We start from the raw sequence: 56,673 nt of genomic DNA, 5'->3' as shown, positions 1-56,673 counted from the left end.
TCGGCGATCTCGTACGCCCTGCGGACGTCGCCGCTGAACTCCTTGACGGCGACGATGCTGCCGTCGCCGTGCAGGCGCGCCAGCAGGTCGGGGGTGAGGTCGACCTTGGTGTCGAGCGGGTTGTTGTAGGCGACGACGGGCAGGCCGACGGCGGCGACCTCGGCGTAGTGGGCGCGTACGGCCCGCTCGTCGGCGCGGTAGGCGTTCGGCGGCAGGAGCAGGACGGACCCGGCCCCGGCCTCGGCGGCCTGCTCGGCCCAGCGGCGGGACTCGGCGCTGCCGTACGCGGAGACGCCGGGCATGACGCGTGCCCCGTCACCCGCGGCCTCGACGGCGGTACGGACGACCTGGCCGCGCTCCTCGTCGGTCAGGGTCTGGTACTCACCGAGGGAGCCGTTCGGGACGACCCCGTCACACCCGTTGGCGATCAGCCAGGCCACGTGCTCCGCGTACGCGTCGAGGTCGACGGACCGGTCGTCGCGCAGGGGCAGGGTGGTGGCGACCATGATGCCGTGCCAGGGGTGGGCACGGTGCGCCGGGGCATGCTCGTGGGCCATGAAGGAACTCCCTTATATGGTGTGTGACATTTTACCGATCTGCGGTAACGCCACAAGGGGTGACTTCCGTGGCCGGGCGGGCTCTCCGCCCTAGGGGGTGCGGCCGGACGGGCGCGCCCCCCAGAGGGAGGCGCACTCGTTCACGGGACGAGGACCGGGCGCGGCACGTTCCTGGGGTGGCCGGGGCGCTTCCACTCCCTCGGATAGCCGACCGACACCTCCTCGAAGCGCACGCCGTCGTGCCACGTGGTCCGGGGGATGTGGAGGTGGCCGTAGACGGCCACGGCGGTGTTGAACCGGCGGTGCCAGTCCGCCGTGAGCTCCGTCCCGCACCACTGGGCGAACTCCGGGTAGCGCAGGACCCTGGTCGGTTCGCGGAGCAGGGGCCAGTGGTTGACCAGCACGAGCGGGACATCGGGGTCGCACTCCGCGAGTCGCCGCTCGGTGAGGGCCACCCGGGCCGCGCACCAGTCCTCGCGACCGGCGTACGGGTCGGGGTGCAGGAAGAACTCGTCGGTGCACACCACCCCCGCCTCGTAGGCCTGCTCCAGCGACTGCGCCTTGTTCGCGGCGGTCGGCGTGCGGAAGGTGTAGTCGTACAGGAGGAAGAGGGGCGCGATACGGACCGGGCCGCCGTCGCCCTCCCACAGGGGGTACGGGTCCTCGGGGGTGAGCACGCCCAGACCGCGGCAGACGTCGACCAGGTATTCGTACCGCTCGACGCCCCGCAGCTGGACGGGGTCCTCCTTCGGCGTCCACAGCTCGTGGTTGCCCGGGCTCCAGATCACCTGGGCGAACCGCTCGCTGAGCGTCCGCAGCGCCCAGGTGATCTGCTCGGACAGCTCCCCCACGTCACCGGCCACGATCAGCCAGTCGCCGTCCGACGTAGGGCGGAGCTCTTCGACGATCCGCCTGTTCTCCTCATGGGAGACGTGCAGGTCGCTGATGGCGAGGAGCTGCGGCCGGCGATCGGAGGAGTTGCCGCTCTCCACGGGTAACTTCACGGATGACCTCGTTCTCTCGGACGGGTTCCTTGCGGACGACGTCCTGTCGGACGGCGCCCTCTCAGACGGCGTCGGGGCGGCTCGCGATGATCACGGTGGCGTCCAGCTCGTCGTCGGTGGCCACCCGTGCGACGAGCCCGGCGGCGGAGACCGCGGCCACGGCCTCGTCGGCCTGGCGCTCGCTCGTCTCGAACAGCAGGACGCCGCCCGGGGCCAGCCACTCGCCGGCCTCGGCGACGACGCGCCGCAGGATCTCCAGACCGTCCACTCCCCCGTCGAGCGCCACGCGCGCCTCGTGGTCGCGGGCCTCGGCCGGCAGCAGCTCGATCTCCACTGTGGGCACGTACGGGACGTTGGACAGCAGGACGTCGACGCGGCCCTTCAGGCCGACGGGCAGCGGCGCGAAGAGGTCGCCCTCGTAGACCTCGCCGCCGGCCGGAGTCACATTGCGCCGGGCGCAGCGGACGGCGGCCGGGTCGACGTCCGCGGCGTGCAGCTCGGCCTCGTCCAGGGCCGCGACGAGCGCGACACCCAGCGCACCGGAGCCGCAGCACAGGTCGACGACGACCGCACGCGCCGGAGCGAGCTCAGCCGCCTGCTGGACGAGCGCCTCCGTACGCCGCCGGGGCACAAAGACCTCGGCGTCGACCTGGATCCGCAGGCCACGGAATTCCGCGTAACCGACGACGTGCTCCAGCGGCAGCCCGACGACACGACGCTCGACCATCCTCTCGAGCTCCGCGGCGTCAACAGCCGCGGCCATGATCATCTCTGCCTCGTCCTCGGCGAAGACACACCCCGCGGTCCGGAGCCGGGTGACGATGGCGGATGCGGAGTGGTCGAGCGAGGGGATCGACATGTAGACCTTTCGGGCACAGCAACAGCAACAGAGATCACGACGGACGTCCACATTATCCGACGACCCATCTCGCCCTTCGCTCGCGCCAGTTGCGGTCAGGGCTCGATGAGGCCGACGCGGATGGCGTAGCGGGTGAGTTCGAGCCGGTCGCGCAGGCCGAGCTTCTGCAGCAGGTTGGCCCGGTGACGCTCCACCGTCTTGGGGCTGATGACGAGCAGGTCGCCGATCTCCTTGGAGCTGTGCCCTTCGGCGACGAGTTTGAGGATCTCCTCCTCGCGCTCGGTGATGGGCCGGTCAGGGAGCGGGCCGCCGGAGCGGGCTCTGTCGAGGTAGGTGCGGACGAGGGTGGTCTCCGCACCGGGGTAGATGAAGGGTTCGTCGCGCAGCGCGGCGCGGCAGGCCTCGACGAGGTCGCGGTCGGCGACGGACTTGAGCACGTAGCCGGAGGCTCCGGCGCGCAGGGCCTCGAAGAAGTACTGCTCGTTGTCGTACATGGTCAGCATCAGGATCCGCAGGCCCGGCCGGATGCGGGCGAGTTCGCGGGCGGCCTGGAGGCCGGTCCGACGGGGCATGGAGATGTCGAGGACGGCGAGGTCGATGTCGAGGCTGCGGGCCTGGGCGACGGCCTCCGCTCCGTCGGCGGCCTCGGCGACCACGGTCAGGTCCGGTTCGGAGTCGAGGATGAGCCGTACACCGCGGCGTACGAGGGTGTGGTCGTCGGCGAGCAGGATGCGGGCCGGCCTCGCGGCGGGCCGGGTCATCGCGTGGCCTTCGTCGTGTCGGTGATGTCGAGTCGGACCTGGGTGCCGCCGTGCGGGCCGGCGCCGACGAGGAGTTCGGCGCCGATCAGCAGCGCGCGCTCGCGCATCCCGCGGATACCGGCGCCCTCGGGCGCTTCCCCGAGGCCGTGTCCGTCGTCACGGACGAGCAGTCCCGTACCGCCGCCGGGCAGGGACCGCAGGTGCACCTCGACGCGCGTGGCGCCGGAGTGGCGGGCGGCGTTCGTCAGGCTTTCCTGGGCGACGCGGTAGAGGACCAGCTCGGTGGCCGGGTCGAGGTGGGGCAGGCCGGGGGTGATGTGGGCGGTGACGCCCAGTCGCGGGGTGGTGAACTCGGCGGCCAGGGAGCGCAGGGCGCTGTGCAGTCCGAGTTCCTCCAGTACGCCCGGGCGCAGTCGGCGGGCGATACGGCGGATCTCGTCGAGGCTGGCGCGGGTGGTCTCCTGGGCCTGGTGCAGGTCGGTGCGGAGCGGTTCGGGGGCGCGGTCGGCGGCGTGCTTGAGCTGGAGGAGGACGGCGGTGAGGGTCTGGCCGATCTCGTCGTGGAGCTCCTGGGCGATGCGTCGGCGTTCGGCCTCCAGGGCGGTGAGCACCCGGCCGCTGCTGGTGGCGCGCTCGGCTTCGAGGCGGTCGAGCATGGCGTTGAAGGTCTGGGTGAGAGCGGCGACCTCGCCGTCTCCGGTGACGGCCGGGCGGGCTCCGGGTTTGAGGAGGTCGGCGGTGGCCATGGCCCGGTTCAGCCGGGCGAGCGGGGCCAGGCCGACCCTGAGGAGCACCGCGTTGACGACCAGCATCGCGACCAGTCCGCCGAGCAGGACGAGCGCCTCGCCGAACAGGACCGGGGTGGAGACCGTGACCGGGCCGAGGAGCAGGGCGACGGCGAGTGCCAGGACGCCGGTGTTCAGGAGGAAGATCCGCCAGTACAACGACACGACCACATGCACCTGACCTTCGGATCGACCAGCGGACCGACCAGCGGTCTGACCTGCGCTCTGACTTGCGCTCTGACCTGCGACGGAGCCCACTTCTCCACCCCCATCCTCACGCCGGCGGAAGGCCGCTGTCCATCCGTGCCGACACCCATATTTCGGACACGTGGAAAGTGGCACGATGAGCCCGCCGGGCGGCGCCTCCTGCCTGTGTTCGAACGTTCGCCGCGCCGGCATCTCGTACGGAACAAACCCAAGGGGGGACGGCTGTGCCGGCTTCACGGATGAGCACCACACCACTGCCGGGCATCGGGGTGCAGTACGACCTCACCACCCGCGAGCGCCGCCATCTGTCCGTGGTCGCGCACCGCGACGGAACACGGACGGTGAACGTCTACCGGGCCGACGACCCGGACGCCTGCGCCCAGTCGCTGCACCTGACCGGAGCGGAGACGACCTCGCTGATCGACGCGCTGATGCCCGCGCACCACAGCCCGAGCCTGCTGCACACCACCGACCTCGGTCTTGTGGCCGAGCGGATCGAGCTGTCCGCGCACTCGTACTGGAACGGCCGGGTGCTGGGTGAGACCCGGATGCGTACGGAGACCGGCGTCTCGATCGTGGCGGTACTGCGCCGGGCCGAGGCCCGGCCCTCCCCCACGCCCGGTTTCCGCCTGGCGGGCGGGGACACCCTCATCGTCATCGGCACCCGCGAGGGTGTCGACGCCGCCGCGGCGATACTCGGACGGGAGTGATCGCCTGTGCATTCCGCTGTCTTCCTGATCGAGTTCGGTGCGATCATTCTCGGCCTGGGCCTGCTGGGCAGGCTCGCCGGCCGCTTCAAGTTCTCCCCGATACCCCTCTACCTGCTGGCCGGTCTCGCGTTCGGTACGGGCGGGCTGCTGCCGATGGGCGCGAGCGAGGAGTTCGTGGCGATCGGCGCCGAGATCGGCGTCATCCTTCTGCTGCTGATGCTGGGCCTGGAGTACACGGCCACCGATCTGGTCTCCAACCTCAAGACGCAGTACCCGGCCGGTCTCGTCGACTTCGGCCTGAACGCCGTACCCGGGGCGGTCGCCGCCCTGCTCATGGGCTGGGGCCCGGTCGCCGCCGTCGTCCTGGCCGGAGTCACCTGGATCTCCTCCTCCGGGGTGATCGCCAAGGTGATGGGCGACCTGGGGCGGGTCGGTAACCGCGAGACCCCGGTCATCCTCAGCATCCTGGTCCTCGAAGACCTCGCGATGGCCGTCTACCTGCCGATCGTCACCGCCCTTCTCGCCGGCGTCGGCTTCGCCGCCGGCAGCGCGACCCTGGCCATCGCCCTCGGCGTCGCCGGAGCGGTCCTCTTCGTCGCCGTACGCTACGGGCGCCTCATCTCCCGCTTCGTCTCCAGCGACGACCCCGAGAAACTCCTCCTCGTGGTCCTCGGGCTGACGCTGCTCGTCGCGGGCATCGCCCAGCAGCTCCAGGTCTCCGCGGCCGTCGGCGCGTTCCTCGTGGGCATCGCCCTGTCCGGCGAGGTGGCGGAGGGCACGCACACACTGCTCAGCCCGCTGCGCGACCTGTTCGCCGCCGTGTTCTTCGTCTTCTTCGGCCTGCACACCGACCCCGCCAGCATCCCGCCGGTCCTGCTGCCGGCTCTCGCTCTCGCGCTGGTCACGGCGGGTACGAAGATCGCGACGGGGTACTGGGCGGCGAAGCGCGCCGGGGTCGGGGTCAAGGGGCGCTGGCGGGCCGGCGGCACGCTCGTGGCCCGCGGCGAGTTCTCCATCGTCATCGCCGGCCTCGCCGTCACCGCCGGCATCGAACCCGACCTGGGCCCGCTCGCCACCGCGTACGTGCTGATCCTCGTGGTGATCGGACCGCTCACCGCCCGCTACACCGAACCCCTGGCCGGCTGGATCACCGGCCGCCGCACCCCCTCGGGCCCGCTCCCGGCAGCGGTGCCTCCGCCTCCGGCGCCCCCGGAGGACCTCAAGGACCAGGCCCAGGACCAGGATCCGGTGGGCCGCGCGTAAGCGAGGGAACCCGGGCGCCCTGTCCCTCTGATGGACCACACGAGCCTGGGCGGGCGAGGGTCCGGCGTGCGCGAGGTCCCCGTCGGATCGAGTCGCGCCCTCCCGCATATCGGGTCAAGCTCGTCTATGTGTGCCCTTTGGGGCGGAATCGCCCAGTAGCGGACCGTCGGGAGGGCGCCGGACCGAGGAGGCTGAAGTTGGGCGAGCTCATCGTCATCGGCTACGACGACACCGACGTGGCGGACAGGGCGTTCGAGACGGTACGGGAACTCCAACGGGACTACGTCGTGCACCTCAACGGTCTCGCGGTCGTCGAGGTCGACGAGGACGGACGGACCCACGTCGACTCGGACAGCCGAGTCGTGGGCACCTCCACGACCACCGGAGCCGTGTGGGGCGCGATCTTCGGCCTGCTGTTCCTCGTCCCCGGGGTCGGTCTCCTGACCGGCGCCGCGATCGGCGGCCTCGTGGGCAGGCTGAGCAGGTTCGGCATCGACGACCGGTTCCGTCAGCAGGTGGGGAATCTGCTGAAGCCCGGATCCGCCGCGGTGGTGATCATGGCTTCCAAGGTCACCGACGACAAGTTCACGACGGCGATGCAGCAGCACGGCGGCACCGTCCTCAAGACCTCGCTCAGCGACGAGGACGAGAAGGAACTCGCCGAACAGCTCGCCGGCCCGCGCTAGCGCGGCACGGCCGCACCGGCCCCGCGCCCCCGCATCGAGCCCGCACCCCCGGCCCGCATCGGCCCCGTACGAGCTCCCACGGGCGTACCCCGACCCCGTCCCGCACTCGGCCGACCGGCCACTCGGCCCACTCGCCCCTCCCTCCACTCCCCACCCGCCACTCGCCCCCCTCGCCCCTCGCCCCACCCGCCCTCACCCCCCAGGAAGGCATCCGATGGAACCCCTGCTCACCTCGGACCAGCTCGCCGAACTGCGCCGTCCCCGGCCCTATCCCGCCCTCTCCGTGCTGATGCCGACCCACCGACGCGAGCCGGAGAAGGCACAGGACGCCGTGCGTCTGCGCAACCTCGTGGCCCAGGCGGAGAAGGCGCTGGAGAACGACCCGGACGTGCCGCGCGAGCGGCGCGGGGAGATCGTCGACCGGCTGAGGCGAGCCGTCGCCGAGCTCGATCCGACCCACGCGCAGGACGGCCTGGTGATCTTCGTGGCCCAGGGCGAGCACCACGTGTGGTCGGTGGCTCGTGCCGTACCCGAACGCGTGGTCCTCTCCGATACCTTCCTCACCCGCAACCTCGTGGCGGCGCAGGCCGCCGAGCAGCCGTACTGGGCACTCGCGGTGGCCGCCGACCGGATCTCTCTGTGGGACGGCAGCCCCGAGCAGGCCGCCGAGTACTCCGGGGACGGATTCCCGCTCGAGCGGAGCCTTGAGGACCCGGACGCGGAGCGCAAGCAACGCATCGGGGACCTGCCCAGCACGTTCCAGGACGAGGCCACCCGCCGGTTCCTGCGCGAGGGTCACGACAAGCTGCGTGCCGTCCTCGCCCGCACGCCCCGCCCGCTGTACGTGCTCGGCTCTGCCGCCGCGCTCTCGCTCCTGGAGGAGCTCGGCCCACTGGGCCCGGGCGCCGTCTCGATCCAGCACGGAGGGCTCGCCGACGGCCCGGCCGGTGCTGTCGCCGAGGCCGTGGAGCCGGTGCGCACGGCGCGCGAGGCGGCCTCGACGGCCACGATCGCCGCCGAGCTGGAAGCGGCACGCGGCCGGCGGGAGTTCGCGGGCGGACTCGACGAGGTGTGGCAGGCCGTGCAGGAGGGGCGGGTGCGGCTGCTGGCCGTCGAGGAGCACTACCGGACCGTCGTAAGGGAGGAGGGGGGCCACCTGGAACCCGCGGACGCCGGCCAGCCCGGGGCGCGGGACGACATGGTCGACGAGATCGTCGAGCAGGCCTTGGAGAGGGGGGCCGAGATCCGCTTCGTACCCGACGACGCGCTGGCCGGACAAGGGCACATCGCCGGTGTACTGCGGTACTGACCGGCTCTTGAAAGGTCCGGTCACGAGACGGCCGGCCTGGGCACGACTGCCCGTCCCCTGACACCTCCTACCGAGAAGACGCGACTGTGAATCCCTCACCCGATCGGCTCGGCCGTCCGGTCCGTTCCCGCGCCGTGACCGCGGCCGCGGCCGTCGTCCTCGTCGCCTTCGGCGCGACGGCCGTCGTCGCCTGCGACGGCGGCGGCGACGATACGAGCGGACCGACCTTCAGCGAACGCCCGAGCCCGCCCATCACCGAATCCTTCAGCGGAGCGCCACCCTCCGCACTCGCCTCCTCGGCTTCCGAGGCGATCGAATCCGCCCGTGCGTCCGCCTCGACGGCCGCCGCGTCCGCCTCCGCCAGAGAGGCGTCACGCAAGGCGTCGATCGGAGCCGAGATCGAGCGCTCGCGCCGCGTGGCCGAGGAGGAGTTGCAGGACGTACAGGGCCGCGGGAATGCCCTGTCCGAGGTGGCTGTGACCGGCAAACCCCGAACGGGTACCGGCGGCGTCACGACCGCCATCGTCAACATCACCAACAAGACGCAGGACACCGCCTCGTACGCCGTCCAGGTCGACTTCGTCGACGCGGCGGGCACGGTCGTCGAAACCCAGTTCGTCGGCGAGGAGGATCTCGCCCCCGGCGAGCGCAGACAACCCCTGGTCATCAGCCGGCAGCCGCCCGAGCCCGTCCTCACGGCGAGGTTGACCAAGGCCCAGCGGTACTGACAGCCCCTCACAAGGAGATCCGCATGTCCGAACTCATCGTCCTCGGCTACGAGGACCGCGCCGTCGCCGACAAGGCGTTCGCCGAGGTACAGCGGCTGACCAAGGATCACGTGGTCGAACTGTCCGGCCTCGCCGTCGTGTCGGTCGACGAGGACGGCAAGACCCATGTGGACACACCGGCCAGAACCGAGGAGATCGCCATGTCGGCGACCGCCGGCGCCCTGTGGGGCATGGTCTTCGGCATCCTCATCCTCACCCCGGGGATCGGCGTCGTGGGTGCGGCCGCCGGAGGCCTGATCGGCAAGCTCCAGCAGATGGGGGTCGACAACAAGTTCCGCAAGAACGTCCAGGAACTGCTCCGGCCCGGCACGTCCGCCGTCGTGATCATGGCCAAGAAGGTCACGGAGGACCGGTTCGCCGCCGCGATGGGGCCCTTCGGCGGCGAGGTGCTCAAGACCTCGCTCTCCGAAGAGAGCGAGCGGGAGCTCGCGGAGCAGCTGGCGGGCCCCGAAGCCGCTGCCTGAACCGACGAAGCGGCCGGGTCCCGTCCACCGGGACCCGGCCGCTTCGTGCGTGTCGGAGCACGACCTCCGAACACAAGCGAACGTCAGAACACCACCGGGTCGCGGACCAGGGGGCAGGTCATGCAGTGGCCGCCGCCGCGGCCGCGCCCCAGCTCGGCGCCGACGATGGTGATGACCTCGACGCCCGCCTTGCGCAACAGCGTGTTCGTCTGGGTGTTGCGGTCGTACGTGAAGACGACGCCGGGCTCCAGGGCGACGGCGTTGTTGCCGCTGTCCCACTGCTGCCGCTCCGAGGCGTAGACGTCACCGCCCGTCCCGATCACCCGTAGCTGGGGCAGGCCGAGGGACTTGGCCACCACGTCCACGAACGCGGCGCTGCCCTCGTCGGTGATCTCGACGCCCGGCGCCTTGTCGGAAGGGCGCAGGGAGAAGGTGTGCACCGCGTCCATGATCTTCGGGTAGAGGGTGACGATGTCGCGGTCCGCGAAGGTGAAGACGGTGTCGAGGTGCATGGCGGAGCGGAGCTTCGGCATGCCGGCGACGACGACGTGCTCGGCCGCGCCGCTGTCGAAGAGGGCCCGGGCGACCTGGGTGATGGCCTGGCGGGAGGTGCGCTCGCTCATGCCCATGAGGACGACGCCGTTGCCGACGGGCATGATGTCGCCGCCCTCGAACGTGGCCTGGCCCCAGCCCTGTTCGGGGTCGCCCCACCACACGGTCGCGCTCCTGTAGTCCGGGTGGAAGGCGTAGACCGCCTTCATCAGGAGGGTCTCGCCGTGCCGGGCGGGCCAGTACAGCGGGTTGAGCGTGACTCCCCCGTACAGCCAGCAGGTGGTGTCGCGGGTGTAGAGGGTGTTGGGCAGCGGGGGCATCAGGTACTCCCGTGCGCCGACGCCCTCCCTGGCGAGCGACACGTATCCGGAGCGGAAGTCCTCCGGCAGGTCGGCGGTGGACAGACCGCCGATGAGGAACTCGGCGAGCTCGCGCGGGGCGAGGGATTCGAGGTAGGCGCGGGTGTCGTCGACCAGTCCGAGCCCGACCTCGTTGGGAACGATCTTCCGGTCGAGGAGCCAGTCCCTCGCCTCGGGGACGGCCATGGTCTCCGCCAGGAGCTGGTGCAGTTCGACGACCTCGACGCCGCGCTGGGTGAGCTTGTTGACGAAGTCGGCATGGTCGCGCTGGGCGTTCTCCACCCACATGACGTCGTCGAAGAGCAGATCGTCGGAGTTGGTCGGGGTGAGCCGGCGGTGGGCGAGTCCCGGGGAGCAGACGAGCACCTTGCGCAGCCGTCCGACCTCGGAGTGAACGCCGAGGGGCACGGCACCATCACCGGTACTGGTACCGGTACCGGTCTCGGGGAGAGTCATGAGCAGCCTTTCCGGTGAAGCGGCGGGTACGAGAGGCTCGACGTGCGGGACGGGCGAGGGCCCACCGGGTCACAGTTCGATCCAGCCGACGGCCAGGGCGACGATGCCGACGACGGCCCCCACGACGGAGACGGCGCAGATGAGGGCCTCCTTCGGGGAGAACAGGCGCCGGTTCTGTTCCCGGCGGGCCTTGACGAACAGGAAGGTGGCCGGGGCGTAGATGATGAAGGAGACGAGGACGAACTTGAGCCCGGCCGCGAAGAGGAGGAACGCCGTGTAGAGGGTCGCGAGGATGCCGACGACGAGTTCCCGCCGGGTGCTCCGCCCCTGGACTCTCTCCTGTCGGGGCCGCAGGGCGATCTTCGCGGCGAAGGCCGCGGCCAGCAGGAACGGGATCAGGCTCAGGGAGCTGGTCAGGTCGAGGGCGAAGCTGAACGCGTCGTCGGAGAAGGCCGTGACGACCAGGACGACCTGACTGAGAGCCGTCGTCATGAGCAGAGCCGGGACGGGTACGTCGTCCCCGCTCGACCGGCCGAGGAAGCGGGGCATGTCCTCGTCCTTGGCGGCGACGAACAGGACCTCCGCCGCCATGAGGGACCAGGCCAGGTAGGCGCCGAGGACGGAGACGATGAGGCCGACGCTCACGAAGACACTGCCCCAGGTGCCGACCGCCGCCTCCAGGACGCCGGCCATGGAGGGCTGGCGAAGCTCGGCGATCTCGCTCATGGGCAGGATTCCGTACGACACGATGGTGACCGAGGCGAAGATCGCGAAGACGCTGAGGAATCCGAGCAGGGTCGCCCGCCCCACGTCCTCCCGACGCTTGGCGTGCCGGGAGTAGACGCTGGCTCCCTCCACTCCGAGGAAGACGAACACGGTGGCCAGCATCGTGCCGCGGACCTGGTTGAAGAGAGAGCCGGCGTAGTCCGCGCCGCCGAAGTTGTCGGCGAACACGGACGGCTTGAAGCAGAAGAGCGCCAGGATGACGAAGACGATGATGGGGACGAGTTTGGCGACGGTCACGATCCTGTTGATCGCCGTCGCCTCCTTCACGCCCCGGCGGATGAGGAGGAAGAAGCCCCACAGTCCGGCGGACGACAGGATGATGGCGAGTGCCGTGTCCCCGTCACCGAGGGCGGGTGCGATCGCGCCGATCGTCGACATGATGAGCACCCAGTACGTCACGTTGCCGACGCACGCGCTCGCCCAGTACCCGAAGGCGGAGAAGAAGCCCAGGTACTCCCCGAAGCCCGCCTTGGCGTACGCGTAGACGCCCGCGTCCAGGTCGGGCCGGCGCACGGCGAGGGTCTGGAAGACGAAGGCGAGCATCAGCATGCCCAGACCCGCCACCGACCAGGCGATCAGCGCCCCCGCGACACCGGTCTCCTGCGCGAAACGCCGCGGGAGCGAGAACACGCCAGCACCCACCATGGAGCCGACGACCATCGCGGTGAGCGTCAGCAGAGTGAGTTTCGCGGTCGGCGCCGTCGGCCCCGCTCCGGTGTCGCCATGGGTGTCGGCTTGGGCCATGTCGTTCCTCGTCGAAGCGCTCGGACGCCGCGGCACCGACATCGGCCCGCCTCATGATGCCCGAACTTATTCGCTAAGGAACGATTTGTCCTGCGGTAGCCCGATTTGCCGACCGGCCGCGCCTCCGGGCCACACCGGAAGACACGGCCGAGGACCCCGGGTCAGGCGTCCTTCTTCACCGGCTCCAGGATCGCCACGCACTCCACGTGGTGCGTCATCACGAAACACATCAAAGCGAAAACACGTCAAAGAAAGCCGCAGGCCAGGAGCTCATCCGAGGCAAATCGGACTCGAGATCAATGTGCATTACAGGCGCTACGGGCACTAGGTGCGCCCCCGTGACGCACACCCGCGCCCCTCACGGAGGAACCAGGACCCGCCGCCGATAGGGATCTCGCCGTCTCACCGGCGGCCCTACCTCCAAACCCGCGGCCGCCGGTGAGCGGCGCCCTCGCCCTAGAGGGCCTGGCCAGGGCCGTCCGGCGCGATCGCGAAGTCCACGAGTGGCTCACCACCGCCTGCGACGCCGACCTTCCGGTGATCACCTCTGCCGCGGCGCTCGTCGAGGTGATTCGCCCCAGGATCAATGGCGCCGCCCTGAAATGAGCGCTGTCCCGGCTACGGGTCGAGCCGGTCATCCAGACCCTCGCCCAATCAGCTGCCATTCTGCTGCGCACGTCGAGGCGCAGGTCGAGCACGTCAAGGCGGCCGTTCTCATCGGCTCCCTCACGGCCGCCTTCCTTGCCGCCCTCCAGCGGCTACGCGTACGCGGCTGATGGTGGTACGTGCCCCTCGGCATCGCGATCTGGGAGTCCTTCTTCAGCCTGCTGCAGAAGAACGTCCTCGACCGCCGAAGCTGGGACACCCGAGAGGAACTGCGGATCGCGATCGTGACCTGGATCGAGCGGACCTACCACCGGCGCCGCCGACAAGCCGCACTCGGCCGAATGACCCCCGTCGAATTCGAGACCGTCATGACCACGCCAGCCCTCCAGGCCGCGTGACTCAACCTGTCACCCGAACCTGCATCAGACCCTTCTCTGAACTATGGGGCGAGGCTGGCTTCGGTGGCCGACAGGTGGGTGGTGGAGGGCTGGTGGTGCGCTACCGGGTCTTGGCCCGGGGAGGGTTGGCCTTTGCGGGGTGTGTGATTGAAGAGGAGGTTTAGGGCGAAGGCACAGGCAGCGGTGCTGGTGATCGCGCTACCGAGGATGATCTGAAGGCTGTCGGGCAGCCGGTGGTAGATGGTGGGGGCGGTGACGGGGACCATGCCGGCGGCGAGGGAGACGGCGAGAATCAGCAGGTTGTGGGTGCCGTTGAAGTCGACCTTCTTCAGGATGCGGATGCCGACGGCGGTGATCATCGCGAACATCACCAGTGCGGCGGCGCCGACGACTGGATCAGGCAGTGAGGCCACGATGGTGCCGAGTCCGGGCAGGCAGCCGAGGACGATCAGGACTGCGCCGGTGACGGCGGTGATCCAGCGGCTGCGGATGCGGGCCATCTCGATGAGGCCGACGTTCTCGGCGTAGACGGTGTACAAGGGTGCCCACCGCGTACAGCTGGGGCTCCATCCGACGGCCGCCAATCACGCATGACGACCCATCAGAAACTGCGCCGTCCGTGCGTCAAACGTGCGTCACGTGCGTCGAATATGCGTCAAGATATCGCACCTAGCGCACGTAACGCCCATAACGCACACTCGGAGAAACGGCAGGTCAGCGGCCCTTAACGGCAGGCTCAAGGATCGCGACGCACTCGACATGATGGGTCATCGCAAACATGTAAGCCAAAACAGGTCAAATAAAACCGCAGGTCAGAGACGCGTGCTACGCAAAACGGACGCAAGATCAATGTGCATTACGTGCACGATGGGTTCTATGTGCGATGCCTGACCAACCGCCGGCACCCTCCAGGCGATCCGCGAGCGGGTCGGCAAGCGTGGCGTGTCCGCTTACCTGGAGAAGGCCGCGTAGCGGCAGATCGAGCGGGACAACCTGGACGAGCTGATCGCCGACTTCGACAAGACCCACGTCCCGCCGCCCCGGAAGCCGTCGCCGCCAAGCGAGCCAAACTCACCGGCGGCACCTCCTCCGACGCCGGGGCGGCTGCGTGAGCGGCGCCCTCATCCTGGACAGCGAGGGCCTGGCCAAGGCCATCCGACGCGATCGTGAGGTCCATGAGTGGCTCACCGCCGCCCGCGACACCGATCTTCCCGTGATCACTTCGGCGGCCTCGCTCGTCGAGGTGATCCACCCCCGGATCAACGACGCCGCCCTGAAGTGGACGCTGTCCCGGCTGCGGATCGAGCCCGTCACCCAGGCCCTCGCCCAATCCGCCGCCGGCCTGCTGCGTGCGACCGGCCTGCACGGCCACAAGTACGCCATGCTCTGCGCCACCGCCCTCACGCCGCATCACCATCCTGACCTCCGACGTCGAGGACGTCACCAGGCTCACCGCGGACTACCCTCGCGTGACCGCCGAAAAGGCCTGATCCGCACCGGGCGCTTCCGTCGACTCCACCATTTCCTGGTCGGCACAACCTCGTCGCCGGCCAGGGACCTTCGTGTGGCATGCCTCTCGATTGACTGCCGGGCAGCGCCCCCTGCCTGTACTCGGCCCATCAGCCGAGGGGCAGGGCCACTGGCACCGTTCTCAGCCCGCGAGGGCAACGGACTGCGAACCCGCTGGCCAGGGTGGCGGCCTCTACCGGGCTGGCATCGAGCGGGTCACGAGGGCGCCCGGGGTATCAGGGTTGTGGTGCTCAGTTCCTGGCCGTTGTCGGCCTGGCAGCGTGCGGGAGCAGTTCACTGGAGCCGCGGATCACCAGGCGGGTGGGGACCATGATGGTCCGGACGCGGCTGTGGGCGCCGTCCAGGCGGGCGAGCGCGGTCTTGGCCGCTGTTTCACCGATGGTCGCGGGGTCTTGGGCGACAACGGTCAGTGCCGGTTCGAGGGCTTCGGCGAGTGGGAGGTCGTCGAAGGTGATCAGGGCGATGTCTTTGCGGCGTGCACGGGCGAGTTGTGCGATGACGCCGAGGGCCATCATGTTGTTTCCGGCGAAGATGGCGGTGGGCGGATTCGGCAGGTTCAGCAGTGCTGTGGTCTCGGAGGCGGCCCCGTCCTGGCTGTGGGCGCCGGTCACCAGGGTCCGGTCGTAGGGCAGTCCGGCCTCGGCGAGCGCCGAGCGGTAGCCGGCGAGCCGTTCACGCTGGGTGTAGAGCTTGGCGGGAAGGTCTCCGATGAAGCCGATGCGGCTGTGGCCGCGGGCGATGAGGTGGGACACGCCCTCGTGGACGCCGGTCCGGTTGGAGCTGACCACGCAGTCGGCGGACAGACCGACGCCCGGCCGGTCGAGGAAGACCACCGGCAGCCCTGCCGTGCGCGGCGCCTTGAGGTGACTGTGGTCGGCTCCGAACGCGGGGACGACCATCAGCACGCTGACGCGCCGGGCGAGAAAGGTCTGGATCAATGCCTTCTCGCGGTCCGGGTCTTCAGCTGACGAGCCCATGAGCAGAGTGAGCCCGCGGCTGCGCACGACGTCTTCTATGCCGCTGGCGACGGTTCCGAAGAAGGGGTTGCCCAGGTCCGGTACGACCAGGCCGACGGTGGTGTCGGGGCCTCCGACCCGAATGTTGCGGGCCATCAGGTTCGGCTGGAAGCCGAGCTTCGCGACCGCGGCGAGCACACGCTCACGGGTCTGCGGAGAACTCGGCCCGTCCTCGTTGAGGACCCGGGACACCGTCTTGGCGCTGACGCCCACTTCCTTGGCGACATCGGCCAGTGTGGGGCGACGGTTAGCGGCCATGTACCACCGTTCTTGTGCGTTCGTCGGGCCCGACCCCTGCCGAGGGCCGGGCCCGCTGTCCTGTCTATGCGGCGACCCTGCGTTCTACGCGGCGTTGCCCCCGCGGTGACTCAGTGGGCGGACACGCCTGCCGCCTCGGCAGCATCCGCGTCGGCAACGACCGTACCTCCATCGTCGCTCACCCTGAGCGCCCCCGTCATGATGGCGACGACCTCCGCCATCGAAAAGTCGGAAGGCTTGATCAGGGCTTCGCGCCGGCCGAGCCGGTGGATGTGGATGCGGTCGGCGATCTCGAAGACATGCGGCATGTTGTGGCTGATCAGGACCACGGGCATGCCCTTGTCGCGGACTCGGCGGATCAGGTCGAGGACCTGTCCCGATTCCTTGACGCCCAGCGCGGCGGTGGGCTCGTCCATCACGACGACGCTCTTGGCCCAGGCGACGGACCGCGCGACCGCCACAGCCTGGCGCTGGCCTCCGGACAGGGTTTCCACCGGCTGGGTCAGCGACCGCAGCCCGATCTTGAGGTCGGCCATGTGGGCGGCCGCCTCCTGGCGCATGCGCTTCTTGTCGAGCATGCGCAGCGCGCTGCCGAGGAGGCCCGGCCGGCGCAGCTCGCGTCCGAGGAACATGTTGGAGGCGATGTCCATGGAGGCGGCGACGGCAAGGTCCTGGTAGACGGTCTCGATGCCGTGCTGCCGGGCGCTCTGCGGTCCGGTGAACCTGATGGGTTCGCCGTTCAGCCGGATCTCGCCCTCGTCGGGGGTGATCGCGCCGGTGAGGGCCTTGATCAGGCTCGTCTTGCCGGCGCCGTTGTCGCCGATGACGGCGAGGACCTCGCCGGGCAGCAGGTCGAAGTCGGCGCCGTCGATGGCGGTGACATGACCGTACCGCTTGACCAGGCCGCGGGCCTGGAGCACGGGTGTGACATCGGAAGTGCTCATCGTGCCTTCTTCCGGGAGATCTGGTCGACGGTCACGGCGAGGATCACCAGGACGCCGGTGATCAGGGTCTGGTAGATGGAGGCGACGCCCATCAGCTGGAGACCGTTGCGGAACACACCGACGATGAGGACGCCGATGAAGGTGCCGAGGACGGCTCCCCGACCGCCGAAGAGGCTGGTTCCGCCGAGGACGACGGCGGTGATGCTGTCGAGGTTGTCGGTCTGTCCGGCCTGCGGGTCACCGACGCCGGTACGGGAGATCAGGAGCAGCGCGGCGATTCCGTAGACGGCTCCGGCCAGGGTGTAAAGACCGATCGTCAGCCGGGAGGTGCGGATGCCGTTGAGGCGGGCCGCCTCGGGGCTGTTGCCCAGCGCGTACACGTGACGGCCCCAGGACGTGCTGCTCAGCGCGTAGGCGAAGACCAGGAACAGGGCGATGGTGACGAGCGAGCCGTAGGTGATGTCGGTGTTGCCGAGCGGGAAGGTCTCACCGAGGGCGGTCAGCGGTCCGGGGAGGTTGGTGATCGTCTGTTCGGCGGAGTAGATGTGGGTCAGGGCGAAGGCCACGTTCAGCATGCCGAGGGTGACGATGAACGGGGGAAGCGGGATCAGCTGCACCAGCAGACCGTTGACCAGACCGAAGCCCGCGCACACGGCCAGGCCGAGGGCGATCGCGACAAGCGGGGGCAGGCCGCTTTCGGCTGCCGTCTTGGCGATGACGATGCTGCCGAACGCCATGACGGCACCGCAGGACAGATCGATGCCGGCGGTGAGGATGATCAGGGTCTGGCCGATGGCCAGTGTGCCCACGACCATGACCTGCTGGACGATCAGCGAGAAGTTGCCGCCGGAGAGGAACTGCTCGGTCGTCAGGGAGAAGAAGACACAGGCCAGCAGCAGGGCGACGAGCGGGCCCGTGGTCGGCGTGGTGAGCAGCCGGCGGACCGTGGTCGGTCCTTTCAGCTGTTCGTAGGGCAGGGGTGTGGCAGTCATGAGGGTCCTTGCCGGTGGTCGATGATCGGCGGAGCGGGGTTCGTCAGAGGGTTGGCGGAGGGCTGTTCGCCGGGGCACGCCGCGAAGGGTGCGGGTAGCCCGGCCTTACGGACGGGGAGACCTGGTTCGGGCTGTTCGGCCGCAGGAGCGGCCTGTACGACCGCAGGCACACCCCGATGCCGGGCTCAGCCCCAGCACTTCTCCAGGCCGTAGGCGGTGTCCTTGGAGTCGACCCCCGTCTTGGCGGCGTCGGTGACGAGCGTGACGCCGGTGTCGGTGTAGCCGGATGCCTTCTTGCCGTTCTTGGCGAAGTCGGCGACCGCCTTGACGCCCTGGGATGCCATCTGGAGCGGGTACTGCTGCGAGGTCGCCGCGATCTTGCCTTCCTTGACGGCCTTCGTGCCGGTGCAGCCGCCGTCGACGGAGACGACGAGCACCTTCTTCTCCAAGCCCTTGGCCTTGAGCGCGGTGTAGGCGCCCAGTGCGGCCGGCTCGTTGATCGTGTAGACGACGTTGATGTCCGCGGACTTCTGGAGGCAGTTCTCCATTGCCGTCTGGCCCTTGGCCTGGTCGCCGCCGGTGTCCTGCATGCACACGATCGACGGGTCGCCCTCCGCGACGCCGAAGCCCTTGAGGAAGCCCTGGTGGCGCTGCACGCCCACCGCGACGCCGGGCGCGAGGTCCAGCGTGGCGATCTTCGCCTCCTTGCCGGCCATGGCCGCCTTGGCGTACTGGCCGATGAGCTCGCCCGCCTTGACGTTGTCGGTGGCGAACAGGGCGTCGGTGGCGTCCTGCGGGTCGGTCGGGCTGTCGAGCGCGATGACCAGGACGCCCTTGGCGCGTGCCTTCTCGAGGGCGGGGACGATCGCCTTGGAGTCGTTGGGCGTGATGAGGATGCCCTTGACCCCGGAGTTGACCATGTTCTCGATGGCGGTGACCTGGCCCGCGTTGTCGCCGTCGAACTTTCCGGCCGCGCTGACGAGTTCGACGCCGTTGTCCTTCGCGGCCTGCTCGGCGCCCTCCTTCATCTTCACGAAGAACGGGTTCGTGTCCGTCTTGGTGATCAGCCCGACCTTGACCCCGTTGCCGCCGGACCCGCCCTGCGCGCCGGAGCCGCAGGCCGTCAGGGTCAGCGCCGAGACGGCGGCGAGAGCGGTGAATCCGATGGAAGCGAAGGCGCTGCGGCTTCTGCGAAGCATGACTGATCTCCTGCTGGACGAGGGCGGAACGGCCGTGGATCCAGGTGCTGCAGAGCAAGGGAACTGCTGCTGGCGAACGCACCGGAGCGGTGTCATCGTTGACCGATGTCATCGTTGACACCGCTTGCGGAGGATGATGAACTCCATCACCCGGAAACGTCAATGCCTTCCCGCCGTCACAACTCGGCAACGCTGCCCGCCCGCACCGCCTCACGCCGAGAGCGCCGCTCTCCGTGAGCTTCCTCAAGGCCCCTAGAAAACGCAGCCTTCCCGCGCTGCCCACCTGGAGAGAACGAGCCATGCGCCTGCCTCTGGTCACCGTCCTTGGAGAATGCGTCGCGGACGCCTTCACCGCCCCCGCACCCGTTCCGGGCGAGCTTTCCCTGCGGGTCCTGCCGGGCGGCGGTCCGGCGAACACCGCTGTGGCGCTCGCCCGTCTGGGCACGCCCGCCCGCTTCCTGGCGCGGCTGTCCGACGATGTCTTCGGGCGCCTGTTCCGCGGGCACCTGGAAGCCTCGGGTGTCGACCTCACGGCCGCGATACACGCGCCCGAGCCCAGCACGCTGGCCGTCGCCGAGCTGGACGCTCAGGGCCGGGCCGCGTACTCCTTCCACGCCCAGGGCACCGCGGACTGGCAGTGGACGGCCGATGAACTCGCGGCCGTGGACCTGACCTCCACGGCCTGCGTGCACTCGGGCTCCCTGGCTCTGGTGCGCGAGCCCGGCGGCACGGTCGTGGAGGACTTCCTCGCCCGCGCCTCCGCCACGGCCACGATCTCCATCGACCCGAACGTCCGGCCGCTGCTCGTGGCGCCCGAGGTCTACCGGGAACGCCTGCCGCGCTGGTGTGCGATCGCGGACATCCTCCGCCTGAGCGAGGACGACCTGGAACTTCTGCTGCCCGAGTACACGATCGAACGCGCCTGCGACACCTGGCACGCGGCGGGTGTCCCGCTCGTCGTGATCACCCGAGGGGAACGCGGCGCGGTCGCGTCGCTGAACGGCGTGCGCACCGCCATACCCACACCTTCGACCGCTGTGGTCGACACCGTCGGCGCGGGCGACTCCTTCACCGCGGGCTTCCTGCACCATCTCGGGGCCAAGGGGCGCCTCGGCGGGCGACTGACGGATCTGCGGGTCGACGACGTCTTCGACGCCTGCGCTTTCGCCGCCCGGGTGGCGGCGCTGACCTGCGGGGTCGTCGGGCCGAACCCGCCGTGGGCCAGCCAGTTGCCCCAGCCGTCACCCGTGGCCGGGCACCTCGCCGGCTGAATCGGCGGCCTGAACGAACTCGAACCAAGCCATTGACGCGCGGCCCGGAGCACGCACATCATCACTGCGCACTGGGTGTCATCGCTGACACATGTCATCGATGACACTCCTTCCGGGCTGTCCCCCACCGCCCGGCACTGCGAATCCCCCGGCGTCGTCCCATACCAGCGGACGCGGGCACGACGACGCCCACAGTGCAGGAGAAACCATGAGCCGAGCCCCCGCACTCCGCCGTGTCCCGCGGCGCCTCGTCGCCACCGCGGTAGCGGCATGCGCCCTTACCGTCACCGCCGTCGCCCCCCAGGCGGTGGCGGAAGACAGCCGGCCGTACACGGAGACGTACCGCCCGCAGTTCCACTTCAGCCCCGCGAAGGACTGGTTGAACGACCCCAACGGACTGGTCTGGTACCAGGGCGAGTACCACCTCTTCTACCAGTACAACCCGAGCGGCAGCACCTGGGGCAACATGTCCTGGGGGCACGCCGTCAGCAAGGACCTGGTGCGCTGGCAGGAGCTGCCCCTCGCCATCCCCCACGACGACCGGGAGATGGTCTTCTCCGGCAGTGCCGTCGTCGACCGCAACAACACCACGGGGTTCGGAACCCGTACGAACCCGGCGATGGTGGCCGTCTACACCAGCCACTACAAGGACAGCGGCAAGCAGGCCCAGTCCCTCGCGTACAGCACCGACCGCGGCCGTACCTGGACGAAGTATGCCGGGAACCCCGTGCTCGACATCGGGTCGAAGGAGTTCCGCGACCCCAAGGTCCAGTGGTATGCACCCACCAAAAGCTGGCTGATGACGGTGTCGCTGTCCACCGAACGCAAGGTCCGGTTCTACTCCTCCAAGGACCTCAAGACCTGGACGCACCTGAGCGACTTCGGCCCCCAGGGCGCGGTGGGCGGCGTCTGGGAATGCCCGGACTTGTTCCCGCTTCCCGTCGACGGTGACCCCCAGCGCACCAAGTGGGCCCTCGTCGTCAACATCAACCCCGGTGGAATCGCCGGCGGTTCAGCCGCCCAGTACTTCGTGGGCGACTTCGACGGCACGAAGTTCACGCCCGACGACGACGGCTCCTACACGCCTCCGGCCGGAGTGGTGATGCAGGACTTCGAGGGAGCCGACTACGGCACCTGGCAGACGACCGGCACCGCCTTCGGCAGCGGGCCGATCCCCGCGCCGGCGCCCGACCCCTCGGGCACGAACGGCTTCGAGGGCAAGGGACTCGTCGACAGCCTCCGCGGCGGCGACTCCGAGACCGGCACCCTCACCTCCGCCCCCTTCACCGTCAACGCCCCGTACCTCAACTTCAAGATCGGCGGCGGCCGTCACCCTTACGTCCCCGGCTCCGTGATGGGCGACTTCCCCGCCCCCGCGGGCGAGGTCCTCGCCGACTTCGAGCAGGACTCCTACGGATCCTGGACCACCACCGGCACCGCCTTCGGCACCAGCCCCGCACACGGCACCCTCCCCGGACAGAACCCCGTGTCCGGACACACGGGCACCAGCCTGGTGAACACGTTCCTGAACGGCGACGCAACCACGGGCACCCTCACCTCGCCCGAGTTCACCATCACCGCCAAGCACCTCAACCTCCTTGTCGGCGGCGGCAACCACCCCTCCGGAGCTGACGCGCCCACCGCCGTCCGGCTCATCGTCGACGGCAAGACGGTACGCAGTGCCACCGGCGCCGACTCCGAATCCCTCAACTGGGTCTCCTGGGACCTGGGCGACCTCGCCGGCCGGACCGCGCGCATCGAGGTCGTCGACCAGAACACCGGCGGCTGGGGACACATCCTGCTCGACCAGGTCATGCTGTCCGACACCCCCGCACGGCCCCGCTCGACAGAGACCACGGTCAACCTCCTCATCGACGGCAAGGTCGTCCACAGCGCGACCGGCGCGGACAGCGGAACCCTGGACTGGGCCTCCTTCGACCTCCGCGCCCACCAGGGCAAGCAGGCCACCATCCAGATCGTCGACATGAACACGGCCGGCTGGGGCCATGTCATGGCCGACCACTTCGTCGCCGCCGACCAGTCGGCCCGCTCCAACCTGCAGCGAGCCGACTGGGTCGACTACGGCAAGGACTACTACGCCGCCGTCTCCTGGGAGGACAGCCCGGACGGCAAGCGCCGCATGATCGGCTGGATGAACAACTGGCAATACGGCAACAACACCCCGACCTCACCCTGGCGGGGCGCACAGAGCATCCCGCGAGAGATGGCTCTGCGCACGGTGAACGGCCGGATCCGGCTAACGCAACAGCCCGTGTCCACCGTGGCATCGCTTCACGGACCCCTGACCAGCGTGCGCAGCACCAGAATCGCGGCCGGTTCCATGCCGCTGGCCGCGGGCCGGGCCGACGGCAAAGCACTCGACATCCGGGCCACGTTCACCCTCAGCGACGCCAAGCGTTTCGGGTTCAAGGTGCGCACGGGGCAGGGTCAGGAAACCGTCATCGGCTACGACAGGGAGACCCAGGAGCTCTACGTCGACCGGACGCGTTCGGGCGCAGTGGACTTCCACCGCGACTTCCCCGGCATCCAGCGCGCACCGCTGACAGCCAAGAACGGCAAGGTCGAACTCCGGATCCTGGTCGACTGGTCCTCGGTCGAGGTGTTCGGCGGCCAAGGCGAGGCCGTGATCACGGACCAGATCTTCCCCAGCCCGGACAGCGACGGCATCCAGCTCTTCGCCGAAGGCGGCTCTGCCCGCCTGGACAGCGCCAACGTCTGGCAGATGCGGTCATACCGCAGCTGACCATCTGCCCAGCCCCCCTGACGGTGTGGAGGCGGACACCGCTCCTCAACCGACCGCCTCCACACCGTTCCGCCCTGCCGGCACCACCGGCGACAGAACAGGAGTCAAAATCATGAACAAGAAGTCGCTGCTGGCCGAGTTCACCGTGCGCCCCGGAAACGAGGAACGTGTCGCCGAGCTGGTCCAGGACTACGCAGCCCGCGTCCGCGAGGAGCCCGGCAACCTCGCCTTCGAGGTGTACACGAAGAAATCCAACCCCTTGGCGTACTGGATCTTTGAGGTGTATGCGAGCGAGGCCGCCTTCCAGACCCACTTGGCGGCCCCCTACGGCCCGCCGTTCAACGCGGCGCTCCAGCCCCTGATACAGGAGAAGGAGTCCCTCCTCACCTTCCTGAGCCCGCTCGGCTGAGGAATCGGCGCCGGCCTCGCAGGTCGCGCACCACCAGCAGGCGGGTCGTCGGCCGGATTCGCCAAGGCCGAGCCTGGGTCCTTCATTCCCTGCAGTTGAGGGCGCGCGTCAGCGGCCGGTTCGCCGCGCGCGCCGCTTCGAGCTCGGCTTCCCTTTCTGCAACCCGCACCTTGTGCTCGGTGGACAGCGACACCGTCATCAGCCAGCCCTTGGTGGGCTTGTGCCACTGGACCTTGTCCGTGGCGAGGCCGCGGAACGCAACCGCCGCGCAGACGAGCAAGCCCAGGAGGCAGCACAGCAGAAATGGGAAAGCGCCGTGCACAAAGCCCACGCCGCATACACCCACGCCTATCGCGTAAAGCACCTCGAAGAACAGTCAGACGCCTGGCACCAGGCCAAGCGTCTGGCCGATACGTGATAGCCGTACGCGAGCACGCCACCTCACTGCCCCCGGACAGAAGAGAACCGAGATGGAGACGTGGCTCGCGTTCGCAGACGCCCACCTTCAACAGCTCACGGACTCCACCTGGGCACCGAAACTACCCACACCGCCACAGCCCAGCAGCGCAGATCTAGAGCCCTTCCTCGACCACCGAAGCCCTCAAGGACCTCACCCCTACTGAGCCCCAAACCAGGCCATAACCGGCATAACTTCACCAAGAGAAGGCAAAGAAGGGGCACTGGCAGGCGGCACCCCATGCACCGCCACCTGCAAGAACACGCACCTGACACCCCATTAGAACGAGCGTCAAATGAGCGTCACGAGCGTCATTTCAGCGTCAAGATATCGCCCGTACCGCCCACACCGCACATAATGCGCACGCACAAAACCGCAGGTCAGGCGTCCTTCTTCACCGGCTCCAGGATCGCCACGCACTCCACATGGTGCGTCATCGGGAACAGGTCGAAGGCGCGCAGTGTGCGGACCTTGTAGCCGCGGTCCGCGAAGTAGGAGATGTCGCGGGCCAGGGCTGCCGGGTCGCAGGCGACGTAGGCGATGCGGCGGGCGCCCAGGCCCGCGAGGTGGTGGACCGTCTGCTTGCCCGCGCCGGCGCGGGGCGGGTCCAGGACGATGAGGTCGACGTCCGTGATGCCCGTGCGCGGGAGGACGGACTCGACCTTGCCCTGCTCGATGCGGACGCGCGGGAATCCGGCGAGGTTGTGGCGGGCGTCCTCGACTGCGCGCTTGCCCGACTCGATGCCGAGGACCGCGCCCTGCTCGCCGACGCGGTCCGCGAGGGCGCCCGCGAAGAGGCCGACGCCGCAGTAGAGGTCGAGGGCGGAGTCGCCCTTGCGCGGGAGGAGGCCCTGCATGACGGCCTTCATCAGGGTGTCGGCGGCCTTCGGGTGGACCTGCCAGAAGCCGCCGCTGCCGACGCGGTGGGTGCGCTCGTCGGCGCGCTCGCGGACGAAGGCGCGGCCGTGGACGCGGTGGACTCCGCCGTCCTTCTCGTCGACGCGGAGGACGGAGACCGGCTTGTCCAGTTCGACCAGGGGGAGGCGGCCGCCGGGCTTCGGGGTCAGGATCACCTGACGGTCGCCGGAGCCGGAGGCGGCGATGGCCTCGACCGAGGCCATGCCCTCCCAGGTGCGCTTCTCGATGCCGAGCTCCGAGACGCCCTGGGCGGCGATCATGCAGTGGTCGATGATCTCGACCTCGTGCGAGCGGTGCTTGCGCAGGCCCGCGTGGCCCTCGGCGTCGATCGCGTACTGGACGCGGGTGCGCCACTGCGGGACCTCGCCCGACGGCAGCTTGTCGCCCTCGGCCGGCATGACGGTGCCGTCCCAGCCGGCCTCCTCCGGGGTGAGCCCGGCGAGCCGCAGCAGCTGCTCGGCGATGACCTCGCCCTTGAGGCGGCGCTGGGCGCCGGGCTTGGCGTGCTGCCAGTCGCAGCCGCCGCACTTGCCGGGGCCGGCGAAGGGGCAGGGGGCCTCGACGCGGTCCTTGGAGGGTTCGAGGATCGTGATCGCGTCGGCGCGCAGGAAGCGGGAGGTCTCCTCGCCCTCGGTGACGCGGGCGACGACCTTCTCGCCGGGCAGCGCGTGGCGGACGAAGAGGACGCGGCCCGCCTCGGTGCGGGCGATGCAGTGCCCGCCGTGGGCCACCGGACCGACCTCGACCTCGTACTCTTCCCCGACCAACGACGAAACAGGGGTGTTCTGCATGGCGGGGGGACTCCAAGAGGAAGTGACGGTGGGCCGCCGTTCGTGACAGTTCGGACGGCAGCCCACCAGTCTAGTTGTTCTTTACCGGTTGTTCTTCGCGGCCGGTTCCTTCTGGCCCTTCTCCACCGGGCCACGGCGGACCGAGCCCGGCGCGTTCCACTCCTGGCGCTTCCGGGCCCGCTTCTTCGCGGCCTCGGAGGACTGGAGCTGGTACGGCACCGAGGTGACCATGACGCCGGGGGTGAAGAGCAGCCTGCCCTTGAGGCGGAGCGCGGACTGGTTGTGGAGCAGGTGCTCGTACCAGTGGCCGACGACGTACTCCGGGATGTAGACGGAGACGGCGTCGCGCGGGCTCTCGCGGCGGATGCTCTTCACGTACTCGATCACCGGCCGGGTGATCTCGCGGTACGGGGAGTCGAGGATCTTGAGCGGAACGTTGATGCCGCGCCGCTCCCACTCCTCCTTGAGCGCCTTCACCTCGACCGGGTCGACGTTGACGGTCAGCGCCTCCAGCTCGTTGGCGTGCATGAGCTTGGCGTAGGCCAGGGCGCGCAGGGTCGGCTTGTGGAGCTTGGAGACGAGGACGATGGAGCGGACCCGCGAGGGGCGCACGTACTCGTCGGGGCGTTCCTCGGCGGCGGCGATCTCGGCGGACACGGAGTCGTAGTGCCGGCGGATCGCGGTCATCGTCCCGTAGAAGATCACCATGCCGAGCAGGGCGACCCAGGCGCCGTGGGTGAACTTGGTGGCGAGGACGACGACGAGGACGAGGCCGGTGAAGAAGGCACCGAAGGCGTTGATCGCGCGGGAGCGGATCATGTGGCGGCGCTTGGCGGGCTCGCGTTCCGACTTCAGGTGCCGGTTCCAGTGCCGGACCATGCCGATCTGGCTGAGCGTGAAGGAGACGAAGACACCGACGATGTACAGCTGGATGAGCCGGGTCGAGTCGGCTCCGTAAACCCAGACGAGGAGCGCTGCGGCGCCGGCGAGGAGCACGATGCCGTTGGAGAAGGTGAGGCGGTCGCCGCGGGTGTGCAGCTGGCGCGGCAGGTACCGGTCCTGGGCGAGGATCGAGCCGAGGAGCGGGAAGCCGTTGTACGCGGTGTTGGCGGCCAGGAAGAGGACGAGCGCGGTGGCGGCGGCGAGGACGACGAAGAAGAACGTTCCGTCGCCGAAGACGGCGGCCGCGACCTGGGAGATGACCGGGTCCTGGACGTAGCCCTCGCCGACCGGCACTCCGTTGTGGAGGAGGTCCTCGGCGGGCTTCTCGGCCATCCGGACGTCGGTGGCCATGGCGAGGAAGATGATGCCGCAGAACATGGTGACGGCCAGGCCGCCCATGAGGGCGAGCGTGGTGGCGGCGTTCTTCGACTTCGGCTTCCGGAAGGCGGGGACGCCGTTGGAGATCGCCTCGACGCCGGTGAGCGCGGCACAGCCGGAGGAGAAGGCGCGGAGCAGCAGGAAGACCAGCGCGAAGCCGGCCAGACCCTCGTGCTCGGCCTTGATCTCGAAGTCGGCGGTGGGGGCCTTCATGGTCTCGTCGAGGACGATCCCCTGGTACGCGCCCCAGGCGATCATGATGAAGACGCCCGCGACGAAGACGTACGTCGGGATGGCGAAGAGGCTGCCCGACTCCTTCACTCCGCGCAGGTTCATCAGCGTCAGCAGGACGATGACCCCGACCGCGCAGGCCACCTTGTGCTCGACGACGAAGGGGATCGCGGAGCCCAGGTTCTCGATGCCCGAGGAGATCGAGACGGCGACGGTCAGGACGTAGTCGACGAGCAGGGCGCTCGCCACGGTGAGTCCGGCCTTCGGCCCGAGGTTGGTGTTGGCGACCTCGTAGTCGCCGCCGCCGCTCGGGTACGCGTGCACGTTCTGGCGGTACGAGGCGACGACCGTGAACATCAGGACGACGACCGCGAGCGCGATCCACGGGCTGAAGTGGTACGCCGACAGGCCCGCGACGGAGAGGACGAGGAGCACCTCACCTGGCGCGTACGCCACCGAGGACAGCGGGTCGGAGGCGAAGACGGGGAGGGCGATCCGCTTCGGGAGGAGGGTTTCCCCGAGCTTGTCGCTACGCAGGGCCCGCCCGATCAGGATCCGTTTGGGCACGTCGGTCAGTTTGGACACGGAGAGGATCGTAAGCGTTCGAAATCCGCCATGCTCACCGGCACCCCCGATCCGCACGGAATCTCCCTCAGTACCACCTGCGATGCGGTCCCCGCCAGCGTTGCCGCATAAGCTCGGACCGGACAACCCGGCAGGGTGTTGTCCGCCGCGGCCCGGGCCGATCGGGCGAGGAAAGTTGTGGGCAGGGTGTTTTCGCAGGTCAGCAGGGCGATCAGGAGTGCGGGGTAAGGGGACGTGCACATCGTCATCATGGGCTGCGGGCGAGTGGGAGCCGCTCTCGCGCAGACCCTCGAACAGCAGGGGCACACCGTCGCGGTCGTCGACCAGGACCCGACGGCTTTCCGTCGTCTTGGGTCCGGTTTCGGCGGCCGTCGCGTGACGGGCGTGGGCTTCGACCAGGACACGCTGCGTGAGGCAGGGATCGAGGACGCCGGTGCCTTCGCCGCGGTGAGCAGCGGCGACAACTCGAACATCATCGCGGCGCGGGTCGCACGCGAGATGTTCGGCATCGAGAACGTGGCGGCGCGGATCTACGACCCGCGCCGTGCCGAGGTCTACCAGCGCCTCGGGATCCCGACGGTCGCGACGGTCCGCTGGACCGCCGACCAGATGCTGCGCCGGCTTCTGCCCTCCGGCGCGGAGCCCCTGTGGCGCGACCCGAGCGGCGGTGTGCAGCTCGCGGAGGTGCACACCTCTCCCGCCTGGATCGGCCACAAGGTGAGCCGGCTCCAGGAGGAGACCGGAGTCCGTGTCGCCTTCCTCACCCGCCTGGGCGAGGCAGTTCTGCCGACCTCGCAGACGGTGCTCCAGGAGGGTGACCTGGTGCACGTGATGATGCGTACGGACGAGATCGCGAAGGTCGAGGAGGCCTTCGCCGAGGGTCCTGAGGAGGGCGGTCACTGATGCGTGTCGCTATTGCGGGCGCGGGTGCGGTGGGCCGTTCCATCGCGGGCGAGCTCCTGGAGAACGGTCACGAGGTCCTGCTCATCGACAAGGCGCCGACCGCCATCTCGGTGGAGCGCGTGCCGCAGGCGGAGTGGCTGCTCGCCGACGCCTGTGAGATCACGTCCCTCGACGAGGCGGCGCTCCAGCGCTGCAACGTGGTGATCGCGGCGACCGGCGACGACAAGGTGAACCTGGTCGTCTCGCTCCTCGCCAAGACCGAGTACGGCGTGCCGCGGGTCGTCGCCCGGGTGAACAACCCGAAGAACGAGTGGCTGTTCAACGAGGCCTGGGGCGTGGACGTCGCCGTCTCGACGCCGCGGCTCATGTCGGCCCTGGTCGAGGAGGCGGTGAGCGTCGGCGACCTCGTCCGGCTGCTCCGCTTCAGCCACGGCGACGCGAACCTGGTCGAGCTGACGCTCCCGCCGGAGTCGGCGGTCGCCGGCACGGCGGTCGGGGACGTGGACTGGCCCCAGGACACCTCGCTGGTGACGATCATCCGCGGTTCGCGGGTGCTGACGCCAAGCCCGGAGGAGACCCTGGAGGCCGGCGACGAGCTGCTGTTCGTGGCCGCGCAGGCCCGCGAGGAGCAGCTGGAGGACCTGCTGCAGGTCCGCCGCGAGACCACCGAGTCCTGAGCACACGGGATACGCCGAAGGGCCCGGACCTGTTCGTCAGGTCCGGGCCCTTCCGCGTGCCGTGCTTCGCGTGACGTACTCCGCGTGACGTGCCTCCGATCGGCCCGCCTCCGCGTGGAGCGTCGGTACGAGGCTCAGGCCTCCGGCGTGCCGCTCTGCGCGGCGGCCGCGGCCGCCTTGCGCTCCTTCTCGGCGCGCTCCTCGGCCTCAATCTCGGCGAAGACGTCGATCGGCGGCGGCGCCTTCGCGAGGAACATCCAGGTGAGGTAGACCGCGAGCAGGAACGGCGGGATCTTCAGGGCGACCAGGACCCAGCCGAACTTGGTCGTGTCGGCCCACCAGTACATGGGGAAGAGGATCGCGCACTTGGCGAGCAGGATCAGGCCCCAGGCCAGGCTGGCCTTCGCGTACGCCTTCTTTCGGCCGGGGTTGCGGGTGCGCCAGGAGAGGTTCTCCTTGAACACCGGGCCGAGGATCAGGCCGATCAGCGGGACGCCCGCGAGCGTGGTGATGAGGTACGCGAGGGCGAGGCCCAGGGTGTACAGCATGCCCGGCAGGTAGAAGTCCTTGGCGTTGCCCGTCATCATCGCGAAGACGACACCGAAGGCGACACCGAAGACGCCGCTGAAGGCGTGCTTGACGGTGTCGCGACGGATCAGCCGGACCGCGACCAGGACCAGCGAGACCGCGAGCGCGGCGATCGCCGAGACGTGCAGGTCCTTGTTGATCGTGAAGATCGTGACGAAGAGCAGGCCGGGCACGACCGTCTCGATCATGCCCCGCAGACCGCCGAAGGCCTCGAACAGCGCGGCCTCGGTGACCTCCTTCGAGGCCTGGGCGTCCTGCGGGGCCTGGGCGTCCTGATCCGTGGTCGGCTTGTCGAGGGACGTCACCGGCTACTCCTGTCCGAGCGGTCGGAGCTCGTATTTGGGGTTGAAGAGGACCCGCCGGCCGTGGCTCATGGAGATCCGGCCGGAGGCGATCAGCTTGCGGCCCGGTTCGATGCCCACGATGGAGCGGCGGCCCAGCCAGACGACGTCCAGCGGTGCCGTGCCGTCGAAGAGCTCGGCCTCCAGCGCGGGCACACCGGCCCGGGGACGCAGCGTGACCGTGCGCAAGGTACCAGTCACCTTGACTATCTGGCGGTCGGAGCAGTCACAGATACGTGTGCACCCGGTGGCCTCTGCGTCCTCCTGGAGCTCCTCCGACTCCAGGTCCTCCGGGGTGGAGGAGAGCCGGTCGAGCATCCGACGGAACCTTCCGGCCGGCTTCTCAGTACGCGGTGCAGCACTCATACAGAAAGCGTACCGGCCTCCACCGTCACCAGGACCGGCCGCACACACGACGTTCGCTTCATCGTTCGAAGCGGTATCCCATGCCCGGTTCGGTGACGAAGTGGCGGGGGTGCGAGGGATCGGCCTCCAGCTTGCGCCGCAGTTGCGCCATGTAGACGCGGAGGTAGTTGGTCTCCGTGCCGTACGAGGGTCCCCAGACCTCCTGGAGCAGCTGCTTCTGGCTGACCAGCCGCCCGCCGTTGCGGACGAGGACCTCCAGGAGGTGCCACTCGGTGGGGGTGAGCCGGACGTCCCGGCCGTCGCGGTGGACCTTCTTCGCCGCCAGGTCGACGGTGAAGCCCTCGGTCTCGACGACGACCACGCCGTCCTCGGCGCCGCCGACCGGCTCGGCGCGGCGCACGGCCGCGCGCAGCCGCGCGAGCAGCTCGTCCATGCCGAAGGGCTTGGTGACGTAGTCGTCGGCGCCTGCGTCGAGTGCCTCGACCTTCTCGTCGGAGGTCTGGCGGGCGGAGAGGACCAGGATCGGCACCCTCGTCCAGCCGCGCAGGCCCTTGATCACCTCGACGCCGTCCATGTCGGGCAGGCCGAGGTCGAGGACGACGACGTCGGGGTGGCGCTCGGCGGCCAGCCGGAGGGCGGTGGCGCCGTCGGCTGCGGCGTCGACCTCGTACTTCCGCGCCTTGAGGTTGATCACCAGGGCGCGGACGATCTGCGGCTCGTCGTCGACCACGAGGACCCGGGTCATGGAGGGGGACCTACCTTCTTCGGTGCCCGTTGCGGGCGGCTCGGCTGATGATGGTGGGGCTTGCGGGGCTGTCGGGGCTATAGGGGCTGGCGGGGCTCTACGGGAGCACGGGCGGCGCCGGAGGGCCACGGGAGCGGGGGCGGCGCCGGACGGGTGCGGGAGCGGGTCTCCCGGTCGGCTCAGGTCACGGCGTGCGCCGGGAGCTCCGCGGCCGGTTCCGGGGGCGCGCCCCGCACGGCCCTGAGGGTGAGCACCATGGTCAGTCCGCCGCCCGGGGTGTCCTCGGCGGCGAGGGTCCCTCCCATGGCCTCGACGAAGCCGCGGGCGACCGCGAGGCCGAGGCCGACGCCGGCGCCGCGGGGCGCGTCGCCGAAGCGCTGGAACGGCTCGAAGATGCCGTCCTTGCTCTCGTCGGGCACTCCGGGGCCGCGGTCCACGACCCGCAGCTCGACGCGTTCTCCCAGGGTGCTGGCCGCGACCGAGACGGGTTCGCCGTCGGGGCTGTACTTGACGGCGTTCTCGACGATGTTGGCGACGGCCCTCTCCAGGAGGCCCTTGTCGACCTCGACCATCGGCAGCGTCTCGGGGATGTCGAGCTCGGCGCTGCCGTCGGGCACTCCCCCGAGGGCCATCGGGACGACCTCGTCGAGGTCCACGCCGCGGATGAGCGGGGTGACGGTGCCGGTCTGGAGGCGGGACATGTCGAGGAGGTTGCCGACGAGGTGGTCGAGCCGGTCGGCGCCCGCCTCGATGCCCTCAAGGAGTTCGGCGCGGTCCTCCTCGGACCACTCGACGTCGTCGGAGCGGAGGGAGGTGACGGAGGCCTTGATGCTCGCGAGCGGCGTGCGCAGGTCGTGGCTGACGGCGGCGAGGAGCGACGTACGGATCTTGTTGCCCTCGGCCAGCTTCCTGGCCTCCTCGGCCTCGCCGACGAGCCGCTGCCGGTCCAGGACGACCGCGGCCTGGGCCGCGAACGCGCCGAGGACGCGCCGGTCCTCGGCCGGCAGGACCCGGCCGGTCAGCGCCAGGGCCAGATGGTCACCGACCGGCATGTCCACGTCGGCGTCCTCCGGGCGGGCCACCGGGTGGGAGCCGACGCTGGCGGCCGGGGTCCACGGTTCGATCTCGTCCGCCCGCTCCAGCAGGGTCACCGACTCCATCGAGAAGGTCTCGCGGACCCGTTCGAGGAGGGCGTCCAGGCTGGTCTCGCCGCGCAGCACGCTGCCCGCGAGGTACGACAGGACCTCGGACTCGGCGCGCAGCCGGGCCGCCTGGTGGGTGCGCCGGGCCGCCAGGTCCACCACCGAGGCGACCGCCATCGCGACGCCGAGGAAGACGCTGATGGCGACGATGTTCTTCGGGTCGGCGATGGTGAGCCGGTGGACGGGCGGGGTGAAGAACCAGTTCAGGAGGAAGGAGCCGACCGCGGCCGAGGCGAGGGCGGGCAGGAACCCGCCGAGCATCGCCGCGGCGACGGTCAGGGCGAGGAACAGCAGCATGTCGTTGGCGAGGCCGAGGTCGGCGTCGACGTGCGTGAGGAGCAGGGCCAGGGCGGCGGGCCCCCCGACGCCGACGAGCCAGCCGCCGAGGATCCGGGACCGGCCGAGGCGCGCCCCGCGCGCGACGGGCAGCCCCCGGCCCTTGGCGACCTCGCTGTGGGTGACGATGTGGACGTCGAGATCGGGGCCGGACTCCCGGGCCACGGTCTGGCCGACACCGGGGCCGAAGATGTACTGCCAGGCACGGCGGCGGCTGGAGCCGAGGACGATCTGGGTGGCGTTGACCCCGCGGGCGAACTCCAGGAGCGCGGAGGGGACGTCGTCGCCGATGACGTGGTGGAACGTTCCGCCGAGATCCTCGACGAGGGTCCGCTGGACGGCCAGCTCCTTCGGCGAGGCGGCGGTCAGGCCGTCGCTGCGGGCGATGTAGACGGCGAGCACCTCGCCGCCCGCGCCCTTCTCGGCCAGCCGTGTGGCCCGGCGTATGAGCGTGCGGCCCTCGGGGCCGCCGGTGAGGCCCACGACGATGCGCTCCCGGGCCTGCCAGGTGGAGCGGATGTTGTGCTCGCCCCGGTACTGCTGGAGGTACTCGTCGACCCGGTCGGCCGTCCACAGCAGTGCGAGCTCGCGCAGGGCGGTGAGGTTGCCGGGGCGGAAGTAGTTGGAGAGGGCCGCGTCGACCTTGTCGGACGTGTAGATGTTGCCGTGGGCCATGCGGCGGCGCAGGGCCTGCGGCGACATGTCGACCAGCTCGATCTGGTCGGCCCGGCGGACGACCTCGTCGGGGACGGTCTCCTTCTGCCGTACGCCGGTGATCGACTCGACGACGTCCCCCAGCGACTCCAGGTGCTGGATGTTGACCGTCGACACGACGTCGATGCCGGCCGCGAGGAGCTCGACGACGTCCTGCCAGCGCTTGGAGTTCCGGGCGCCGGGGACGTTCGTGTGGGCGAGCTCGTCGACGAGCGCGACGGCCGGCTTCCTGGCCAGGACCGCGTCGACGTCCATCTCGGTGAAGGTGGCGCCCCGGTGCTCCAGGGTCCGGCGCGGGACCTGCTCCAGGCCGTGCAGCATCACCTCCGTGCGCGGCCGTCCATGGTGCTCCACGAAGGCCACGACGCAGTCCGTGCCGCGCTCGATCCGGCGGTGTCCCTCGGAGAGCATCGCGTACGTCTTGCCGACACCCGGCGCAGCGCCGAGATAGATCCGAAGCTTGCCGCGTCCCATGGCACGACCATACGTCCAGCCAATCGGACATTCCGTACGCGGGCGGAGGCGCCGGTGCGGTATTGACGTGATTCTGATGTCCCGAGGCCGACGGACCCGGACCGGCCGGCCCGGACCCGCGGCCCCCTGGACTCAGTGCTCGACGATCTCGCCGTCGCTCAGCTCCAGGACCCGGTCCGCCAGGCCCAGGAGCTGCGGGTCGTGCGTGGCGACCAGAGCCGTACAGCCCTCGCTGCGCACCACCGCGCGCAGCAGCTCCATGACGGCGAGCCCGGTCTCCGCGTCGAGCTGGCCGGTCGGCTCGTCGGCGATCAGCAGGGCCGGCTTGTTGGCGAGGGCGCGGGCGATGGCGACGCGCTGCTGCTGGCCGCCGGAGAGCTCGCCGGGCCGCTGGGCCGCGTGATCGGCGAGGCCCACGAGGGAGAGCATCAGCGCGACCCGCTCCTCGCGCTCCTTCGGGTCGGCCTTGCGCAGCCGGAGGGGTACGCCGACGTTCTCGGCGGCGGAGAGGATCGGGAGGAGCCCGAAGGACTGGAAGATGAAGCCGATCCGGTCGCGGCGCAGCTCCAGGAGCCCGTTCTCGCCGAGCGTGGAGAGGTCGGTGCCGTCGATGACGATCCGGCCCCCGTCGGCACTGTCGAGGCCGCCCACGAGGTTGAGCAGGGTCGTCTTGCCGGAGCCCGAGCGGCCCTTCAGGGCGACGAGCTCGCCGCGCGGGATGTCGAAGGAGACCCCGCGCAGGGCGTGGACGGCGGCCTCGCCCGTCCCGTACGAGCGCCGGAGGTCCTCGACCCGGACCATCGGCAGGCCGGCCGGGTCCTCGGCGACGGCCGTTCCGGACCGTGTGCTGCTCTCACTCACCGTGTGCTCCCCCTCCTCGAACATGTGCGCCCGCCAGTATGGTCCGCGGCCGGGCCCCAGGGCCAGAGCCCGCGACGGGACGGACTGCGGGAACGGCGGGGGTCGGCGGGAGGATCGGCGGGGAAGCCGGGGGGAAAACGGCCGGTGGGCCGCTTCCCGTACCTCTGTACGGGAAGCGGCCCACCGCTCGTTCTCGAACCTCGATCGCGGCTCAGCGGATCTCGGTGACCTCCGGGCCGCGCTGGAGCTGGCCCATGCCGCCGGAGAAGCGCGAGTTCGCCTGCTCCTCCTGCTGGACACCGTCCGGCACCATCTGTGCGTCGTTCGGCAGCTTGAGGACGATCGGGTCGCGCGGGGCCATCGGGCCGTCACCGCGGACGACCACGGTGTCCCGCACGATCTGCTCCAGGAGCCCGGCCGCCTCCGGCTGCACCGCGCCCTGCCCGGAGATCACTCCGCGCAGGAACCAGCGGGGTCCGTCGACGCCCACGAAGCGCACGAGCTGCACGCCGCGGTTGCCGTCCGGCAGCTGTACGGGGACCTGGGCCCGCAGCTCCCAGCCGAGGGGGCCCTCGACCTCGTCGATCACTCCGCCCTGCTGGACGATGCCCGTGGCGATCTCGTCACGGACCTCGCCCCAGATGCCCTCCTTCTTGGGGGCGGCGAAGGCCTGGAGCTGCACGGCGCTGTCGCGCAGGACGACGGTGGCCGCGACGATCGCGTCGCCCGCCACCTCGACCCGCAGCTCCATGCCCTCGACTCCGGGCACGAACACGCCACCGAGGTCGACACGGCCGTCCTCCGGCGTCGTGACCTCGGAGATGTCCCACGGCCCGTCGGGCCGGGGCGCCGGCGGAAGGTTCACCCGACGCGGCGCGTCGGCCGAGGCCTCACCGTCGCGGGACCCGACCTCCTCGACGACCTGCTCGGCCTCGCCCGCTGCGTCCTCAGCGGCACCGCTCTTCTTGCGACGTCCGAACACGTCACTGTCCTTCCCGGTCGGATACGACCGAAGCGTATCGATTCCCACCCGTTGCGCCGTCCACGGCGGCATGGCCGCCGGTGGACCCGAAGCCCCCCTCGGCCCGTGCCGAGCCGGGAAGCTCCGCCACCTCGTGGAAGCGAACCTTCTCGACCTGCTGGACGACCAGTTGGGCAATCCGGTCGAACCGCTCGAACCGCACGCTCTCGCGCGGGTCGAGATTGACCACGATCACTTTGATCTCTCCACGGTACCCGGCATCCACCGTCCCCGGGGCATTCACGAGCGCGACTCCGCAGCGGGCGGCCAGGCCGGAGCGCGGGTGCACGAAGGCCGCGTACCCGTCCGGCAGCGCGATGGAGACCCCGGTGGGCAGCACGGCGCGCTCCCCGGGGGCGAGGACGGCGGCCTCGGTGGTCACGAGGTCGGCGCCGGCGTCGCCGGGGTGCCCGTAGGCCGGGATCGGCACCTCGGGGTCCACGCGGCGGATCAGTACGTCGACAGGGTTGCGCATCAGGGGTTCACCTCGAAGGCGCGGGCGCGCCGGACCTGGTCGGGGTCGGACATGGCGGCCTGGATCTCCTCCGGGCGGCCGTTGTCGATGAAGTGGTCGACCTTGACCTCGATGAAGAGGGCGTCCGCGCGGACGGCGACGGGGCCCTCGGGCCCGCCGATCCGGCCGACGGCGGTCGAGTAGATCTTGCGGCCGTGTACGGCGGTGACCGCGGCCTCCAGGTGGAGCACGGTCCCGACCGGAACGGGCCGGGCGAAGTCGGTCTCCAGCCTGCCGGTCACGGCGATGACCCGCAGCAGCCAGTTCAGGGAGCCGAGGGTCTCGTCGAGCGCGGTGGCGAGGACGCCGCCGTGCGCGAGGCCGGGGGCGCCCTGGTGGTCGGGGGTCACGGTGAACTCGGCGGTGACGGTCACACCCTCGCCCGCCCGCGCCTCCAGGTGCAGGCCGTGGGGCTGCCCGCCGCCGCACCCGAAGCAGTACTCGTAGTGCGCACCGAGCAGCTCGCCGGGGGCCGGGGCGTCGGGGTGGCGTACCGGCGGTATGGCGTCGGCCGGCGGGGTGAGGGCGGCAGATGTTGCAGTCACAGGCGCAGACCTTACCCGCGCGGCCGGGCGCGGGTCGCGCCGTGCCAAGCTTGGACGCATGCAGCCTTCCGTGCCGTCCCCCGCCCCCTCCTCCGAGCCTTCGCCCGCGTCGTCCGCCGCGGCGCCCGCCGCATCGTCCCCGGTGGCGGCCTCGGCGGCGGTCGGGCCGCGTTTCGACGAGCGGCTGACGGCGCCCCGCTCGTGGTGGGTCATCGCGGGCCTGCTCGGCCTCTCCGGCGGCCTGGTCATGTTCCCGCTGGGTACGGTCGCGACGCTGGGCGGTCTGATCGTGGCGGCGGTGGTCGCCGGTGCGGCGGTCTCCTCGTACGGCTCCGCCCGGGTCCGGGTGGTGGCGGGTTCGCTCGTGGCGGGCAACGCACGGATCCCGGTCTCGGCGCTCGGGGCGGCCGAGGTGCTGGACGAGGAGGAGGCGCGCGCCTGGCGCACGTACAAGGCGGACCCGCGCGCCTTCATGCTGATGCGCAGCTACGTGCCGCGGGCGGTGCGGGTCGAGATCACCGACCCGGCGGACCCGACGCCGTACGCCTACCTGTCCAGCCGTGAGCCGGAGGCCCTGGTGGCCGCCCTGGAATCCGTACGCGCCGAGGCCTGATCCCGCGCAGCCCCCGGGCCGGGCTCTCGTCCGGCCCGGCCGCGGGCTCTCAGAAGCCGAGCTCCTTCGGGTTCTCGGGCTGCTCCAGCGGGGGCAGGTCCCCGAGGACGTCCCAGGGGACCTGGCGGGCGCGCAGGTCCTTGCGGATGTGCTCGGCGAGCTTCTTGGTGTCGCGCCGGTTCATGACCGCGCCGACGGCGGCGCCGACCATGAAGGGCGTGAGGTTCGGCAGATTGCGCACCATGCGCTTCGTGATCTGCTGGCGCAGCTCGCGCTTGAGCTGTCCGCCGAGCGCCGCGTTGACCGTGGTGGGTTTGGAGGGGTCGATGCCCCGCTCCTCGGCCCAGGAGGTCAGATAGGCCATCGAGCGCTGGGTGATCCGGCCCTGCGGGCGCAGTCCGTACACCTCGTGCAGTTCGGCGATGAGTTTGAGTTCGACGGCGGCGACGCCGGTGATCTCGGCCGCCAGTTCGGCCGGCATGGCCGGCGGTACGGGAAGCATGGCGGCGGCGCCGACGCCGGCACCGACGGTCGAGCTCGCGTTCGCCGCGCCCGTGACGAGCTTGTCGGCGATCGCCTCGGGGCCGAGCCCGGGGAACTGTCTGCGCAGGGTCGCCAGGTCGCGGACCGGGATCCGCGGGGCGAGATCGATCAGCCGGTCGGCCAGATGGCCGATGCCGGCCTTGGCGCTGTCGCCGCCGCGCTTCACGCCGTCCTTGACGCTGCGCGCGACGCCGCGCCGGACGGCCTCGATCCGGTCGCTGTCGATCTTGATCTTGTCGAGTTGGGCCCGCGCCGGATTGGCCAGCCGCCTGACGGCGCCCAGACGTCCTTCGCGCGCTTCGCCCCGGCCGGCCTCGCTCCGCTCCACGGGGAGCGGCGCCGCGTCCGGCCCGGCGCCCTGATCGGCGCCCGGCTCGACGCGCACACCGGTCACCGCCTCGATGTCCGCGACGACCGCTTCGAGCGAGGCCGAAGGGCCCCGCTCGTCGTCACGTGCACCGAGGGAGGGCAGGGAAGCGGCTTGCTCGGCGTCAGGGGCCTCCTGGGCACCCTCTGCCGGGCTCGTGCCGCCCTTGTACGTCTGCGAGCTCCCAGGGAGCCGTAGACGCCGCTTCCGGGACGGTGTCTCGCCTGCCACGGCCGAGCGGTCTCAGTCGCAGTCGCGGCAGATCGGCTGGCCGTTCTTCTCCCGCGCCAGCTGGCTGCGGTGGTGCACGAGGAAGCAGCTCATGCACGTGAACTCGTCGGCCTGCTTCGGCAGGACCCGAACGGCCAGCTCCTCGTTCGAGAGGTCGGCGCCGGGCAGCTCGAGGCCTTCGGCGGCCTCGAACTCGTCGACGTCGACGGTCGAGGTCGACTTGTCGTTCCGGCGGGCCTTCAGTTCTTCAAGGCTGTCCGAGTCGACGTCGTCGTCGGTCTTGCGTGGGGTGTCGTAATCCGTTGCCATGTCGCTCTCCCCCTCTGGGTAGTTGCGGTGTCTCCAGCGCACGTAACGCGTGAGAGGTCGGACTTGTGCCCGACCTGAGGCGGAGATTTTGCCTCACATCAAGGTCTGTTACTCAATCGACACCCGTCGCGCCCTCTCACGAGTGATCGGCTTCGGGTGGCGAACCGGACCGTACACGGTCCTCCGGGCGCCCTTCACAGGCGCCACCCCGTGTACTTCCCGTCATTCGGGGCCCCGGAAACCCGGACTTTTCCTGGTTTTCCGAGGGATTTCTCGGTCACGGAGAGTGGAGGTCCGGACACCCTCTCCTGTGATCGATCACACATGAGCGTCTCAGAATCGGGGCCCGAGAATTCCGCGCAAAGCGAACGGAACCGGTCGGCTCGTGCAGTGTGTCAGATCGGCAGAGTGACACGCATCACGAGACCGCCGCCCTCGCGGGGCTCCGCGATGATACGGCCGCCGTGGGCGCGAGCCACGGACCGAGCGATCGACAGGCCGAGACCGACCCCCTTGTCGCTGCCGGTGCGCTCCTGCCGGAGCCGCCGGAACGGCTCGAAAAGGTTGTCGATCTCATACGCGGGGACCACCGGTCCCGTGTTCGAGACGACCAGGACGGCCTGCCCGTGCTCGGTCTCGGTACCGACCTCCACCCAGCCTCCTTCCGGCACGTTGTACCGCACGGCGTTCTGGAGCAGGTTCAGCGCGATCCGCTCCAGCAGGACGCCGTTGCCCTGGACGACGGCGGGCGCGCGCTCGCCCCTGATCTCCACGCCCTTGGCCACGGCCTCGGCGTGCGTCTGGTCGACCGCCCGGGAGGCGACCTCGGCGAGGTCGACAGGCTTGCGCTCGATGATCTGGTTGTCGCTCCGGGCGAGCAGCAGCAGGCCCTCCACGAGCTGCTCGCTGCGCTCGTTGGTGGCGAGCAGGGTCTTGCCGAGCTGCTGGAGCTCCACGGGCGCCCCGGGGTCCGAGAGGTGGACCTCCAGGAGCGTGCGGTTGATGGCGAGCGGGGTGCGCAGCTCGTGCGAGGCGTTCGCGACGAAGCGCTGCTGGGCGGTGAAGGCGCGCTCCAGGCGCTCCAGCATCTCGTCGAAGGTGTCGGCGAGCTCCTTGAGCTCGTCGTCGGGGCCGTCCAGCTCGATCCGGCGGGCCAGGTCGGAACCGGCCACCTGGCGGGCGGTGCGGGTGATCCGGCCGAGCGGGGAGAGCACCCGGCCCGCCATGGCGTAGCCGAAGGCGAAGGCGATGATGCTCAGGCCGAGCAGGGCGAAGAGCGAGCGGCGCAGGAGGTCGTCCAGGGCCAGGTCGCCCTGGTGCCGCAGACAGACCGACACGGCGTCGTTGAACTGCTTGCCACTGCCCTGGACGGGCAGCTCGCACCAGGAGGTGGTGGGCTGCACCTTGCCCGTGACGATCTCGAACGGCAGTTTGGCCGCGCTCTCGCCCAGCGTCTGCGCCGTGAAGAGGTAGATGATCGAGAGCAGCAGGATGCCGGCGATCAGGAACATGCCGCCGTACAGCAGCGTGAGCCGTATCCGGATGGTCGGGCGCAGCAGCGGCCGGACGGGGTCCCGGGGGTCCCAGGTCGGTTTCGGCGGCGCCTGGGGGTGGGGTGCGGAGGTCGTGGGCATCGGGGTCAGATCCGGTACCCGGAGCCGGGCACGGTGACGATGACCGGGGGCTCGCCGAGCTTGCGGCGCAGGGTCATGACGGTGACGCGCACGACGTTGGTGAACGGGTCGGTGTTCTCGTCCCAGGCCTTCTCCAGGAGCTGCTCGGCCGAGACGACGGCGCCCTCGCTGCGCATGAGGACCTCCAGGACGGCGAACTCCTTCGGCGCGAGCTGGACCTCCTTGCCCTCGCGGAAGACCTCGCGGCGGTTCGGGTCGAGCTTGATGCCGGCGCGCTCCAGGACGGGCGGCAGCGGCACCGTGGTGCGCCGGCCGAGCGCGCGCACGCGGGCGGTGAGCTCGGTGAAGGCGAAGGGCTTGGGCAGGTAGTCGTCCGCGCCGAGCTCCAGGCCCTCGACGCGGTCGCTGACGTCGCCGGACGCGGTGAGCATCAGCACGCGCGTGGGCATGCCGAGCTCGACGATCTTGCGGCAGACGTCGTCGCCGTGGACGAGCGGGAGGTCGCGGTCGAGGACGACGACGTCGTAGTCGTTCACCCCGACGCGTTCGAGGGCCGCGGCGCCGTCGTACACGACGTCGACTGCCATGGCCTCCCGGCGCAGTCCGGTGGCCACCGCATCGGCGAGCAGCTGCTCGTCCTCGACGACGAGTACACGCACGTCGTAGTCCTTCCCTTGAGCCGCGGTCCGAAGGGGGACCGGCTGAAAACCTGAGCACTGACTGTGCGTGTCCATCCTGCCCCGAACGCGCGTAAACCGGCTGTAAGACGGCTGTGCGGGGCCTGGGGCGCGGGGGTGGTGGGGCAGGGGCGCGCGGCGGGCGCGTGACCCCTCCGGCAGTGGCTCGCGAAGAATTCACCTGATTCACGGGCCAGTTGAGGTTTCTGTGAGGAAGGGGGTGGGGAGGACGACTGCACACCCCGTGATCACGCCCTGTATATGGCGCGCCACCTACCGCCCTCTGTCCCCCAGAGGAAGCAGTGTGTGATCCACCCACCCTCGGCACACCCCCGTGCCACCGGACCCACGACGAGGGGGCGCACGATGGACGCTTTCACCGCAGGACTGCTGCACCGGATCAGGGCCGCGCAGACCGACCTCACGCGCGCTCGTGAGACGGGCGACGACTTCCTCGCGGACGTCGAGCAGGCCGAGCTTGACGACCTGCACCGCCTGGCCGCCGAGCACGGCGTGGAGGTCGCCTCGCCGGGCTACTGACCGACCCCTACACGCGCGAGGGCCCGGAGCCGCATCGGCTCCGGGCCTTCGCGCGTCCGGTCTCGGAGGAGACCGGGAATCCGCTAGTCGTGCCAGGCGCCGAGCTCCTCCAGGAGCTCCTGGAGGAGCGCGAAGACGCCCGGGGAGGCCGCCAGGGTCAGCTCGCCCGACTCCGGCTCCCCCGGTCGGCCACCGGTCAGGGCGCCCGCCTCGCGGGCGATGAGCGCCCCCGCGGCGAGGTCCCAGGGGTTGAGTCCGCGCTCGTAGTACGCGTCGAGGCGGCCGGCCGCGACGTCGCAGAGGTCGATCGCGGCCGAGCCGCCGCGGCGGATGTCGCGGACGCGCGGGATCACGCGCTGGGCGACGTCGGCCTGGTGGGCGCGGCGGGACTGGATGTATCCGAAGCCGGTGCCCACGAGGGCCTGGTCGAGCTCGGGCGAGGGACGGGCCGCGAGGCGCCGCTCCCCCGCGTACGCGCCGCCGCCGAGGACCGCCCGGTAGGTCTCTCCGCGCATCGGCGCCTCGACCACGCCGACCACGGTCTCGCCGTCGCGCTCGGCGGCGATGGAGACCGCCCAGGTCGGCCGGCCGTAGAGGTAGTTCACGGTGCCGTCGAGCGGGTCGATCACCCAGCGGATCCCGCTCGTGCCGGGGCTCGACGCGCCCTCCTCGCCGAGGAAGCCGTCCTGCGGACGGTGTTCGGCGAGGAAGCCGGTGATCAGCTTCTCGGCGGCGATGTCCATCTCGGTGACCACGTCGATGGGGCTCGTCTTGGTCTTGGCCACGGTCAGGTCGTCCGGGCGGCCGTCGCGGAGGAGGGCTCCGGCCCGCCGTGCGGCCTCCAGGCCGAGGTCGAGCAGTTCGGCGAGCAGCGGGTCGGTCACGTCGGTCACTCCGTTCAGGTCGGTCACAGGGGCTCCTTACGCGTACGGGCTGTCGGCACCGGCGGCCGCCGGCCGCTCCGCCCTGGCCGGGCAGCAGCCGATCGGGCACAGGTCGTGGGAGGCGCCGAGCGCGCCCAGGGCGCATCGCTCCACCCGGGTGCCCCGCTCGCCGGCCGCTCGCTCCAGGACGAGGTCGCGGACGGCCGCGGCGAAGCGCGGGTCGGCCCCGACGGTCGCCGAGCGCCGGACGGGCAGGCCGAGCTCGGCCGCCTTGGCGGTGGCCTCCGTGTCGAGGTCGTACAGGACCTCCATGTGGTCGGAGACGAAGCCGATGGGGACCATGACGGCCGCGGACACCCCGGCGCCGTGCAGCTCCTCCAGGTGGTCGCAGATGTCGGGCTCGAGCCACGGGATGTGCGGGGCGCCGCTGCGGGACTGGTAGACGAGCTTCCAGGGGTACGCGACGCCGGTCGCCTCGCGGACGGCCTCGACGATCACCTGGGCCACGTCGAGGTGCTGGCGTACGTAGGCACCGCCCTCGCCGTGCTCGGCGACCGGTCCGGAGCTGTCGGCGGCGGAGTCGGGGATGGAGTGGGTGGTGAAGGCGAGGTGGGCCCCGTCGCGGACGGACGGGTCGAGCTCCGCGAGAGAGGCGAGGACGCCCTCGACCATGGGCTCGACGAAGCCGGGGTGGTTGAAGTAGTGCCGGAGCTTGTCGACACGGGGCAGCGGGAGTCCCTCCGCTTCCAGGGTCGCGAGCGCGTCGGCGAGGTTCTCGCGGTACTGACGGCAGCCGGAGTAGGAGGCGTACGCGCTGGTGGTGAGGACGGCGATATGGCGCCGGCCGTCGGTGATCATCTCGCGGAGGGTGTCGGTGAGGTACGGCGCCCAGTTCCGGTTTCCCCAGTGGACCGGGAGGTCGAGGCCGGCCTCCGCGAAGTCCGTCCGCAGCGCGTCGAGCAGCGCGCGGTTCTGGTCGTTGATCGGGCTGACGCCGCCGAAGAGGAAGTAGTGCTGCCCCACTTCCTTGAGCCGTTCCTTCGGAATGCCTCGGCCGCGCGTCACGTTCTCCAGGAACGGGACCACGTCGTCCGGGCCCTCGGGGCCGCCGAACGAGAGCAGCAGCAGGGCGTCGTACGGGGCGGGATCGTGCTGATCGGACATGGCCCGATCCTCCCACCCGCCTCCGGTGTCGCAGGGCGCGGCCCGTCCGACGGCGCGCGTGCGGCGGTACTCGTCCGGAAAGGCGGTCCTCGTCCGAAAAAAGGGGGATGACCGATCGACTTCAACACCGTAGGCTTTAGCTATTAATTACACGTGTTGACTGGTCGCGCGGAGCCCGCTCCGAAGCCCGGAGATCCGGAGATCCTCTTGCCCAGCCCCTACCGCGCGATCTTCGCCGCGCCCGGCACCACCGCGTTCTCCGTCGCCGGATTCTTCGGACGCATGCCGCTGTCCATGATGGGCATCGGCGTCGTCACCATGATTTCGCAGGTCACGGGCCGGTACGGACTCGCCGGCGCCCTCTCGGCGACGCTCGCGATGTCCGCCGCGGTCCTCGGCCCGCTGGTCTCGCGCCTGGTCGACCGCCACGGACAGCGCAAGGTGCTCCGCCCGGTCACCCTGGTCTCGCTCGCCGCCGCCGCCGGACTCCTCGTCTGCGTGCAGCAGCAGGCCCCGGACTGGACGCTCTTCGTCTTCACGGCCGTGATCGGCTGTGTGCCGAGCATCGGGGCGATGACCCGGTCCCGGTGGGCGTCGATCTACCGGGGTGACGAGCGGCGCCTGCACACCGCGTACTCGTGGGAGTCGATCGTCGACGAGGTGTGCTTCATCTTCGGCCCGATCATCTCCATCGGCCTGTCGACCACCTGGTTCCCCGAGGCCGGCCCGCTGTTCGCCGCGGTGTTCCTGGCCATCGGCGTCTTCTGGCTGACCGCGCAGCGCGCGACGGAGCCCGTGCCGCACCCCCCGGTGATCGGCGAGAAGAGCGTGTCCGCGCTCCGCTCCCCCGGCCTCCAGGTCCTGGCCCTCGCCTTCGTCGCCACCGGAGCCATCTTCGGCTCGGTGGACGTGGTGACCGTGGCCTTCGCCGAGGAGCAGGGCCACAAAGCCGCCGCGAGCCTCGTCCTGGCCGTCTACGCCCTGGGCTCCTGCCTCGCCGGCGCCGTCTTCGGACTGCTGCACCTCAAGGGCGAGCCGTCCCGACGCTGGCTCCTGGGCGTCTGCGCGATGGCCGTGAGTATGATCCCCCTCCTACTGGCCGGGAACTTGCCGTTGCTGGCCGTGGCGCTCTTTGTCGCGGGCCTGTCCATCGCACCGACGATGGTGACCACCATGGCCCTCGTCGAAGCGCACGTACCGCGCACCAAGCTGACCGAGGGCATGACCTGGACGGGTACCGGGCTCGCGATCGGCGTGGCGCTCGGCTCCTCGGCCGCCGGCTGGGTGGTCGACGCGTCCGGGGCCGAGGCGGGGTACGTGGTGCCCGTCGTCTCGGGTGCGCTCGCGGTCGCGGTGGGTCTCCTCGGACACCGCCGGCTGCGCAGGCCGGCGCCGAACCGGGAGGGGAAGCGTGAGCGGGACGACAACAGCGGGGTCGGGGAGCACCAGGACGGCGAGCAGCCCGTGGCGTAACTGGGCGGGGAACGTCACCTCCCGTCCTGTGCGGGAGGTGAGCCCGGCCTCGGCCGAGGAGCTGGCCGACGTGGTGCGCAAGGCGGCCTCGGACGGGCTGCGGGTGAAGACGGTCGGTACCGGCCACTCCTTCACCTCGATCGCGGCCACCGACGGCGTACTGATCAGGCCGGGGCTGCTGACCGGCATCCGGCGCATCGACCGCGGGGCGATGACCGTCACGGTCGAGTCGGGCACCCCGCTCAAGCGGCTCAACGTGGCACTGGCCCGGGAGGGCCTGTCGCTCACGAACATGGGCGACATCATGGAGCAGACCGTCGCCGGGGCCACCTCCACGGGCACCCACGGCACGGGCCGCGACTCCGCCTCGATAGCGGCGCAGATCCGCGAGCTGGAGCTGGTCACGGCGGACGGGCAGCTGCTGACCTGCTCGGAGAAGGAGAACCCCGAGGTCTTCGCGGCCGCCCGGATCGGGCTCGGCGCCCTCGGCGTGGTCACCGCCATCACCTTCGCGGTGGAGCCGGTCTTCCTGCTCACCGCCCGCGAGGAGCCGATGACCTTCGACCGGGTCACCTCGGAGTTCGACGCCCTGCACGCGGAGAACGAGCACTTCGAGTTCTACTGGTTCCCCCACACGGACAACTGCAACACCAAGCGCAACAACCGCAGCGCCGGCCCCGCCGCTCCTCCCGGGAAGGTCAGCGGCTGGATCGAGGACGAGCTCCTCTCCAACGGGCTCTTCCAGCTCGCCTGCTCGGTGGGCCGCGCGGTCCCGCCGGTCATCCCCTCAATCGCCAAGGTCTCCAGCCGGGCCCTGTCGGCCCGTACGTACACCGACATCCCGTACAAGGTCTTCACCTCGCCGCGCCGTGTGCGCTTCCTGGAGATGGAGTACGCGCTGCCGCGTGAGGCGGCGGTCTCGGCGCTGCGCGAGGTCAAGGAGATGGTCGAGCGCTCGCCGCTCAAGGTGAGCTTCCCGGTGGAGGTGCGTACCGCCCCGGCGGACGACATCGCGCTGTCCACGGCCTCCGGGCGGGAGACCGCCTACGTCGCCGTCCACCTCTACAAGGGAACGCCCCACCGCGCCTACTTCACCGCGGTGGAGCGCATCATGACGGCGCACGGGGGGCGCCCGCACTGGGGCAAGGTCCACACCCGGGACGCCGCCTACTTCTCCGAGGTCTACCCGCGCTTCGCCGAGTTCACGGCTCTGCGCGACCGGCTGGACCCCGACCGGCTCTTCGCCAACGACTACCTGCGTCGGGTCCTGGGCGACTGACCGTCAGCCGGCGGCGCCGGTGGCCGGTGTCGTCGGGGCCCCGGGATCGGCGGCGCCGGTGGTCGGGGCCTCGGTCGGCGCGGTCGGCGTCACCGGGTCCGTGGGCCCGGTCGTGGGCTCCGTCGGCCCGGCCGGATCGGTCGGCCCGGTCGTGGGGTCGGTGGTCGGGTCGGTGTCGGGGTCGGTCGGCGTCGGAGTGGGCGTCGACCCGCCGTCGTCGGAGCCCGAGGACGTCGGGTCCGGGTCGGGGGTCGCGGTGCCGGCGCCCTGCTTGTCCGGGTCCGGTGTGGCGCCCGTCGCGGGCGTGCCGTCTCCGTTCTCCCGCTGCCCGGTGTCGCCGGCGGAGCCGGCCGGTGTCGGCGCCCGGTCCTCGCCCCGGTCCGGCGCGTCCTGCCCGGAGCTCCCGCCGCCACGGACGACGGAGCCGAAGGTGGTGGTCCCCTGGGTGCCGCTGAAGTCCTGGCCGGAGACCAGCTCGTAGGCGGTGATCCCGCCCATGGTGACGCCGAAGACCAGGGCCGCGGCGATCGCCGGGCGCTTCCAGCCGCGGACGCGGGTGCCGTGCGTGGTCGCCGCGCCGAACTCCTCGTCGTACGGGACGGAGTCCGCGGAAGCGGGCGGTGGGACCGTGCCGAGCATCAGGGTGTGCCGGTCCCCGTCCCCCGCCGGGCGGGCGGCCGGGAGCGGCACCTGACGGGCCTTCGGCTTGGCGGCGGCGGTCGCGTCGCGCACCTGCTCGCCCGTGCGCCTGAACAGGTGTTGGAAGAGCGGGCCGCCGCAGGTGGCGATGACGCTGATCACGCCGGCGCCCAGGATCGTGCCGTACACCCCGAGGGTGGAGGCGAGCTTGGCGGCGATGACCGCGGCCAGGGCGCTGCCCGAGACCTGGGCCACGCTCAGGTCGATCCTTCTCCTGCCGGGAGTGCTCTCCTCCGCCGTGTCCGCGCCCCCTCCCACCTCCGTCTTCTCCGGATTCCCCGGCTCGTCCGTGTCGGTCTCCGGCCTGTGACGCATCTCCAACCCCTGATGACTCATCCGTTCGCCTTGCACCCAGAAGGGACAAATGGGCGAAGGGAATAGTTCCGCTTCTGCTGGTTCTGTGAAGAGGGACACGTGCGGGGCAAGATCGCGGAGACTCAACTCCCGTACCGCCCGAGAAGTTGGGCGGCGCGCCGGTCCACCCAAGTGGCCCGAATGGAGTACATTGGCGAACCCTGGGTCCGGACGCCTTCACGGGTGCCCGGGATCGGGGAGGGGGCCGAACGCGGCACTCGAACCGGCGGCGCCGCTGCACCGCACGGAGACCCGCTGCACAGCGTGACCGTCAGTCACTCTGAGTGGCGAACAGGTAACCGTGCCATAACGGCGCCCCAGGGTCCATGCCCGACACGCCGGGCAACTCGGCAAGGTAGTGGCAGGCTGCACCCGGGCAGGCCACACTCGACTAGCGGAAGCAGCGACGCACGTGACGTCGGCAGGCACCACCCGGGAGGTCCCCATGCCCGAACTGCGTGTCGTGGCCGTCTCCAACGACGGCACACGACTGGTGCTGAAGGCTGCTGACAGCACGGAGTACACACTTCCGATCGACGAGCGCCTCCGCGCCGCCGTGCGCAACGACCGCGCGCGTCTCGGTCAGATCGAGATCGAGGTGGAGAGCCACCTCCGCCCCCGCGACATCCAGGCACGGATACGAGCCGGTGCCTCCGCTGAGGAGGTCGCCCAGCTCGCCGGCATCCCCGTCGACCGCGTACGCCGCTTCGAGGGCCCCGTCCTCGCGGAGCGCGCCTTCATGGCGGAGCGGGCCCGCAAGACCCCGGTCCGCAGGCCCGGGGAGAACAGCGGCCCGCAGCTCGGCGAGGCGGTGCAGGAGCGGCTGCTGCTGCGCGGCGCCGACAAGGACACCGTGCAGTGGGACTCGTGGCGGCGCGACGACGGCACCTGGGAGGTGCTGCTCGTCTACCGCGTCGCGGGCGAGGTCCACACGGCCAGCTGGACGTACGACCCGCCCAGGCGGCTCGTCCAGGCCGTGGACGACGAGGCCCGTGCGCTGATCGGCGAGACGGACGACACGATCGCCGCCGCGCCGGAGCCGAGCTTCCCCTTCGTGCCGCGCATCGCCCGGCTGCCCCGGGACAGGCCCCTGGACCGGGCGCTCGACCGCCAGCTGGAACGGCTGGACCGGACGCCCGCCCCGGCGCCCGAGCCGGAGGAGGAGCGGGACACGCTGACGAGCCTCCTGGAGGCCGTCCCCAGCTTCCGCGGCGACATGGTCGTGCCCGAGCCTCCGGACACGGAACCCTCGGAGGAGCCGGAGGCGGAGGAGCCCCCGGCCCCGGCCGCCTCGGCGGGCGCGGGCGCCGCGTACGCCGACGTCCTGATGCCGCGTGCCGTCTCTGGCCACCGTGACCGCCTCACCGGCACCACCGACCGTCAGGCCGAGGCCGACGGCGTCCGCCCCGGCCGCCGCGCCGCGGTGCCCAGCTGGGACGAGATCGTCTTCGGCACGCGCCGCAAGAAGCAGGAGTGACCCGCCCCCGCGCGAGCGGGTGAAAGCCGTACGCGAAAGGGCCCGCGCCGGGCAGCTGGTCGGCGCGGGCCCTTTCGCGTAGGGGGGCGCGGCGTACGGCGCCCGTACGGACGTCCGTACTCATCCGTAGGGGCGCGTACGGCGCTCGTACGGACGTCCACACACGTCCGTAGGGGCGCGTACGCCGCCCGTCTGGACGGGTACGGACGCCACGGGCCCCGCCCCGTACTACTGCGGGTCCGGTCCCGTGGCCACCGGCCGTACGGGATCCGAGGACCACTCCGACCAGGAGCCGGCGTAGAGCGCCGCGGGGATGCCCGCGATCTCCAGGGCCAGGATCTGATGCGCGCCTGAGACGCCGGAGCCGCAGTAGACCGCGACCGGGGCGTCCTCGGCCGCGCCCAGGGCCGTGAAGCGGTCCCGCAGCGCCTCGGCGCCCAGGAAACGGCCGTCCGCGTCCACGTTCTCCGTCGTCGGGGCCGAGACCGCGCCCGGGATGTGCCCGCCGACCCGGTCGATCGGCTCCACGTCGCCCCGGTAGCGCTCCGCGGCGCGGGCGTCCAGGAGCAGCCCGGCGTGAGCCAGCTCGGCCGCCCCGTCGGCGTCGAGCAGCCCCAGCGCGCCCGGCTCCGGCCGGAAGTCGCCCGGCTCCGGCTCGGGGGTCTTCTCGGAGAGCTCCCCGGTCCAGGCCGCGAGGCCGCCGTCCAGGACCCGCACGTCGGGGTGGCCCGCCCAGCGGAGCAGCCACCAGGCACGGGCCGCGCCCCAGCCGAGGCCGCCGTCGTAGACGACGACGGGCCGATCCGCGGAGACACCCGCTCGGCGCATCACGGCACCGAAAGCCGCCACGTCGGGCAGCGGATGCCGTCCGCCGCTCCCGGGCGGTCCCGCGAGTTCGGCGTCCAGGTCGACGTAGACCGCGCCGGGGAGGTGACCGGCCTCGTACGCGGGCCGTCCGGGCGGGCCGGCGAGCGTCCAGCGGACGTCAAGGAGGACCGGCGGCCGGGCCCCGGCCGACTCGCTCAGAAGTTCACTTGCGGAGATGATGGGCTTCATGGGTGCCATCCTCGCGCAGCCGCCACGGCCGCGGAGGGACATCCCGGCGCCCTCGCGCCACAACGCGCCCCCCTACGGTCGGTGCGGCCGGGACGCGCCGCCCGCCCGTCGGTGCGACCATCGGCCATGAGGCACGCGGCACGGCCACGACGATGGTCCGAGGAGAGAGTGACGATGACCGAGGCGACTCGGCGCACACCCGGCACGCCCTGTTGGGTGAGCCTGATGGTGCACGGGCTTGACGGGACACAGGAGTTCTACAACGCGCTCTTCGGCTGGGAGTTCCTGCCCGGCCCGCAGCACCTCGGCCCGTACGTCCGGGCGCTGCTCGACGGCGAGGAGGTGGCGGGCATCGGCCAGCTGCCGCCCGACCGGCATCTGCCCATCGCCTGGACGCCCTATCTGGCCACCGACGACGCCGACGAGACCGCCGAGACGATCCGCTGCTGCGGCGGCACGGTCGCGGTCGGCCCGCTGGACGCGGGCGAGGCCGGCCGACTGGCGCTCTGCTCCGACCCGGTCGGCGCGGTCTTCGGCATCTGGCAGGCGGAGGCGCACCACGGCACGGCGATGGCCGGACCTCCGGGGACCCCGGTGTGGAACGAGCTGCTCACGTACGAGACGTCCTCGGTCGCCAAGTTCTACCGGTCGATCTTCGGTTACGAGGTGGAACCGGTCGTCTCGGCCGACTTCGACTTCGCCACGCTCCACCTGGACGACCGCCCGGTGGCCTCCCTGCACGGCGTCGGGAACGCGCTGCCCCGGGAACGGGGCGCGCACTGGATGACGTACTTCGAGGTCGAGGACACGGACGGGGCCGCGCGGCTCGTCGCGGAGCTCGGCGGGCACGTGCTGAAGCCGCCGAGGGAGGGCACTGCGGGGCGGCAGGCCCTGGTGACGGACCCCGAGGGCGCGGTGTTCACGCTCGTCAGGTCCGTCGACCACTGACCGATCTCGGCACCCTGACCGACCTCGCCTGCCCGCCTGCCCCCTCCTGTGCCTGCCCTCCGGGTCAGGGCCGGCGGGCCCTGGCGAGGCTGCGGCGGAACCGCGACGTGCCGGTGCCGGTCGCGACCGCCGGCTCCGCTTCAGGGGCGGGTGCGAGAGCCTCCGCCGCTCCCGGCAGACCGAGCTGCTTCAGCCGCAGCTCGGTGAAGTGGTGCGCGATCCCCGGCTCCGCGTGGTGCTCGGCCAGGAAGCGGGTGGCCTCCTCACGGAGCCCCGGGTGGCTCTTGTGCCGCATGCAGTAGCCGACGGCCCGCACCAGGGGCGAGAGCGAGTCCGGGGCCGTACCGGGTACCGCCGGCTCCTCGCCCGCCTCCAGGTCCGCGACCAGGTGGTCGACGACGGTGAGCGGGATCCGGTTGCTGTTCTCGAAGGGGGTGAGGCGTTCGAGGACCTCGACCGTGCCCACGCGGGCGATCGGGATGCCGTAGTAGACGGCGGCGGTGAGCATCGCCGTGGAGAAGCAGCCGACGACGAGCCGCGGCCGGCACCGCTCGTAGAAGGTCTCCGCGAGCAGCGGCCCGTCGAGGACCGTGAGCCGTACGCCGAGCTCCGCCGCCTCCTCGTCGAGGGCCTGGGAGTAGCGGACGGGCGCGGTCGGGTGCGGCTTGAAGACCACCGAACCGTGTCCGGCGGCCGCCGCGCCGCGCAGCATCCGTACGTGCAGCTCCTCTTCCTCCTCGGCGGTGAGGAGGTTGAGGGCGGCGAGGTACTGGCCGAGCAGGAGGGCCGTCGGCTCGGCGGCGACGGCCCGCGCGATCGGCGAGTTCGCCTCCGCGTCCGCCCGCTCGTCGGCCAGGGAGGCGTCGGCGATCTCGGCGAGCACCGCGCGGAAGGCACTGTCGGGGACGAGCTCGGGCTCGACCCCGTACTCGCTCAGGAGCAGCGGCCGCAGCCCCGGTACGAGGTCGAGGTGGAGGACCCGACGGATGCGGATGGCGATCGACTGGGCCAGGTCCGAGCGCGTCGGGCCATAGCTCATGAGGCCGTCCGCGTAGACGTCGACCGAGCTCTCGGGGAAGGCGGCGGCGAGGGCCTTGGCCGGGTTGACCTGGATGGATTCGACGATCAGCTCGACCCTCGCCGTGCCGAGGCCCCAGGCGGTCCGCAGCACGCGCTGCCAGAGCGGGGTCTCCTCGGGCCGGGGCGCCCAGGCGGCGGGGTGGTACGGGTGGATCGTCTCGTTCCAGTCGAGCGTGCCGTCGAAGCGGGCGGCGATCCGCTCGTAGCCGGTCATCGTCTCCAGGCGCAGCGCGGTCTCCGGGATCTCGGCGTTGTGCGAGATCAGCAGGAGCCGGCGGGCGTCCTCGCGCGGGCCGAACTGTCCGGCGTCCAGCGCGGCCGCGAGGGTGGCCGCGCCGTAGAGGGTGGACACCTGGAAGATCTGCACCAGGCGGGGGTCGGGGGCCGAGCCGGAGGCCATGGCGGAGTGCGTGTCGGGAGCCATGGGTCAGGCGGTCCTTCCGGTTTCGCGCAGGCTCCGGAGGAGGGTGCTGCGAGGGGTGTCCATGGTCGTGAGGGTCTCATCGAGAACCTGCTGCGGCATGCGGCGCAGGGCGTCGCCGACGTCGGTGCGCAGCCGGGCGGCGACCTCGGGCTCGTACTTCCCGACCTTGCCCATGTGGAAGGCGATCATCGCGCAGTAGGTGCGGACGGCCTTCGGCAGGAACCGGTCCGCCTCGGCGTCCCGGGAGACGTCGTCGAGCAGGAGATCGTACGAGGTGATGAAGTCCAGCTGCCGGTTGTCGGTGATCTGGGTGAGCGAGGTGGTGACGCCCCGCCGGTAGAAGACACCGTGCAGGGAAAGCGCCGCGAATGTCCGGGCCTTGAGGTGGAGGCGCCATACCCAGAGGCGGTCCTCTGCTGTTTTCAGAGAGGTCTCGAAACGCGAGGCGCCCTTCTCGAAGAGCCGTCCGCTGTAAATGCCGAAGGGGACGAAGGGATAGTCGACCATCGTCACCATGCTGGCGGGCGAGATGCCGTCCCTGGGGTCCATCACCGCGTCGCGGATCTTGGCGGGGGCGTAGCGGATCTGCCGCTTCCGGCCTTCCGCAAGGACGTGGTCCGTACGGGCGAAATCACAGTCCAGACGGGAGATCCCGGCCACGGCGGCGCTCAGGTGGCCGGGCGCGTACCAGTCGTCGCCGTCCAGGAAGGTGAGGTAGTCGCCCCTCGCCGCGTCGATTCCGGTGTTGCGCGCCTGAGCGACGCCGAGATTCGTCTCGTGCCGGATGACGGTGGCGTTCGGGAGACGGTCGCGCCAGCGGTCGAGGATTTCCGGGGTGTCGTCCGTCGAGCAGTCGTCGATCAGCAGGAACTCGAATTCCGGGTTCGCGTTGTTCGCGAGACTCCGCAGGGTGTCGGGCGCATAGGGCCCGACATTGTGGAACGGAACGACGACGGACAGCTTTGGCACTCGGAATCCCCACACTGAATCGAACAAAAAACGCCGGTACGGCGGGCAGGTTAGCCGTCCACTTTTCCGGCTGAACGATCCGCGGGTGCACTCCGGGTGAACTCTTGTCGTCTCCGGTGGAAACCCGCCGTCGCGGCCAGGGCGAGGAGCGCGGCCGCCCCGACGGCGCCGCCGAGACGGAGCCCCGGCGGCCGGAAGAAGCAGTTCACCGTGGTCGCCCGCCCGTCGAGCGGGACGGCGACGAGCCCCTGATACGCGCGGGCGGGTGCGGCTTCCGCGTCGCCCGCGGCGCAGCGCCAGCCGGAGATGCGGGGCGCGGCGAGCACGGCGACGCCCGTGCTGCCCGGGGGCAGTTCGGCCGTGACGCTGTGGCCGCCGGCGCTCACGCGGGTGGCGCCGGTGGCGGTGAGCTGACGTACGGCGGTGTCGAGTCGGGCCCTGACGAGGCAGCCGACGGGTTGGCGGGGCAGCTTGGTCCCGGCCTTCCGGGGCAGCAGGTCGATGCTCACCTCACCGGAGGCGGGCACGGTCCCGAGCGCCTGCATGGGCGCGGTGACGGCGGGGGGCCTGCCGTCGAAGTCGACGGCACTCGTCCCCTCCCCCGCGAGCCTCGCCGAGCCCTCGTACTCGGGGGCCCAGAGCCAGACCTCGGAGCCCGCCGGGCAGCGGGCGGTGAGGGTGCGTCCGGTGCGGCGCGTGTCCCGCGGCAGCTCGTACACCGAGGAGCCGAGGAGGAGTTCCTGGCGGACGAAGGCGGAGTCCTCCGGGCGCGGGGCACGCGCTTCGCGGGGGCGGACGGTCACCAGGGGCGGCACGGGGGTCGTGGCGACGGTGACCTCGGCGCGGGGCCGGGCGTCCTGCCGTACCGGCTCCATGGGCTCCGAGCGCATCCGGGTGCCGATGGAGAAGAGGACGTCGGTCACGGGGTTGTCGAGGGTGACCGGGTGCCGGCCCTTGGCGTAATGGCCGAAGCCCAGGGAGGTGAGGGTGGAGGAGGTCACCTCGGCGGTGAGGCTGCTGTAGTAGTCGGCGCCCTGGCCCCCGACGAGCAGGACGTCGTTGCCGCCGGGCACCTCTCCGGGGTCCGTGCGGTGGCGGGGCCAGGCGTCCGCGCGCGCGACCTCGCGGGCCGCGGACACGTGCCAGGGGCCGGTCCGGGGCGACCAGGCGACCTCGCTCCGCTGCTGTTCCTCGATCCGCTTCCCGGTGACGACCGTCTCGCCGGCCTGGGCGGCGACGAAGAGGACCACGGCCAGAACGGAGAGGAGGGGGAGGGCGGAGAGGGCGGGAAGGCCGGGCCCGGCGCGGCCGGCGTTCCGGCCGGCGTCGGCGGCGTTCCGGTCTGCGCCGGCGGCGTTCCCGTCTGCGCCGGCGGCGTTCCCGTCTGCGCCGGCAGCCCTCCGGCGGACGTCCTGCCTGGCGAGGAGGGCGGCCGCGAGCGTCAGGGCCGCGGCGGCGAGGAACGCGGGGAAGGTCCAGTCGTCGATCTCGACGCTGCCCCCGGCCGCCCACGCCAGGGCCCCGAGCAGCGCGCCGCTCGCGAGAAGCGCGGCCGGCCGGGGCACTCCCCGGGCGACCGACAGCCACGCGGCGATCAGCAGGAGGCCGCTCAGGACGAAGGTCTGACGGTACGGATTGCCGTTGGGCGAGGCGCCCGCGTGCCAGAGCAGATGAGTGGGCTCCCACTGGAGAGAGAGCGTCACCAGGACGACCGCCACCGTCCAGCCGGCCCGGACGCGCGGGGCGACGGCCCGGTTGAAGGGCAGGGTCAGGGCGAGGGCGAGGGCGGGCGTACCGATGAAGAGGGCGGGGCTGGTCACGCCCGCGGTGGCGGGCAGGAACCGGGCGAGGAAATCCGTCGGGGCGGCGGGCGCGAAGGTCGTCACGGGGGTCGGGTCGGCGACCTTGGTGCCGAGGAAGACGACCACGACGAGCGGCGCGGCGAGCCCGATGCCGATGAGCACGCTCCGCGCGGCACGGAGGACCCCGGCGATCCGCCGCCGGGCGGCCGCGCCCTCCTCCGCGGTGAGGAGCCTGACGACGAGGAAGACGGCCGCGCCGAGGGTGGCCATGTAGGCGGTGTAGAAGTTGGCGATCCAGGCCAGGGCGACGACGACGGGGCCGAGGAGGGGCCGGCGGCCGGTGCGGGCCCACTCGGCGACCAGGCAGAGCAGCGGGAAGGCGAGAAGCCCGTCGAGCCACATGGGGACGGTGGCGCCGTGGTTGAGGGTCCACCCGGAGAGGGCGTACGCGGTGCCGAGCGCGGCGGCGACGGGCCAGGGGCCGGGGCGCAGCCGTACGAGCAGCAGCGCCGCCGCGCCGCCCGCGGCGCTGATCTTGGCGGCCGTGACGACGTACAGGGCGAGCTCGATCCGGTCCGCCGGGAAGGCGACGACCAGCAGATCGAAGGGGCTGCTCAGGTAGGTGCCGATGTCGCCGAGGAAGTTGGAGCCGAAGCCGGAGTTCCAGTTGAGGAAGGCGTCGCCGTACGTCTCGCCGAGCAGGAGGGCGCGCCAGTACGCGTGATACGGCAGGTACTGCTGGCCGAGGTCGACGACGTTCCTGGTCACGGGCCCGAAGGGGTACGTGCGGGACAGCGCGGTCGCGAGGCCGAGCAGGACGGCGGTGAACAGGGCGGCCGAGAGCGGGGCGGCGACGGCCGGGACGAGCCACCCCCGCGAGCGGA

Annotated in this window: 51 protein-coding genes and 4 pseudogenes (2 of these 55 cut by a window edge); 21 read left to right on the top strand and 34 right to left on the bottom strand. The window is 71.0% G+C overall.

What is annotated here, in order from left to right:
- The 5 genes from SGA01_RS08900 to SGA01_RS08880 all read right to left on the bottom strand — a co-directional run.
- Window positions 1–557, bottom strand: partial view of a dihydrodipicolinate synthase family protein gene (locus tag SGA01_RS08900; RefSeq protein ID WP_141295010.1) — the 5' portion only. Its footprint begins 358 nt before the window's first position; 557 of the gene's 915 nt are visible here — the first part of the coding sequence; the start codon lies at window positions 555–557; its stop codon lies off the left edge, out of view.
- 140 nt (window positions 558–697) lie between these two features.
- Window positions 698–1,561, bottom strand: coding sequence for a metallophosphoesterase family protein (locus tag SGA01_RS08895; RefSeq protein ID WP_141295008.1), 864 nt, complete (start codon window positions 1,559–1,561; stop codon window positions 698–700).
- 61 nt (window positions 1,562–1,622) lie between these two features.
- Window positions 1,623–2,420: a putative protein N(5)-glutamine methyltransferase gene (locus tag SGA01_RS08890; protein ID WP_141295006.1), complete on the bottom strand. Its 798-nt coding sequence runs from the start codon at window positions 2,418–2,420 to the stop codon at window positions 1,623–1,625.
- A 95-nt stretch (window positions 2,421–2,515) separates the two neighbouring features.
- The gene (locus tag SGA01_RS08885) at window positions 2,516–3,181 is read right to left on the bottom strand and encodes a response regulator transcription factor (RefSeq protein ID WP_141295004.1); all 666 of its coding nucleotides are present in this window, start codon (window positions 3,179–3,181) and stop codon (window positions 2,516–2,518) included.
- Window positions 3,178–4,131, bottom strand: a complete 954-nt coding sequence (locus SGA01_RS08880; protein WP_141295002.1) for a sensor histidine kinase — start codon at window positions 4,129–4,131, stop codon at window positions 3,178–3,180. The genes SGA01_RS08885 and SGA01_RS08880 overlap by 4 nt, the downstream gene beginning before the upstream one ends.
- 281 nt (window positions 4,132–4,412) lie before the next feature.
- Between SGA01_RS08880 and SGA01_RS08875 the strand changes: the two genes are divergently transcribed.
- From SGA01_RS08875 to SGA01_RS08850, 6 genes are all read left to right on the top strand, one after another.
- Window positions 4,413–4,883, top strand: a complete 471-nt coding sequence (locus SGA01_RS08875; protein WP_141295000.1) for a cation:proton antiporter regulatory subunit — start codon at window positions 4,413–4,415, stop codon at window positions 4,881–4,883.
- A 6-nt stretch (window positions 4,884–4,889) separates the two neighbouring features.
- Window positions 4,890–6,146 carry a cation:proton antiporter gene (locus SGA01_RS08870; RefSeq protein ID WP_141294998.1) on the top strand — a complete coding sequence of 419 codons (1,257 nt, stop codon included), beginning with the start codon at window positions 4,890–4,892 and terminating at the stop codon, window positions 6,144–6,146.
- Window positions 6,147–6,343: 197 nt separating this feature from the next.
- Window positions 6,344–6,832 carry a DUF1269 domain-containing protein gene (locus SGA01_RS08865; protein WP_141294996.1) on the top strand — a complete coding sequence of 163 codons (489 nt, stop codon included), beginning with the start codon at window positions 6,344–6,346 and terminating at the stop codon, window positions 6,830–6,832.
- A 214-nt stretch (window positions 6,833–7,046) separates the two neighbouring features.
- Window positions 7,047–8,141, top strand: a complete 1,095-nt coding sequence (locus SGA01_RS08860; RefSeq protein ID WP_141294994.1) for a baeRF3 domain-containing protein — start codon at window positions 7,047–7,049, stop codon at window positions 8,139–8,141.
- A gap of 134 nt (window positions 8,142–8,275) precedes the next feature.
- A complete protein-coding gene (locus tag SGA01_RS08855) occupies window positions 8,276–8,869 on the top strand; it encodes a hypothetical protein (protein WP_229917981.1) in 594 nt (197 codons plus the stop codon).
- Between the two features lie 23 nt (window positions 8,870–8,892).
- Entirely contained in the window at window positions 8,893–9,393 is a 501-nt protein-coding gene (locus SGA01_RS08850; protein ID WP_141294990.1) for a DUF1269 domain-containing protein, read from the top strand.
- Between the two features lie 83 nt (window positions 9,394–9,476).
- Here the strand turns inward: SGA01_RS08850 and SGA01_RS08845 are convergent, their stop codons facing one another.
- Together SGA01_RS08845 and SGA01_RS08840 are read right to left on the bottom strand one after the other, a co-directional pair.
- Window positions 9,477–10,760 (bottom strand): arginine deiminase, encoded by a 1,284-nt coding sequence (locus SGA01_RS08845; RefSeq protein ID WP_141294988.1) that lies wholly within the window; start codon window positions 10,758–10,760, stop codon window positions 9,477–9,479.
- A gap of 69 nt (window positions 10,761–10,829) precedes the next feature.
- Window positions 10,830–12,290: a basic amino acid/polyamine antiporter gene (locus SGA01_RS08840; RefSeq protein WP_141294986.1), complete on the bottom strand. Its 1,461-nt coding sequence runs from the start codon at window positions 12,288–12,290 to the stop codon at window positions 10,830–10,832.
- 438 nt (window positions 12,291–12,728) lie between these two features.
- Here SGA01_RS08840 and SGA01_RS08835 point away from each other — a divergent pair.
- Both SGA01_RS08835 and SGA01_RS08830 read left to right on the top strand, forming a co-directional pair.
- Window positions 12,729–12,971, top strand: a pseudogene (locus tag SGA01_RS08835) (DNA-binding protein); the annotation flags it as partial.
- 119 nt (window positions 12,972–13,090) lie between these two features.
- Window positions 13,091–13,294, top strand: a pseudogene (locus SGA01_RS08830) (IS3 family transposase); the annotation flags it as partial.
- A gap of 41 nt (window positions 13,295–13,335) precedes the next feature.
- On the opposite strand, the gene SGA01_RS08825 reads toward SGA01_RS08830, so the two are convergent.
- Window positions 13,336–13,833 (bottom strand): solute carrier family 23 protein, encoded by a 498-nt coding sequence (locus SGA01_RS08825; RefSeq protein ID WP_141294984.1) that lies wholly within the window; start codon window positions 13,831–13,833, stop codon window positions 13,336–13,338.
- 355 nt (window positions 13,834–14,188) lie between these two features.
- Between SGA01_RS08825 and SGA01_RS41820 the strand changes: the two are divergent.
- A pseudogene (locus tag SGA01_RS41820) lies at window positions 14,189–14,406 on the top strand (hypothetical protein); the annotation flags it as partial.
- Window positions 14,403–14,784: pseudogene (locus SGA01_RS41815) on the top strand (DNA-binding protein). The pseudogenes SGA01_RS41820 and SGA01_RS41815, both read left to right, overlap by 4 nt.
- A gap of 270 nt (window positions 14,785–15,054) precedes the next feature.
- On the opposite strand, the gene SGA01_RS08810 reads toward SGA01_RS41815, so the two are convergent.
- The 4 genes from SGA01_RS08810 to SGA01_RS08795 all read right to left on the bottom strand — a co-directional run bounded on the left by SGA01_RS08810 (window position 15,055) and on the right by SGA01_RS08795 (window position 19,233).
- The gene (locus SGA01_RS08810; protein ID WP_141294982.1) at window positions 15,055–16,098 is read right to left on the bottom strand and encodes a LacI family DNA-binding transcriptional regulator; all 1,044 of its coding nucleotides are present in this window, start codon (window positions 16,096–16,098) and stop codon (window positions 15,055–15,057) included.
- A 110-nt stretch (window positions 16,099–16,208) separates the two neighbouring features.
- Window positions 16,209–17,042, bottom strand: coding sequence for an ATP-binding cassette domain-containing protein (locus SGA01_RS08805; protein ID WP_141294980.1), 834 nt, complete (start codon window positions 17,040–17,042; stop codon window positions 16,209–16,211).
- Window positions 17,039–18,034: an ABC transporter permease gene (locus tag SGA01_RS08800; RefSeq protein ID WP_141294978.1), complete on the bottom strand. Its 996-nt coding sequence runs from the start codon at window positions 18,032–18,034 to the stop codon at window positions 17,039–17,041. The genes SGA01_RS08805 and SGA01_RS08800 overlap by 4 nt, the downstream gene beginning before the upstream one ends.
- A gap of 185 nt (window positions 18,035–18,219) precedes the next feature.
- Entirely contained in the window at window positions 18,220–19,233 is a 1,014-nt protein-coding gene (locus tag SGA01_RS08795; RefSeq protein WP_141294976.1) for a sugar ABC transporter substrate-binding protein, read from the bottom strand.
- Between the two features lie 299 nt (window positions 19,234–19,532).
- Here SGA01_RS08795 and SGA01_RS08790 point away from each other — a divergent pair, with 299 nt between their 5' ends.
- From SGA01_RS08790 to SGA01_RS08780, 3 genes are all read left to right on the top strand, one after another.
- On the top strand, window positions 19,533–20,504 hold the full coding sequence (locus SGA01_RS08790; RefSeq protein ID WP_141294974.1) for a carbohydrate kinase family protein: 972 nt from the start codon (window positions 19,533–19,535) through the stop codon (window positions 20,502–20,504).
- A gap of 208 nt (window positions 20,505–20,712) precedes the next feature.
- Complete coding sequence (locus SGA01_RS08785; RefSeq protein ID WP_229917977.1) at window positions 20,713–23,268, top strand: GH32 C-terminal domain-containing protein; 2,556 nt, start codon at window positions 20,713–20,715, stop codon at window positions 23,266–23,268.
- Between the two features lie 112 nt (window positions 23,269–23,380).
- Window positions 23,381–23,677, top strand: coding sequence for a putative quinol monooxygenase (locus SGA01_RS08780; RefSeq protein WP_141294970.1), 297 nt, complete (start codon window positions 23,381–23,383; stop codon window positions 23,675–23,677).
- An 82-nt stretch (window positions 23,678–23,759) separates the two neighbouring features.
- Here the strand turns inward: SGA01_RS08780 and SGA01_RS08775 are convergent, their stop codons facing one another.
- The 3 genes from SGA01_RS08775 to SGA01_RS08760 all read right to left on the bottom strand — a co-directional run bounded on the left by SGA01_RS08775 (window position 23,760) and on the right by SGA01_RS08760 (window position 27,979).
- Window positions 23,760–24,041 (bottom strand): glycoside hydrolase family 32 protein, encoded by a 282-nt coding sequence (locus SGA01_RS08775; protein WP_167534045.1) that lies wholly within the window; start codon window positions 24,039–24,041, stop codon window positions 23,760–23,762.
- Between the two features lie 473 nt (window positions 24,042–24,514).
- The gene (locus SGA01_RS08765) at window positions 24,515–25,843 is read right to left on the bottom strand and encodes a class I SAM-dependent RNA methyltransferase (RefSeq protein WP_055640917.1); all 1,329 of its coding nucleotides are present in this window, start codon (window positions 25,841–25,843) and stop codon (window positions 24,515–24,517) included.
- A gap of 81 nt (window positions 25,844–25,924) precedes the next feature.
- Window positions 25,925–27,979 carry an APC family permease gene (locus SGA01_RS08760; RefSeq protein ID WP_141294966.1) on the bottom strand — a complete coding sequence of 685 codons (2,055 nt, stop codon included), beginning with the start codon at window positions 27,977–27,979 and terminating at the stop codon, window positions 25,925–25,927.
- 234 nt (window positions 27,980–28,213) lie between these two features.
- Between SGA01_RS08760 and SGA01_RS08755 the strand changes: the two genes are divergently transcribed.
- Together SGA01_RS08755 and SGA01_RS08750 are read left to right on the top strand one after the other, a co-directional pair.
- Entirely contained in the window at window positions 28,214–28,882 is a 669-nt protein-coding gene (locus tag SGA01_RS08755) for a potassium channel family protein (protein ID WP_141294964.1), read from the top strand.
- Complete coding sequence (locus SGA01_RS08750; protein WP_141294962.1) at window positions 28,882–29,559, top strand: potassium channel family protein; 678 nt, start codon at window positions 28,882–28,884, stop codon at window positions 29,557–29,559. Before SGA01_RS08755 ends, SGA01_RS08750 begins: the two co-directional genes overlap by 1 nt.
- 134 nt (window positions 29,560–29,693) lie before the next feature.
- Here the strand turns inward: SGA01_RS08750 and SGA01_RS08745 are convergent, their stop codons facing one another.
- From SGA01_RS08745 to SGA01_RS08710, 8 genes are all read right to left on the bottom strand, one after another.
- Window positions 29,694–30,452, bottom strand: a complete 759-nt coding sequence (locus tag SGA01_RS08745; RefSeq protein WP_141294961.1) for a DUF3159 domain-containing protein — start codon at window positions 30,450–30,452, stop codon at window positions 29,694–29,696.
- Between the two features lie 3 nt (window positions 30,453–30,455).
- Window positions 30,456–30,854: an OB-fold nucleic acid binding domain-containing protein gene (locus SGA01_RS08740; RefSeq protein ID WP_078627107.1), complete on the bottom strand. Its 399-nt coding sequence runs from the start codon at window positions 30,852–30,854 to the stop codon at window positions 30,456–30,458.
- Window positions 30,855–30,912: 58 nt separating this feature from the next.
- The gene (locus tag SGA01_RS08735; RefSeq protein WP_141294959.1) at window positions 30,913–31,599 is read right to left on the bottom strand and encodes a response regulator; all 687 of its coding nucleotides are present in this window, start codon (window positions 31,597–31,599) and stop codon (window positions 30,913–30,915) included.
- A 179-nt stretch (window positions 31,600–31,778) separates the two neighbouring features.
- Window positions 31,779–34,325, bottom strand: a complete 2,547-nt coding sequence (locus SGA01_RS08730) for a DUF4118 domain-containing protein (protein ID WP_141294957.1) — start codon at window positions 34,323–34,325, stop codon at window positions 31,779–31,781.
- A 132-nt stretch (window positions 34,326–34,457) separates the two neighbouring features.
- Window positions 34,458–35,210, bottom strand: coding sequence for an ABC transporter ATP-binding protein (locus tag SGA01_RS08725; protein ID WP_141294955.1), 753 nt, complete (start codon window positions 35,208–35,210; stop codon window positions 34,458–34,460).
- Window positions 35,211–35,397: 187 nt separating this feature from the next.
- On the bottom strand, window positions 35,398–36,168 hold the full coding sequence (locus SGA01_RS08720; RefSeq protein ID WP_141294953.1) for a DUF3710 domain-containing protein: 771 nt from the start codon (window positions 36,166–36,168) through the stop codon (window positions 35,398–35,400).
- 1 nt (window position 36,169) lies between these two features.
- Window positions 36,170–36,682 (bottom strand): dUTP diphosphatase, encoded by a 513-nt coding sequence (dut, locus tag SGA01_RS08715; RefSeq protein ID WP_055640924.1) that lies wholly within the window; start codon window positions 36,680–36,682, stop codon window positions 36,170–36,172.
- Entirely contained in the window at window positions 36,682–37,266 is a 585-nt protein-coding gene (locus SGA01_RS08710; protein WP_041131652.1) for a PaaI family thioesterase, read from the bottom strand. The genes dut and SGA01_RS08710 overlap by 1 nt, the downstream gene beginning before the upstream one ends.
- 58 nt (window positions 37,267–37,324) lie before the next feature.
- Between SGA01_RS08710 and SGA01_RS08705 the strand changes: the two genes are divergently transcribed.
- Entirely contained in the window at window positions 37,325–37,879 is a 555-nt protein-coding gene (locus SGA01_RS08705) for a DUF3093 domain-containing protein (RefSeq protein ID WP_141294951.1), read from the top strand.
- 49 nt (window positions 37,880–37,928) lie between these two features.
- Here SGA01_RS08705 and SGA01_RS08700 read toward each other — a convergent pair whose 3' ends face one another.
- The 4 genes from SGA01_RS08700 to SGA01_RS08685 form a co-directional block, all read right to left on the bottom strand.
- On the bottom strand, window positions 37,929–39,020 hold the full coding sequence (locus SGA01_RS08700) for a hypothetical protein (protein ID WP_141294949.1): 1,092 nt from the start codon (window positions 39,018–39,020) through the stop codon (window positions 37,929–37,931).
- 12 nt (window positions 39,021–39,032) lie between these two features.
- On the bottom strand, window positions 39,033–39,329 hold the full coding sequence (locus SGA01_RS08695) for a DUF4193 domain-containing protein (RefSeq protein ID WP_003955561.1): 297 nt from the start codon (window positions 39,327–39,329) through the stop codon (window positions 39,033–39,035).
- A 395-nt stretch (window positions 39,330–39,724) separates the two neighbouring features.
- Window positions 39,725–40,963 carry a sensor histidine kinase gene (locus SGA01_RS08690; protein ID WP_141294947.1) on the bottom strand — a complete coding sequence of 413 codons (1,239 nt, stop codon included), beginning with the start codon at window positions 40,961–40,963 and terminating at the stop codon, window positions 39,725–39,727.
- Between the two features lie 5 nt (window positions 40,964–40,968).
- Entirely contained in the window at window positions 40,969–41,622 is a 654-nt protein-coding gene (locus tag SGA01_RS08685) for a response regulator transcription factor (protein ID WP_017237674.1), read from the bottom strand.
- Window positions 41,623–42,006: 384 nt separating this feature from the next.
- Here SGA01_RS08685 and SGA01_RS40955 point away from each other — a divergent pair, with 384 nt between their 5' ends.
- Complete coding sequence (locus SGA01_RS40955; protein ID WP_167534050.1) at window positions 42,007–42,180, top strand: hypothetical protein; 174 nt, start codon at window positions 42,007–42,009, stop codon at window positions 42,178–42,180.
- A gap of 83 nt (window positions 42,181–42,263) precedes the next feature.
- Here SGA01_RS40955 and SGA01_RS08680 read toward each other — a convergent pair whose 3' ends face one another.
- Complete coding sequence (locus tag SGA01_RS08680; RefSeq protein ID WP_141295354.1) at window positions 42,264–43,064, bottom strand: inositol monophosphatase family protein; 801 nt, start codon at window positions 43,062–43,064, stop codon at window positions 42,264–42,266.
- A gap of 36 nt (window positions 43,065–43,100) precedes the next feature.
- Window positions 43,101–44,228 (bottom strand): ferrochelatase, encoded by a 1,128-nt coding sequence (locus SGA01_RS08675; protein WP_141294945.1) that lies wholly within the window; start codon window positions 44,226–44,228, stop codon window positions 43,101–43,103.
- 207 nt (window positions 44,229–44,435) lie between these two features.
- On the opposite strand from SGA01_RS08675, the gene SGA01_RS08670 reads away from it, so the two are divergent.
- Together SGA01_RS08670 and SGA01_RS08665 are read left to right on the top strand one after the other, a co-directional pair.
- Window positions 44,436–45,701 (top strand): MFS transporter, encoded by a 1,266-nt coding sequence (locus SGA01_RS08670; protein ID WP_141294943.1) that lies wholly within the window; start codon window positions 44,436–44,438, stop codon window positions 45,699–45,701.
- On the top strand, window positions 45,640–46,980 hold the full coding sequence (locus SGA01_RS08665) for a D-arabinono-1,4-lactone oxidase (RefSeq protein WP_141294941.1): 1,341 nt from the start codon (window positions 45,640–45,642) through the stop codon (window positions 46,978–46,980). The genes SGA01_RS08670 and SGA01_RS08665 overlap by 62 nt, the downstream gene beginning before the upstream one ends.
- A 3-nt stretch (window positions 46,981–46,983) precedes the next feature.
- Here SGA01_RS08665 and SGA01_RS08660 read toward each other — a convergent pair whose 3' ends face one another.
- Complete coding sequence (locus SGA01_RS08660; protein WP_435841458.1) at window positions 46,984–48,000, bottom strand: hypothetical protein; 1,017 nt, start codon at window positions 47,998–48,000, stop codon at window positions 46,984–46,986.
- A gap of 445 nt (window positions 48,001–48,445) precedes the next feature.
- On the opposite strand from SGA01_RS08660, the gene sepH reads away from it, so the two are divergent.
- Window positions 48,446–49,510 (top strand): septation protein SepH, encoded by a 1,065-nt coding sequence (gene sepH, locus SGA01_RS08655; RefSeq protein ID WP_141294939.1) that lies wholly within the window; start codon window positions 48,446–48,448, stop codon window positions 49,508–49,510.
- A gap of 228 nt (window positions 49,511–49,738) precedes the next feature.
- Here the strand turns inward: sepH and SGA01_RS08650 are convergent, their stop codons facing one another.
- A complete protein-coding gene (locus tag SGA01_RS08650; protein WP_141294937.1) occupies window positions 49,739–50,566 on the bottom strand; it encodes a sulfurtransferase in 828 nt (275 codons plus the stop codon).
- Window positions 50,567–50,740: 174 nt separating this feature from the next.
- On the opposite strand from SGA01_RS08650, the gene SGA01_RS08645 reads away from it, so the two are divergent.
- The gene (locus tag SGA01_RS08645; RefSeq protein ID WP_141294935.1) at window positions 50,741–51,514 is read left to right on the top strand and encodes a VOC family protein; all 774 of its coding nucleotides are present in this window, start codon (window positions 50,741–50,743) and stop codon (window positions 51,512–51,514) included.
- 64 nt (window positions 51,515–51,578) lie between these two features.
- Here the strand turns inward: SGA01_RS08645 and SGA01_RS08640 are convergent, their stop codons facing one another.
- The 3 genes in view from SGA01_RS08640 to SGA01_RS08630 are tightly spaced (at most 50 nt apart) and all read right to left on the bottom strand, a layout consistent with a single transcriptional unit that may run on beyond the window.
- Window positions 51,579–53,018, bottom strand: a complete 1,440-nt coding sequence (locus SGA01_RS08640) for a polysialyltransferase family glycosyltransferase (protein ID WP_141294933.1) — start codon at window positions 53,016–53,018, stop codon at window positions 51,579–51,581.
- 3 nt (window positions 53,019–53,021) lie between these two features.
- Window positions 53,022–53,987 carry a glycosyltransferase family 2 protein gene (locus tag SGA01_RS08635; protein ID WP_141294931.1) on the bottom strand — a complete coding sequence of 322 codons (966 nt, stop codon included), beginning with the start codon at window positions 53,985–53,987 and terminating at the stop codon, window positions 53,022–53,024.
- A gap of 50 nt (window positions 53,988–54,037) precedes the next feature.
- On the bottom strand, window positions 54,038–56,673 hold the 3' portion of the coding sequence (locus SGA01_RS08630) for a YfhO family protein (protein ID WP_141294929.1). Its footprint extends 79 nt past the window's final position; only the last 2,636 of its 2,715 coding nucleotides appear in the window; its start codon lies beyond the right edge, outside the window; its stop codon occupies window positions 54,038–54,040.

It is taken from the genome of Streptomyces gardneri (assembly GCF_006539185.1).
Taxonomy (GTDB): Bacteria; Actinomycetota; Actinomycetes; order Streptomycetales; family Streptomycetaceae; genus Streptomyces; species Streptomyces gardneri.
The sequence above is the reverse complement of the archived record's forward strand: the minus strand, read 5'-3'. Positions and strand labels throughout refer to the sequence as shown.

Coding starts and splice junctions, on each gene's coding strand:
- SGA01_RS08890 (WP_141295006.1), bottom strand. CDS start 2,420: ATGTCGATCCCCTCGCTCGACCACTCCGCATCCGCCATCGTCACCCGG.
- SGA01_RS08885 (WP_141295004.1), bottom strand. CDS start 3,181: ATGACCCGGCCCGCCGCGAGGCCGGCCCGCATCCTGCTCGCCGACGAC.
- SGA01_RS08875 (WP_141295000.1), top strand. CDS start 4,413: ATGAGCACCACACCACTGCCGGGCATCGGGGTGCAGTACGACCTCACC.
- SGA01_RS08860 (WP_141294994.1), top strand. CDS start 7,047: ATGGAACCCCTGCTCACCTCGGACCAGCTCGCCGAACTGCGCCGTCCC.
- SGA01_RS08850 (WP_141294990.1), top strand. CDS start 8,893: ATGTCCGAACTCATCGTCCTCGGCTACGAGGACCGCGCCGTCGCCGAC.
- SGA01_RS08845 (WP_141294988.1), bottom strand. CDS start 10,760: ATGACTCTCCCCGAGACCGGTACCGGTACCAGTACCGGTGATGGTGCC.
- SGA01_RS08840 (WP_141294986.1), bottom strand. CDS start 12,290: ATGGCCCAAGCCGACACCCATGGCGACACCGGAGCGGGGCCGACGGCG.
- SGA01_RS08810 (WP_141294982.1), bottom strand. CDS start 16,098: ATGGCCGCTAACCGTCGCCCCACACTGGCCGATGTCGCCAAGGAAGTG.
- SGA01_RS08805 (WP_141294980.1), bottom strand. CDS start 17,042: ATGAGCACTTCCGATGTCACACCCGTGCTCCAGGCCCGCGGCCTGGTC.
- SGA01_RS08800 (WP_141294978.1), bottom strand. CDS start 18,034: ATGACTGCCACACCCCTGCCCTACGAACAGCTGAAAGGACCGACCACG.
- SGA01_RS08795 (WP_141294976.1), bottom strand. CDS start 19,233: ATGCTTCGCAGAAGCCGCAGCGCCTTCGCTTCCATCGGATTCACCGCT.
- SGA01_RS08790 (WP_141294974.1), top strand. CDS start 19,533: ATGCGCCTGCCTCTGGTCACCGTCCTTGGAGAATGCGTCGCGGACGCC.
- SGA01_RS08785 (WP_229917977.1), top strand. CDS start 20,713: ATGAGCCGAGCCCCCGCACTCCGCCGTGTCCCGCGGCGCCTCGTCGCC.
- SGA01_RS08780 (WP_141294970.1), top strand. CDS start 23,381: ATGAACAAGAAGTCGCTGCTGGCCGAGTTCACCGTGCGCCCCGGAAAC.
- SGA01_RS08765 (WP_055640917.1), bottom strand. CDS start 25,843: ATGCAGAACACCCCTGTTTCGTCGTTGGTCGGGGAAGAGTACGAGGTC.
- SGA01_RS08750 (WP_141294962.1), top strand. CDS start 28,882: ATGCGTGTCGCTATTGCGGGCGCGGGTGCGGTGGGCCGTTCCATCGCG.
- SGA01_RS08740 (WP_078627107.1), bottom strand. CDS start 30,854: ATGAGTGCTGCACCGCGTACTGAGAAGCCGGCCGGAAGGTTCCGTCGG.
- SGA01_RS08735 (WP_141294959.1), bottom strand. CDS start 31,599: ATGACCCGGGTCCTCGTGGTCGACGACGAGCCGCAGATCGTCCGCGCC.
- SGA01_RS08730 (WP_141294957.1), bottom strand. CDS start 34,325: ATGGGACGCGGCAAGCTTCGGATCTATCTCGGCGCTGCGCCGGGTGTC.
- SGA01_RS08725 (WP_141294955.1), bottom strand. CDS start 35,210: ATGTTCGAGGAGGGGGAGCACACGGTGAGTGAGAGCAGCACACGGTCC.
- dut (WP_055640924.1), bottom strand. CDS start 36,682: ATGCGCAACCCTGTCGACGTACTGATCCGCCGCGTGGACCCCGAGGTG.
- SGA01_RS08705 (WP_141294951.1), top strand. CDS start 37,325: ATGCAGCCTTCCGTGCCGTCCCCCGCCCCCTCCTCCGAGCCTTCGCCC.
- SGA01_RS08695 (WP_003955561.1), bottom strand. CDS start 39,329: ATGGCAACGGATTACGACACCCCACGCAAGACCGACGACGACGTCGAC.
- SGA01_RS08690 (WP_141294947.1), bottom strand. CDS start 40,963: ATGCCCACGACCTCCGCACCCCACCCCCAGGCGCCGCCGAAACCGACC.
- SGA01_RS40955 (WP_167534050.1), top strand. CDS start 42,007: ATGGACGCTTTCACCGCAGGACTGCTGCACCGGATCAGGGCCGCGCAG.
- SGA01_RS08675 (WP_141294945.1), bottom strand. CDS start 44,228: ATGTCCGATCAGCACGATCCCGCCCCGTACGACGCCCTGCTGCTGCTC.
- SGA01_RS08650 (WP_141294937.1), bottom strand. CDS start 50,566: ATGAAGCCCATCATCTCCGCAAGTGAACTTCTGAGCGAGTCGGCCGGG.
- SGA01_RS08645 (WP_141294935.1), top strand. CDS start 50,741: ATGACCGAGGCGACTCGGCGCACACCCGGCACGCCCTGTTGGGTGAGC.
- SGA01_RS08640 (WP_141294933.1), bottom strand. CDS start 53,018: ATGGCTCCCGACACGCACTCCGCCATGGCCTCCGGCTCGGCCCCCGAC.